Genomic DNA, 54039 nt, shown 5'->3' with positions numbered 1-54039 from the left:
AGTTTCTCGATCGATACCAGGTGCGACTGTACAGCGAGCACCTGAGCTACTGCAGTGATGACGGGCACCTGTACGACCTGATGCCCATCCCGTTCACCGATGAAGCCGTACACCATGTGGCCGCGCGCATACGCCAGGCTCAGGAGCAGCTGGAGCGGCGTATTGCCGTGGAGAACATCAGCTACTACGCCGCGCCGTATCAGGCGATGAGCGAACTCGACTTCATCCAGGCGGTGCTCGAAGAAGCGGATTGTGACCTGCTGCTGGACGTCAACAATGTCTATGTCAACGCCTGCAACCATGGCTACGACGCCCAGCAATTCCTTGCAGGCTTGCCCCCAGCGCGCGTAACCGGGATGCACGTTGCCGGGCATTACGATGAAGCGCCTGACCTCAAAGTGGATACCCACGGGGCCGCCGTGAAGGAGGATGTCTGGACGCTGTACGCCAGCGCTTGCGTGCGCTTTGGCGTAAAGCCGACGGTGCTTGAGCGTGATTTCAACTACCCGCCCTTGGCCGAACTGTTGGCCGAGACGGCGCGTATGCGTGCTGTGCAAAGCGCTGCCGGAGGGCAAGCAGATGAATGAGACCCTGCGTGCGCAGCAGTATGCCTTGGCCCGTCACCTGCGCGATCCACAGCGCCATGCCCCGCCGCCCGGCGTCGAGGCCCGGCGCCTGAAGGTTTACCGTGAATTGTTCTATGGTGCCATCGAAGGGTTGCTGGCTGGCAGCTTCCCGGTCATGCGCCAGGCGTTGGGCGAGCAGCGCTGGCACGCCCGAGTACGTGATTTTTACGCCAGTTACCGTTGCCAGACGCCGTTGTTTACCGAAATTGCCGAGACGTTCGTCGACTACCTGCAACATGTGACGCTGGACACCCCTTGGCAGCTGGAGCTGGCGCACTATGAGTGGGTCGAGGCGCAACTGTACCTGAGCGATGCCGAGGACCCGGCGCATGACCCGGGTGGTGACCTGTTGGCGGGAGAGCCGTTGTTGTCTTGTGTGGCGCGCGTGTTGGCCTATCGTTGGCCGGTGGAAAGCATTGGCGTGGACTACCAGCCAACGGCTGCCCCAGTATCGCCGAGCTTGCTGCTGGTTTATCGCGATGCCCGGTTGCAGGTGCGCTTTGCCCGGTTGGCACCTATGGCGTATCGGTTGCTGGTGGAGCAGGGGACTGGAAGAGAGCGGCTGCAGGCGTTGGGCGGGGATGTGCAGCAAGGGTTGGCATTGTTGGAGGCATTGCGCGAGCAGGGTGTCATTGTCGGAACCGTTTGAAGGCATTGGGGGCTGCGCAGCAGCCCCCGATCCTCATCTGCCGAACCGCATGCCAAGCCAATGATCGAGGCTAAGGCGCCCGGCGCCCTTGAGCAGCAGGGGCAGCAACGCCACCAGGTAGATCAGCGGCAACTTGTAATTGCCGAAGCCCTGGTCGGTAATGGTATAGCCTTGGGCCAGCTCCGCCAGGCCCGACCAGTGCGCCGGCCAGTGCACTGCCGCTATGGCTACAACGGTCACCACCATCAAACCCAATGATGCCAGCCGGGTACCCAGGCCCAGCAACAGCAGCAACGGCAGCACCAACTCGGCCCACATCGACAGCTGCCAGTTCAGCTCTGCGGGCAGCAGGTTGAAGGGGAACGGGAAGCTGGACTGCAGGTCGGCGAACCAGTTGCTGCCGTTGAATTTCTCCAGGCCGGATTCGAAAAACTCCCAGGCCAGAAATACCCGTAATGGCAAGTCGGCGCTCCAGCTGCCGAGGCGATCAACGGTGGTCAGGGTACGGGTCAAGGTCGTCATGTGCGGTGCTCTCTTCAGGCAAGGGCGCGGGTGGTGCGGCGTTGTTTACGGGCCACTTTGGCGGTGAGCTTGACGGCGATGGCGCTGAACATCAGGGCGAACGCCAGCGGGTACCACCCCCCCATAGGGATGCGTTTGTAGAATGACAGGCAGAACACGGCAGCCAGTACCCACATGCCGCTGCTGTGCAGCGCTTGCCAGGCACGGCCGCCCAACAGCCGCATGGGGGCCTTGAACGAGGTGGCGGTGAGCAGCAGCAAGAACAGGTAGCCGACTGTGCCGGGCAGGCTGGAGGTCAGTGTGCGACCGGCCCAGAACAGCTCGGGGAATTGCTGGGCGTAGCGATAAATCAGCACGCCGTGAACGGTGTGGGAGAACGCGAATGCCAACCCCAGGTAGCGTCGCTCCTGAAGGATGCGGCGGCTTGATGTGCCAGGCAGCAAGGTCACCAGCGACGAGGCCAGGAACGCCAGCAGGAACAGTGCGAACGAGCTGCGTGCGGTGGCACGAATGGCACTGCGCAAGCCGTCTGGGTCGGGTTGGCTGGCCAGGACTATGGCGGTCATCGCCAAGGTCAGGCCGGCGAGGGCGGCGAACAGCTTCCAGCCGGAGGGCAAGGTGAGGGCTTTCATCAGGGACTCCCGGGGTGTGGTTGTGTGACCGGGAGTGTCTCGAGGCGGGGTATCTGCAGTGTGTCAGGGGGATGCAGTTGTGTATCTGTTTGTAGAGGCGACCGCGCGTTTTACAGGAACGGCCCGATCGAGATCCAAGGCCGTTCCTGCCAACGATCGCACTTCAGGTGAGTTCGATCTGCGCGCACAATCCGCCCTGTTCGCGGTTGCTCAGGGTCAGCCGGCCCCCCATGGCCTGGATCAGCTGGTGGGCAATGGCCAGTCCCAAGCCGGTGCCACCCGTGCTGCGATTGCGTGAACCTTCCACCCGGTAGAACGGCTTGAGCACTTCATCCAGCTCGTCACCGGGTATCCCTGGCCCGTTGTCGAGCACGCGGATGATGGTGGTACTGCCCTCGCGTGACACTTGCAGCTCGGCAGCACCTGCAAACTTCAGGGCGTTGTCGACCAGGTTCACCAGTACCCGGCGCAGCGCATGCGGGCGGGTTTCCAGCAGAGTCCCGCTGCTGCCGTGGCGTTCAACCTGGGCGCCGCTGTCCTGGTAGTCGAATACCAGGCTGTCGAGAAAGGCATCAAGGTTGACCCGGCAGGTTGCTTCGGTGCTGCTGTCCATGCTGCGGGCGTAAGCCACGCCTTCGCGCACCAGGTGTTCCATTTCATCCAGGTCGCTCCCGAACTTGTCCTTTTCGACCCCCTCATCCATCACTTCGACCCGCAACTTCATGCGAGTGATCGGTGTTTGCAGGTCGTGGGAAATGGCTGCCAGCAACTGCATGCGTTCCTTGAGGTGGGCAGCAATGCGCGCCTGCAGGGCGTTGAAGGCCACGGCAGCGTAGCGCACCTCGCGTGGGCCGCTTTCATCCAGTTGCACGCCGGGCTGGTCCGGGTCGAGGTTGTCCACTGCCTGGGCCAGACGGGTTAGCGGGCCGATGGCCAGGCGTACCGCCAGCCAGGTACACAGCAACAGCACAGCCAGCTGAATCAGCAGCACCACGGGCAACCAACGGGCTACCGGGACCGGTGCGGGTGTCACGTCGATGGTCAGTGGCGCGCCGTCGGCCAGGTTCAGGTGCGCCTGGAAGTGCGCATTGGGCCCCGGGATTTCCAGGAAGGTCAGGCGGTAGTCGCTGCCAATGGCCTTGACGATCGACGCGGCGGCCATCGGTGGGTCACTGCTCGGCATCGCTTCGCCTGCCAGGCCCTGGTCCAGGCGATAGCGGTAGGTGCGCCGTTCCAGGCGTGGCAGCCAGGCGGCACGCTCGGCTGCGGGCAGGCGGTCAAGGATGGCAACCGAGGTCGCCACGTCCTGTTCGAGGTTGCTGAGCATCATCGAGCGGCTGCTGATATAGCGCTCGTAGGCCTGCAGGCCGAACGACAGACCATAAGCCAACACCAGGCCGGTGAAGAAGATCAGCGCCAGACGCGAGGCCAGGGTGCGCGGCCATTTCATGAGGGAGACTCGAGCAATTGCACCGGCAGCGAAAACACGTAGCCCTCGCTGCGCACGGTCTTGATGCAGCTGGGCTCGCGGGCATCGTCACCCAGGCGCTGGCGCAGGCGGCTGACCAGCAAGTCGATGGAGCGGTCGAAGATGTCGGCTTCGCGGCCCTGGGTCAGGTTAAGCAGCTGTTCGCGGCTGAGCACCCGCTGCGGGTGGTCGAGGAACACCCGCAGCAGGCGGTACTCGGCGCCGCTCAGGGCCACCAGGGTGCCTTCGCTGTCGAGCAGGTGGCGCGCGGTGGTGTCCAGGCGCCACTGACCGAAACCCAGCAGGCGGCTGCTTTCACTGATGGTCAGGTTGGGCGGCAGCATGCGTGTGCGGCGCAGCACGGCGTTGATGCGGGCGAGCAGTTCGCGGGCCGAGAACGGTTTGGTCAGGTAATCGTCGGCGCCCATTTCCAGGCCGATGATGCGGTCGGTTTCGTCATTGCGGGCGGTCAGCATCAGCACCGGCGTATTGCGGTGCTTGCCGGCGCGCAGCTCGCGGCACAACAGCAGGCCGTCGTCGCCAGGCATCATGATGTCGAGCACGATCAGGTCGACGCTGTTGGCTTCGAGAAAGGCGCGCATCTGCCGGCCGTCTGCAACGATGCTGGTGCGCAGGCCGTTCTTCTTCAGGTAATTGCCGACCAGTTCGCGGATCTCGCGGTCGTCGTCGACGATCAGGATGTGATCGACATGTTCCATGCGCTGGGTTCCTGTGCAAAGGGGGGTGGGCGCAGTGTACCGAGCGCGTTCGCCCTTGCCTGCGGGAGTTTGTATTGCAGTGTATCTGGCACGGGTAGGGATACAGCAGGACGCACATCACAACGTTGGGAGACACATGCGGGATACCTGGCTGACGTGAAATGGCTCTCGACCGGGGAGCAACACTCCCCACCCCCAAGTGTTACCCAGGAGAGATGCCATGAACGTCAAGACTATCGCAAGCGCCAGCCTGTTCGCCGTGCTCAGCTTCGGCGCCATCGCTGCCCAGGCCGCCACTGCCCCGATGCAGGATGGTGGGGTCATGCAGTATCGCTACGGTGAGCCTCTGGATGTGAAGAAAGTGCTGTCGGTGCAGGACGATCAGAGCAACGCCTGCGGCCTGGTGAACACCCGAATGGACTACCTTGACTCCCATGGCCAGCGGCAAAGCGTGCAGTACCGCACCTACGCCACGGGCGGTTGCCATGACAATTGATCGGCACCGGATGCTCAAGGCAGGTGGTTTTGCGCTGGCGCTGATGGGGCTTGGGTTGGCTGGGCACCTGAAGGCACGCGACAGCTACGGCGCCATGCCGTCGCTGTCAGGCGCCAGCCAGTGGTTGAATTCGCCGCCCGTGGATGCCCCGGGGCTCAAGGGCAAGGTGGTGCTGGTGGACTTCTGGACCTGGGACTGCATCAACTGTCGGCGCAGCCTGCCGCATGTGAATGAGTGGGCGCGGCGCTATGCCGATCAAGGGCTGGTGGTGGTGGGGGTACACACGCCCGAGTACGACTACGAGCATGATGTGGACACGTTGCGGGACAAGGTAGCCCGGTTGGGTATCGGGTATCCGGTGGCGGTAGATAACGACTACAAGGTGTGGAATGCCTGGGGCAACCAGTTCTGGCCGGCGCATTACTTTGTCGACCGCAAGGGGCAGGTGCGCCATGTGCACTTTGGCGAGGGGGATTATGGCGGGCAGGAACAGGTGATACAGGCGTTGCTGGATGAGCAAGGGTGATTCTCCTGTACCGGCCTCTTTGCGGGCATGCCCGCTCCCCCAGGGAGAGTGCAATCAGTAACGTTTGCGCAGTACCTGTGGGAGCGGGCGTGCCCGCGAAGAAGCCAACACTTTTCTATCAGGTGAAACTGGCAAAGTGCGCCTGCATCCGGGCCGCATCCGCCTGCCGCCCGCTGAACAGCTCGAATGCCTTCACCGCCTGGAACACCGCCATGTTGCTGCCATCCAGCGTGCGGCAGCCCAGTGCCCGGGCCGCGCGCAGCAGTTCGGTCTCCAGCGGGAAGTAGATGATCTCTGCCACCCACAGGCGGGGATGCAGCAACGCCACCGGCAGTGGCGTGCCCGGTAGCTTGGCCATGCCCACCGGCGTGGTGTTGACCAGCCCGTCCGCTTCGGCCAGTGCTGTGGCCAGGTCGGTGCCAAGCACGGCGCGCTCCGCGCCGAAATGGGCGTTCAGGTTGTCCACCAGCGCCTGCGCACGGGTCGCATCCACTTCGAACAGCACCAGCCGCTCTACCCCTTCACCCAGCAGGGCATGGGCCACGGCCGAGCCAGCGCCACCGGCACCCATCTGCACCACCTGGCGCCGTGCAACGTCGGGCAGGCCACGGCGCAAGCCTTCGGCAAAGCCCAGGCAATCGGTGTTGTGGCCGACGCGCTTGCCGTCCTTGAGCACCACGGTATTTACCGCGCCGATACCGCGGGCCTCGTCGGACAGTTCGTCGAGCAACGGCAGGATCGCCTGCTTGAACGGGTACGTAATGTTCAGCCCGGTGAAACCGGTACGTTGCGCGGCTTCGAGCAGGCCGGGCAGGGCGCTGTCGTCCAGTTGCAGCTGGTCGGCGTCGATCAGCCGGTACAGGTAGCGCAGGGCCTGGGCGTCGCCTTCGTGTTCGTGCAGGGCCGGCGTACGTGACAGTTGGATGCCGCGGCCAATCAGGCCGGCGAGGATGGCTTGCTGGCTCATGCCACACGCTCCTGCAACAGCTCGGCGAAGTGGCTCAGCGCCATGCGGTAGCCGTGGCTGCCCAGGCCGCAGATGACACCGACGGCGATGGACGATACGAACGACAAGTGACGGAACGGCTCGCGTTTGTGCACATTGGACAGGTGCACCTCGATCACCGGCAGTTCGCTGGCCACCAGGGCATCGCGGATGGCGACCGAGGTGTGCGTCCAGGCGCCGGGGTTGATCACGATGCCGGCGCAGCGGCCACGGGCGGCGTGGATCCAGTCGATCAGTTCACCTTCGTGGTTGGTCTGGCGGAATTCGATTTCCAGGCCGTGGGCGTGGGCAGTGTCGGCACATCCCTGAGCCAGGTCAGCGAGGGTTTCGTGGCCGTACTGGGCAGGCTCGCGGGTGCCCAGCATGTTCAGGTTGGGGCCGTTGAGCACGAGAATAAGGGGCTTCATGACGGGCATCGCTTTGTTGTTGTTGAATGCACGTAGTTTTGTACTGACTGGTTAGTTCCGTCAATTGGCCAAGATCGTCGCATCGGGAAAGTGGGCGATTATCGAACTTATTGGGCGTTGAATGCCCTGTACCCAGCCGTGCAAAGCTGCCCCTGCAACGAACCGCAGGGCGTCATTACAAAATTGTAATCTTGCCGCCACCGCCCCGATAACCAGCCCTTTCTACAGTCCCTCGCCAATGCTTCGCCCAGAGGACTGTTTCGTGCCCATCCCCCGCAAGATCGCCTTGCTCTGTCTGCTGCTGGCCAGTGCCACCGGCGCCCAGGCCAGCCAGGTGCTGAGCCTGCCCCAGGCGCTTACCGCCGCTTTCGCCCAGAACCCGGAGCTGGCTGCAGCCGGCCGTGAAATTGGCATTGCCGATGGCGAACGGCGCCAGGCCGGGCTGCTCCCCAACCCGGAGCTGGCCTGGGAGGTCGAGGACACCCGCCGCGACACCAGCACAACCACCGTCACCCTCAGCCAGCCGCTGGAACTGGGCGGGAAGCGCGGCGCGCGTCTCGCCGTGGCGGGTGCCGGCCAGGCCATTGCCCAGCTTGACCTGGAGCGCCAGCGCAACGCCCTGCGGGCCGATGTGGTGCAGGCTTTCCACGCTGCCTTGCGTGCACAGACCGCGCTGGAGTTGGCTCAGCAGTCGCAGGCGTTGACTGAACGAGGTCTGCGGGTGGTGCAAGGGCGGGTTACGGCAGGCCAGTCATCACCGGTGGAGGCCACCCGTGCCCAGGTGCAACTGGCCCAGGCCCAGGCCGAAGTGCGCCGCGCGAAAACCCAGCGCAGCGTGGCCTACCAGGCCTTGGCCCGGTTGACGGGCAGCCCGCTGGCAAGCTTCGACCGGTTGCAGGCAGCCAACCTTTCGCCAGGCATTGCGCCGGGTGCCGACACCTTGCTTGACCAGGTCGAAAAGACTGCCGAATGGCGCCTGGCCGCTGCCCAGGTCGAGCGCGGCGACGCCTCCCTGGGGGCGGAAAAAGCCCAGCGTATCCCCAACCTCACCGTCAGCCTTGGCAGCCAGTACAGCCGCGAAGACCGGGAGCGAGTGAACGTGGTTGGCCTGTCCATGCCGTTGCCGCTGTTCGACCGCAACCAGGGCAATGTTCTGGCAGCTGCGCGCCGCGCCGACCAGGCGCGCGACCTGCGCAATGCCGTGGCGCTGCGTCTGCGCAGTGAAACCCGTAGTGCCATCAGCCAGTGGGAGACGGCGATGCAGGACGTTGAAGCCTATGACCGCACCATCCTGCCTGCTGCGCAGCAGGCCGTGGACACCGCCACCCGCGGTTTTGAAATGGGCAAGTTCGCTTTCCTCGATGTACTCGACGCCCAGCGCACGCTGATCGAGGCTCGCGGGCTGTACCTCGAGGCGCTGGCCTCGGCGACCGACGCGCGTGCACAAGTGGAGCGGATCTACGGCGATCTCGATGGCGTGAGCAACAAACCCAATAGCAGGAGCAACAATGACTAACCCACGCAAGCTAGCCCTTCTGGCTGCCGCCATTGCTGCGCTTGGCCTCGCGGGCCTGGCCTGGACCGGCAACCTCGGCCAGGCGTCCAAGGCTCAAGCCCCCCATGACGACCATGGTGAAGACAGCCACGGCCATGCTGCAGCGCAGGCCGCCGAAGGCCATGAAGAGAAGGGGCACGGCGAAGAAGAAGGCCAATTGCACCTGTCTATCGCGCAGATCGAATCGGCTGGCATACAACTGGCTGCCGCAGGCCCCCGTGAGCTGGGCACCGCCATCAGCTTCCCGGGTGAGATCCGCTTTGACGAGGACCGCACCGCACATGTGGTACCCCGCGTGCCGGGTGTGGTCGAAGCGGTGCAAGCCGAGCTGGGCCAGGCGGTCAAGCGCGGCCAGGTACTGGCGGTGATTGCCAGCCAGCAGATCTCCGACCTGCGCAGTGAGCAGCAGGCCGCTCAACGTCGCCTGGAACTGGCGCGGTTGACCTTTCAACGGGAACAACAGCTGTGGCAGGAGCGAATCAGCGCCGAGCAGGATTACCTGCAGGCACGTCAGGCGTTGCAGGAGGCCGAGATCGCCCTGGCCAATGCTCGGCAGAAGGTCGCAGCGGTGGGGCCGGCCGGTGCCGGCAACCGCTATGAACTGCGCGCCCCCTTCGATGCGGTCGTCGTGGAGAAGCACCTGACCGTGGGCGAGGTGGTCGACGAGACCAGCAACGCGTTCACCCTGTCCGACCTGAGCCGGGTGTGGGCCACCTTCGCCGTGGCCCCTCGTGACCTGGGCAAGGTGGTGACCGGCCGTGAAGTCACGGTCAGTGCGCCGGACCTGGGCGCCCAGGTTCTGGGCAAGGTCAACTACGTCGGCAGCCTGCTCGGCGAGCAGAACCGTGCCGCCACTGTGCGTGCCACTCTGGCCAACCCCAATGGCGCCTGGCGCCCCGGGCTGTTCGTCAATGTGGCTGTCAGCGTCGACCGCTTCGATGCCGCCGTGGCGGTGCCGGAAAGCGCCTTGCAAACCTGGGAGGCGCAGACCGTGGTGTTCGCCCGCACGGAGGAAGGCTTCGAGGCGCGCCCGGTGAAGACTGGCCGTCGCGATGCTGGCCAGGTGGAAATCACCAGCGGCCTGGCCGCCGGTACTCAGGTTGCGGCCGCCGGCAGCTTTGTCCTCAAGTCGGAACTGGGCAAGGGCTCGGCCGAGCACAGCCACTGATCACGGGGACACCTGCATGTTCGAACGCCTGATTCAATTTGCCATCGAGCAGCGCCTGGTGGTGATGCTGGCCGTGGTCCTGATGGCCGCGGTGGGTATCCACAGCTACCAGAAACTGCCGATCGATGCTGTGCCGGACATCACTAACGTCCAGGTGCAGATCAACACCGCCGCCCTCGGCTATTCGCCGCTGGAGACCGAGCAGCGCATCACCTTTGCCATCGAGACCGCGATGGCTGGCCTGCCAGGGCTCAAGCAGACCCGCTCGCTGTCGCGCTCGGGCCTGTCGCAAGTCACGGTCATTTTCGATGATGGCACCGATATCTTCTTCGCCCGCCAACTGGTCAACGAGCGCCTGCAGGTGGCCCGCGAGCAATTGCCTGAGGGCATCGAGGCGGGCATGGGGCCGATCTCCACCGGGCTGGGGGAAATTTTCCTGTGGACGGTGGAAGCCCAGGAGGGGGCGCTCAAGGAAGACGGTACACCTTACACCCCAACTGACCTGCGGGTGATTCAGGACTGGATCATCAAGCCGCAGCTGCGCAATGTACCGGGTGTGGCCGAGGTCAACAGCATTGGCGGCCATGCCAAGCAATACCTGATTGCACCAGAGCCCAAGCGCCTGGCGGCCTACAAGCTCACCCTCAACGACCTGATTGCAGCGCTGGAGCGCAATAACGCCAACATTGGCGCTGGCTATATCGAGCGCAATGGCGAGCAGTTGCTGATTCGCGCGCCAGGCCAGGTGGCCTCGGCCGAAGACATTGCCAACATCGTTATCTCCAGCGTCGACGGCACGCCGATCCGCGTCAGCCATGTCGCCCAGGTTGGCCTTGGCGAAGAGCTGCGCTCGGGGGCAGCCACCGAAAACGGTCGGGAAGTGGTGCTGGGCACGGTGTTCATGCTGATTGGCGAGAACAGCCGCACGGTGTCGCAGGCGGTCGCTGCAAAATTGGTCGAGATCAATCGCAACCTGCCCAAGGGCGTAGTCGCCGTGACGGTGTACGACCGCACCAACCTGGTGGAGAAAGCCATCGCCACGGTGAAGAAGAACCTGATCGAAGGTGCGATCCTGGTGATTGCCGTGCTGTTCCTGTTCCTCGGCAACATTCGCGCTGCGCTGATCACGGCCATGGTTATCCCGCTTTCGATGCTGTTCACCTTTACTGGCATGTTCAGCAACAAGGTCAGTGCCAACCTGATGAGCCTGGGCGCGCTGGACTTCGGCATCATCGTCGACGGCGCGGTGGTGATCGTGGAAAACGCCATCCGTCGCCTGGCCCATGCCCAGCAGCGCCACGGTCGCATGCTGACCCGCGGCGAACGGTTCCATGAGGTGTTTGCCGCTGCCCGCGAAGCACGCCGGCCGCTGATCTATGGGCAGTTGATCATCATGGTGGTGTACCTGCCGATCTTTGCCCTGACCGGGGTCGAGGGCAAGATGTTCCACCCTATGGCCTTTACCGTGGTCATGGCCCTGTTGGGCGCGATGATCCTTTCGGTCACGTTCGTTCCGGCAGCCATTGCCCTGTTCGTCACCGGCAAGGTCAAGGAAGAGGAAGGCCTGGTGATGCGTACGGCACGGCAGCGCTATGCCCCGGTGCTGGCCTGGGTGCTGGGCCGGCGCAAACTGGCATGTGCCGCCGCCGCCGCCCTGGTGCTGTTGTCGGGCGTGATGGCCAGCCGCATGGGCAGCGAGTTCATTCCCAGCCTCAGCGAGGGTGACTTCGCCCTGCAGGCCCTGCGCGTGCCGGGCACCAGCCTGTCGCAGTCGGTGGACATGCAACAGCGCCTGGAGCAGGCGATCATCGCCCAGGTGCCGGAGGTGGAGCGGGTGTTTGCCCGCACCGGCACTGCCGAGATTGCCTCCGACCCGATGCCGCCGAACATTTCCGATGCCTACGTGATGCTGCGCCCGCGCGAACAATGGGTTGACCCGGGCAAACCGCGGGATGAACTGATCGCCCAGGTGCAACGCGCCGCTGCCAGTGTGCCGGGCAGCAACTACGAGCTGTCGCAGCCGATTCAGCTGCGGTTCAACGAGCTGATTTCAGGGGTGCGCAGTGATGTGGCGGTGAAGCTGTTTGGTGACGACATGGAGGTGCTCAACCGCACTGCCGCGCAGATCGCTGCCAGCCTGCAAGGGGTGTCGGGCGCGTCCGAGGTGAAGGTGGAGCAGACGACGGGCCTGCCGGTACTGACCATCGACATCGACCGTGACAAGGCCGCCCGTCATGGCCTGAATGTGGGCGATGTGCAGGATGCCATCGCCATTGCCGTGGGCGGCCGCACCGCCGGTACGCTGTATGAAGGCGACCGCCGCTTCGACATGGTCGTGCGCCTGTCGGAGACCTTGCGTACCGATGTCGACGGGCTGGCCAGCCTGCTGATTCCGGTTCCGGCCAGTGCCGCTGAGGGGGCCGGGCAAATCGGTTTCATCCCGCTGTCGCAGGTCGCCACGCTGAACCTGCAATTGGGCCCGAATCAGGTGAGCCGCGAAGATGGCAAGCGCGTGGTGGTGGTCAGTGCCAACGTGCGTGGACGCGACCTGGGCTCGTTTGTGCAAGAGGCTGAGCAGGCCCTGATCGACCAGGTGCAGGTACCACCGGGTTACTGGACGCGTTGGGGAGGGCAGTTCGAACAGTTGCAGTCGGCAGCCGAGCGCCTGCAGGTGGTGGTGCCGGTGGCGTTGCTGCTGGTCATGGCGCTGTTGCTGATGATGTTCAACAACCTCAGGGATGGCCTGCTGGTGTTCACCGGCATCCCCTTTGCCCTGACCGGCGGGGTGCTGGCGCTGTGGGTGCGTGATATTCCGCTGTCTATTTCTGCCGGCGTCGGGTTCATTGCATTGTCGGGAGTGGCAGTGTTGAACGGGCTGGTGATGATTGCCTTTATCCGCGGGCTGCGCGAGGAAGGGCGCACGCTGCGGGCGGCGGTCGAGGAGGGGGCGCTGACCCGCTTGCGGCCAGTACTGATGACGGCGCTGGTGGCCTCGCTGGGGTTCATACCGATGGCCCTGGCCACCGGGACCGGGGCAGAGGTGCAGCGGCCACTGGCAACGGTGGTGATTGGTGGGATCTTGTCGTCTACCGCACTGACGTTGCTGGTGTTGCCGGCGTTGTATCAGTGGGCGTATCGGCGGGATGAGCAGCAGGAAGGCTGAGCACGTGGGGCTGCAAGGCAGCCCCGACAACCTCAAACGGCCCTTCGGGCTCCAGCCCGTACACTGTCCACACCCATGTCGTCATGCAAAGAAATCCGCGACGTTTCCGGCAACGCCAACCCGCCCACCAACGCCACCAGCGCAATCACCACCAGGTAGAACGCCGGTGCCAGGCTGCTGCCGGTCTGTCCGATGAGCCAGGTTGCCACCAACGGCGCTGTGCCGCCAAATAGCGTGTAGGCCACGTTGTAGGTAATTGCCGAAGCGGTGTAGCGGGTACGGGTAGGGAAGCTTTCCGACAGCAACGCTGCGGTAACCACGCCGCTGCACAACGCCCCCACCGCGAGCAGGATCACCCCCAGCAGCGCACCCGACATCGAGCCAGAGCTGGCCAGCCAGTACGCCGGGAACACGCAAAGCATCACCCACAGGCAGGTAAAGCCGATGGTCTTGCGCCGCCCCACCCGGTCCGAAAATGCCCCGGCCAGCGGGCAGCCGACCGCAGCGAACAGCAGGGCCACGGTGGTTACCAGCAGTGACTGCGCACGGGTCAGGTTGCCGACCAGTTGCAGGTAGGTGGCGAAGTAGGTGGTGAACATGTAGAACGACAACGCGGTCAGCGAAATGAACGCCCCCAGGTTGCGAATGACCCGGCCATGGTGGCGCAGGGTTTCCTTCAGCGGTGAATGCTCGTGCTCCTTGCCCTGGGCGACGGCTTCGCGGAACGCCGGGGTTTCTTCCATGCGCCAGCGCAGGTACAGGCCGACCAGGCCCAGCGGCGCGGCAATCAGGAACGGAATGCGCCAACCCCAGGCATTCATCGCCTCGGTCGACAGGCTGGCTTCCAGGCCATAAGCGATCACTGCCGCACAGGCAAAGGCGGAAAAGGTCGACACAGGCACGAAGCTGCCATAAAAGGCGCGCTTGTTGTCAGGCGCGTGCTCCATCAGGTAGGCGCAGGCCCCGGCATATTCGCCACCGGCAGAAAAACCCTGCAGGCAGCGGGCCAGGGTGAGCAGCGCCGGGGCTGCCAGGCCGATACTGGCGTAGGTCGGCAGCAGGCCGATCAACGTGGTGGAGCCGGCCATCAGCAAGATGGTCAGCGACAGGATGCGCTTGCGTCCCAGGCGGTCGCCCAAGGCGCCGAAGACGATGCCGCCCAAGGGGCGCAGGGCGAAGGCCACGGCGAACACCGCGAAGGTTTTGAGCAAGGCTACGCTGGCGTCTTCGCTGGCGAAGAACTGGCTGGCGATCAGCGTGGCGAGAAAGCCGTACACGGCGAAGTCGAACCATTCGACGAAATTGCCGATGGCCGAAGCGGCAATCACCCTGCGCAGGGTGGCGGGGGATACCTCATGATGTGTGGACATGCGGGTGCTCTCCGGTTTCCTTTGGCAGCCATGTTGAAAGTGGCGCAGTCGGGCCGCGCCATCGTTATTGTGCTTGCCAGTAGATAGCCGAGCGCTGCAAGGCGCTTTGTCGAGGGCGACCTCGGTATACCTGATTCGACCGGTGCAGCAGGTTACAGCCGGAGTATCCCCAACGGCCTGTCAGGCCGCACGCTCAAGCACATCCAGCAAATCGATGAATGCCAGGGCCAGTTTATGCCGCGGCGCCAAATGCACCAATGGCACCGAGGCATGGTGCGATTCGCGCATCTTGATCGAACTGCTCAGGTAAACCGGCAGTACCGGCATGCCTTCGTTGCGCAGTTGATCGACCAAGGTCTGGTGCAGCGCCGTGCGCCCGGCGAACTGATTGACCACCACACCTTCCACCACCAGCGCGGGGTTGTGGTCCTGGCGCAGTTCTTCGACCTCGGCCATGACACTGTGCAGGGCCTGGCGCGAGAAACTGTCGCAGTCGAACGGAATCAACAGACGCTCGGCCGCCACCAGCGCGCTGAAGGTGTAGAAGTTCAGCGCGGGTGGGGTGTCGATGTAGATTCGCTCATAGTCCTCGCCCAGCGTCACCAGCAACTTGCGCAGCTTGTTGATCTTGAACTTGCTCTCCAGCTTGCTTTGCAGGTCGCTGAGGTCAGGGCTGGCGGTGACCAGGTGCAGGTTGCGGTAGCGGGTTTCGGTGATGGCCACGCGGTGCTTCTTGCCGGCGGCGGTAACCGGCGACAAGGTCTGGCGGAAGAAGTCGGCGATGCCGGCAGGAATGGTGTCGTTGGCCAGCCCGGTGAGGTAGAAGGTGGCATTGGCCTGCGGGTCGAGGTCGACCAGCAAGGTCCGGTAGCCCTCGGCGGCACTGGCTGCGGCGAGGTTGCAGGCAATGCTGGATTTGCCGACGCCACCTTTCTGATTGAAAACCACACGACGCATGAGACGCTCATCCATGAAGTGAAAATGTCAGGTCGGGGTCAATCCTATGACTGAAACACTGCAGTTTTATGACAGGAATTGTTACAAGCCACCGATTCATCGTTGCCTGTAACGGCATTTCACGGGCAAGCTCGCCCCGCAGACAACTCAAGACGTTCAGGCAAAAGCGACCCGGTTGCGCCCCTCCTGCTTGGCTCGGTAAAGCGCCCGGTCAGCCTCGCCCAATGCGTTCATGGGCTCGCCGTGAGTCTCGCCATCCCAGTGCGTCACCCCCAGCGAAATCGTCACTGCCCCCACCGGTTCCACCGGCATATCCTGTACGGTCACACGCAACCGTTCGGCCACCGCGGCCGCCACGTTCAGGGTGGCCCCAGGCAGCAATATCAGGAACTCCTCGCCACCGGTGCGACACAGCAGGTCGCCCTCGCGGCAACAACGGCGCATGAGCTCCGCCAGCTGGCGCAGCACCTGGTCGCCCACTTCGTGTCCATGGCTGTCATTTATCCGCTTGAAGTGGTCGATATCCAACGCAATGGCTGCAAACTCCCGGTTTTCGGCCTCCAGTAACGACAGGCTGATTTCCAGGCTGCGGCGGTTGCCCAGGCCGGTCAGCGGATCGGTCTGGGCGTCCCGATTGAGCCGGCCGATACGCTCTTGCAGCAAGTTCAGGCTGAACAGCAACGCCCGCTTGAGCTCTGCCGCCTCGAAGTACCAGGCCCGCACCTGATGCAAGTGCTCGGCGGTAGCGGCGCGGTCCATCGTGCGGGCACCGGCGGCGAGTTTCCACAGCGGGCGGGCGATGGTACGGGCCAACCACCACAGCAGCAGGCTGCCCACCAGCGCCAAGGGCGCCGAACTGGCGATCACGTTCAGCACCAGATGGTGCAACGGCGCCACCGTCTGCGCCAATGGCTGCTGCGCTACCACGCCCCAGCCGGCGCTGGGGACGGTGGCGAAGCCTGCGAGCATTTCCACGCCCAGGCTATTGGTCAGCTGCCGGGTACCGCTGTCCAGTGTCGCCAACTGGTCGACCAGCGCATTGCCCTCCACCACCGTGCCTACCCGCTCGCTATGGGGGTGGTACAGCAGGCGTCGGTTGCGGTCGACCACATACAGGTACGAACCGTCCTTGTAGAAATGCTCGCCCAGCAGGCTGTTGAGGATGTTGCGTTCACGCAGGTACAGGCTGCCACCCACATACCCCAGGTAGCGGCCGTTGCGGTCGAAAATGGGTTGCGACAGCGCCACCACCAGGTTGTCGGCCGCCGACAGGTAGGGCGTGGAAACCAGTGGACGGCGTTCGTGCAGGGCTTCCAGAGCGCCGGGTGACTGCACGTGGGTACCGACCAGGTGGCGTAGCGGGGCGGGGGATACTGCCAGCAGTACACCGTTGGCATCGATCACGAAGGTGGAGTTGAAGGCCATGCTCTGGCCCAGTAGGCGGTCGCTTTCCACCTGCAGCGCAGCGGCATCGCTCAACTGCCGGCTTTGTACGCTGGCGCTGAACATCAGTTGCTGCAAGGCGTTGCCTATGAAGGTTTCGGTGATGCTGGCCAGTTTTGTCGCATACACCCGGTTGGCTTCCAGGGCATTGTCGATCAATAGCTGGCGCTGCACCCTGTAGCTGGCGAAATAGCTGGCGCACAGCATGACCACTGCGGTAAGGGCGCAGAGCACCAGAATGAGTGTACGTAGATCCAGGCGCAATCCATGCTTGGTGTATGTCAATCCTGACCTCGGGTGATCGTAAAGGGCGGCTGAACGGAAGTTACCTTGGCCGGCAGCGCTCAAGAGCCTGCCTTGTCCAGCGCATCAAGCTCATCTTCCACCTCTTGCATACGCTGCTCCACCAAAGCTTGCACGTTCACATCGCGGGCGGTTTCGCGCATCAGGGCGGTGAGTTTTTCGCTCAAGCGTTTGCCGGCTTCGGTGTCTTCCAGGGCGCGAGCTTTGGCGGGGTCCTGGGTGGCGGCGACGATGGTGGCGAATTCGGCGTCGCTGAAGTTCTTTTCGCTGTACAGGCGGAACAAGTCCCGGCGCTGGTCCTCGACGGTGAGGTGCTTGCGCAGTACGTCCTGAATGGTCGCTTGCGACAGCTGCGGGTGAGTGCGACCCAGCAGCGCGGACATGCGCTCGATGTTGTGCGTGTAGGCGTCCTGCAGCGGCAGCTGGCTGAGGATCTGATCTTCACGGGAGGGTTTCTGGTCGCAGGCGGTGAATGCAGCAGCCAGCAACAGGGGTAACAGCAACTTCGGGAGGCGAGGCATGGTGTGGCCTGGTCGGGCAGTGAAGACTGCTGATTATACCGATGTCCGCCTTGCCACGACGAGCCCCGTGATTTGCCTTGAGCGGCACGCTGCGGTAGAACCGTACGCCCCCAACCACACTGGCAACAGCCCGATGCCGAACTGGACCCTGCAACCTGTGGCGCGTGACGCCATTGCCGAAGTGCTGGCGTTTGTCGACAGCGCCCGGCGTGCGCTTTTCCCGATGCTCGCCAACGCACCCTTGCCGCGTGACCTGGCGCATTTCGCCGACACTTACCTGGACGGCGCCGGCTGCTTTCTGGAAGCCCGTGAGGGTGGGCGGCTGGTTGCGGTGATCGGTTACTTGCCCTATGACCATCGCTTTGCCCAGCTTGATTACCGCGCAGAGCGGGTAGTCGAGGTGGTGCGGCTGTTCGTGTTGCCGGCCTACCGCAGGCATGGCCTGGCGGCTGCCTTGTTTGGTGCCTTGCGCGAACGGGCGATGCAAGCGGGCTTGGACTGCCTTTACTTGCATACCCATCCGTTTCTGCCGGGTGCCATTGCGTTCTGGGAGCGGCAAGGCTTCACGGTGGTGGATGTGGAGCAGGACCCGGTGTGGCAGACCACGCACATGCAGCTGCGATTACGCTGACCTGTGGGCACGTGCCTGTTGGCGATGACGCAACAGCATGGGCAGGGCTACCAGGTTCAGGGGGCGCAAAAGCGCAGGATGCGCACGCCGTCGTAAGGGTCGGTGAGGTAGTGGGCGTGGACACCGAAGGTGCTCAGCAGGCGCTCTGGGGTAAGCACTTCGAAGGGTTTGCCGAGGGCGACCAGACGGCCCTTGTCGAGAACCGCGACACGGTCGCAGGTCAGCGCCTGGTTGAGGTCATGCAGCGCTACTAGGGTGGTGACCGGCAGCGCCTGCACTTGTTGCAGCAGGCTTAGCTGATGCTGAATGTCCAGGTGGTTGGTCGGTTCGTCCAGCAGCAGCACCTGCGGCCGTTGGGCCAGCGCACGGGCGATGTGCACACGCTGGCGCTCGCCACCGGACAGCGACCCCCACAGGCGCGTGCGCAGGTGCAGGGCGTCGAGGTCGGCCAGGGCTTGTTCGACGATGGCGCAGTCCTGCCGAGAGAACGGTGCCAGGGCCGAGAGCCACGGCGTGCGGCCCAAGGCAACCGCGTCGAACACGCTGATCGCATCGAGTGTGTCGGCCTGTTGCTCGACCAGCGCCAGCGCCTGGGCAACACGGCGGCGGGGCATCTGTGCCAGTGGCTCACCCAGGAGCTGCACGCTGCCGCAGGCGGGTTTGCACAGCCCTGCCAGCACCTTCAACAGCGAGGATTTCCCCGAGCCGTTGGGGCCGACGATGCCCAGGGTTTCACCGGCGACAACGCGAAGGTCGATATCGCTGAGCACGGTATTTCCGGCCAGTTGCAGCCCCAGCCCATGGCAGGCCAGCGGAGGGATGCGAACAGCTGCCATGGCGGTCATGGGCGCCCCCGACGGCTGACCAGAATCAGCGCGAATACGGGGGCACCGATCAGCGCCGTAACCACGCCCACCGGGATCACCTGGCCGGTGATCAGCGTGCGCGAAAGAATGTCCGCCACAATCAGAAACAGCGCACCACCCAGTGCGCTGGCGGGCAACAGACGGCTGTGCCCGGGGCCGAGCAGAAGGCGCAGGGCATGGGGGATAACCAGCCCGACAAAACCGATGGCGCCGACAATGGACACCATCACAGCCGTCACCAACGCTGCGCAACTGATCAGCAGCAACTGGGTGCGCCGCACCGGGATGCCCAGCGAGGCGGCCGAATCGGCACCGAAGGTAAAGGCATCCAGCGCACGGCGATGCCACAGGCACACCAGCAAGCCGAAAATCGCCACCGGTACGGCCAGCCACACCGAAGGCCAGCGTACACCGCTCAGGTTGCCCAGCAGCCAGAACAGGATGCCGCGCGCCTGCTCGGCGGTGGCTGACTTGGTGATCAGGAAGGCGGTCAGTGCATTGAACAGCTGCGAGCCGGCGATACCGGCAAGGATGACCTGTGCATTGTTGCTGCTGGGGCCGGCCGCGCGGGCCAGCACCAGCACCAGGGCGAATGCGGCCCCGGCGCCGATGAAGGCCCCTGCAGACATGCTTAATGCCAGGCTACCCAGCCCCAGCAGGCCGACCAGTACCGCGCCGGTCGAGGCGCCGGCAGACAGCCCCAGCAGGTAGGGCTCGGCCAGTGGGTTGCGCAACATCGCCTGCAGGATGACACCGCAGGTGGCCAGCCCGGCGCCGCAAGCGGCCGCGACCAGGGTGCGGGTCAGGCGGTAGTTCCAGATGATGCCGGCGTCGATCGGGTCCACCGGGTAGTCGGCTTGCCACAGGTGGTTGGCCAGCACCTGGCCAACCACGCTGGGCGACAGGTTGGTTTCGCCAATGGCGGTACCGGCCAGCAGGGCGGCCAACAGAGCGGCCAGGGCAACCGCGATGCAGGGTAACAGGCGGTTCATCACGGGGCTGCTTTACCGCTGGCGAAGGCCGTGGACAGCGTCTGCATGCCGCGGAACAGGCGGATGCCGGCCTGCATGGCGTCAGCGTCGAGGATAATGATGCGGTCGTGCTTCACCGCGTCCATGTTGCGGGTTACCGGGTCACTGCGCAGGAATTCGAGTTTTTTCTGGTAGTCGTCGGCGGGGAAACGGCGGCGGTCCATGCGCGCGATGATCAGCCAGGTCGGATTGGCCTTGGCCAAAGTTTCCCAGCCTACGCTTGGCCATTCTTCGCTGGACTCGACCACGTTGCGCACACCGAGGGTGCGCAGCATGAAATCGGCAACACCTTGGCGGCCGGCCACATAGGGGTCGATGTCTAGGTCGGCGCTGGAGAACCAGAACAGCGCCGAAGTTGCCGACAGGTCCTTGCCGGCCAGTTGTGCCCTGGCGCTGTCGAGGCGCCCTTGCAACTCGGCGTTCAGGGCCGTGCCGCGGTCCTGAACGTCGAAGATCTCGGCCAGTTGGCTGACGCTCTTGTAGATACTGTCTACCTGGAACGCTTGCAGGCGGGTGCCGTCTGCACCGACCAGGTTGTCCTTGCCCTCGCAGTCCGATGGCAGCACGTAGGTGGGGATCTTCAGCTCATCGAACTGCTCGCGGGTGGCGACCACGCCCTGGGCACCGACCATCCATTCGAACTGCGCCGCGACCAGCTGCGGGCGCTTGCCGACCACCGCCTCGAAGCTGGGGTCGTTGTCGGCCAGGCGCGGCACCTTGGCGTTCACCGTCTGGTATTCAGGCAATACATTGTTGAACCACAGCGAAGTGCCCGCCAGCTTGTCACCCAGCCCCAGGGCATAGAGCAGCTCGGTACCGGCCTGGCCGATGGTGACGGCGCGCTGCGGCGCCTGGGCAAAAACCTGCGGCTTGCCGCAGTTGTCGACCGTCAGCGGATAGTGGGTGGCAGCGGCCTGGGCCAGGCCAGTGAAGCCTAGGCCAGCGAGTAGGGTGGCGAAACGGGGCAGCATGCTGGGCGATCTCCTATCGGACAGTTCTGGTGAGGAACTCACGGACAGGCATCGCCGAGGCCCAGCGGGTGGCCGGGGCAACACGGATGGCCAATCCCGGACACCCCGCCGGTTGGTGAATGTAGGCCGGCAGGTCTCCTGACTGGTGCGTCACGGCCCGGCTCCGGCCTTCCCGGGCGGCAGGCCCAGTGGCATTGATGGAGCAGGCTCGGCACCTACAGTTGCGGGGGCAGTTCCGTTTGGCCCGTATTGGCAGGCCTGGGATTCCCTGTTAGTTCCGTGGTGGAAACCGGCGGCCCGCATGGTAGACCATCGCGTCGCCAGGTGAAAACGCTTTTCAGAAGTACTTCAGCCAGCTGATGTCGCGGCGGCGCTGCTTCAGTCGGGCGAACCCGCGCACCGGCAGGTACAGCGAAACCGCCAGCAGTACTGCGACCAGCCATATCGCTGCGACACCGTCGAAACCGAAGTAGTCGCCATGGTTGAGCCCGAACAGCGCCACGCAGGCCAGGTACAGCAGCTTCAGCACATACAGGTGCAGCAGGTAGAAGAACATCGGTGCCGCACCGAACACCGCCAGGGCCGTGATCCAGCGCGCCTGGCCGGCCCGTTCGAACGCGCGTAACAGCAGCAGGCCGCAGCCCAGTGTCAGGGTCAGGAACAGCAGCGACGGTGGGTATTTGGTGATGTTGAAGAAGCTCATCAGGGTTTGCGTGAAGGTTGGGTAACCGCTCCACGGTGCCTCACCGTAACCGTTGAACATGCGCAGCAGGACAAAGCCAAGCAGCGCGAGCAAGCCAGCCGCCAGCAGGTGTTGCTGGCGTTGCCCGGCATCGCTGCCGCGGGCGAACCAGGGCCCCAGGCCGTAACCCAAGGCGATGACGCCGATCCACGGCAGCACCGGGTAAGACGTGCGCAGGTGCAGGTTTTCGGAAAACGCCAGCCAGCCGCGATCATGCAGGATTGCCCACGGCACATGCAGGGCTGAATCCACGCCAAAATGCAGGCTGTCGAGCAGGTTGTGGCCGGCGACGACGCTGGCGCCCAGGGCGAGCAGTGCGGCGCGTGGCAGCCACACCAGCAGCGACAGGGCGATCATGCTGACGCCGATGGCCCAGATCACTTGCAGGTAGATCACGCTCGGGGGCAACTGGAAGGTCCAGGCGAAGTTGACCAGGGTGAACTCCAGCACCACCAGGAACAGCCCGCGTTTGAACAGGAACGCCGAGACGTCGCCACGGCCCTGATGCTTCTCGCCATACAGCCAGGCCGACAGGCCGGTCAGCAGGACGAACACAGGCGCACACAGGTGGGCGAGGGTGCGGCTGAAGAAAAGCGCCGGTTCCGTGGTGTCAATGGCCATGGGGTCGCTGACCTGGCGGTGCAGGAGGAAAGTCTCGCGGACGTGGTCCAGGAGCATGAACAGGATCACCAGGCCGCGCAAGGCATCGATGCTCTGCAGGCGCTGGGTGATCAGCGTGGGCGTAGCGCTGGCACTTGTCATGGGGTATCTAATAGGAATTGATGTCATGTGAAACGTTATCGTATAACAAGGCGGTGAAAGGGGGGTAGGGGTTTTGTGTGGCCAGTGCCGGGCTCTCGCGGCACAAGCCACCCAGATCAGAAGCTGTAATCCACCGTCGCGAAGTACGACCGCGGTATCCCCATCAACCACTGCTGCCCGCTGAACGCCGACTGCACATACTCGCGATCGAACAGGTTGTTCAGCTGCAACCCCAATTTCACATCCGGCAACACCTGCCAGGCGATGTTGGCATCGACCACGGTGTACCCGGGGGCGCTCTGGGTATTGGCGGTATCGGCATAACGCTCATCCACATAGCGCGCCCCAATGCCAGCCTCCACCTGCTGGCCGAAGCCTTTGCTCAACCAAAGGTTGGCGGTACGCCGTGGCACGTTGGCCGGCCGGTTGCCTGCCCGATCCTGCGGCAGGCCGCCGACCCTTTCGTCGAAGTCGTCGTACTTGGCGCGTACCAGCGATGCGTTGGCCGATACCTGCCACTGATGGGCCAGGGCCAGCTCCAGCGTCGCTTCCAGGCCATCGGAGGTCTGCTGCCCGGCTTGTTGCTTCTCGTGCGTGATCGGGTCGTCCACCAGCAGCTTTTTCTTGACGATGTGGTAGGCGGCAAGCGTCCATTCGCCACGTCCCTCCCAAAAGCGCTGCTTGAGACCTGCCTCGGTCTGCTTCGCCTCGGTCAGGTCATAGTTCATCTGCGCGGGGCTGAGGCTGATGAGGTTGTTGACCCCGTCCTCACTGGTCGAGTACTGGCCGTACAACGACAGGTCGTCGTTGAGTGCATACACCAGCCCGACGCGCCAGTTGCCCCCTTGCAGGCTGCGATCGCTGCGGCTGTCGTTGGTCAAGTTGTTGCGGTCGATGTGGTTCTGGTCACGACGCACGCCGGTAATCAAAGACAGGCGGTCGCTCAGTTGCAGGCGGTTTTCGGCAAACAGGGCAAAGGTATGGGTGGTCGAGAGCGTTTGCGGCCGCAACGGCGAGTCGCTATGGAACCCGCCGGGCTCTGGCTGCCACGGGTCGAGGTAGTCGCCGCCCACATCGTTGTAGGGTGAATTGCTGTCGACGTTGAATCGCACCTTGTTGTATTCGGCACCGAGCACGGTCTTGCTGTCCAGGCCGAACAGGGTGTGGTCGAAGGTGAAGGTTTGACGGTCGCCGAACTGTTCCTGGTTGTGCTTGATTTCCAGGTAGCTGCCGCGCAGCAACTGCTGACGCCCGGCGTCCCAGCTGTAGTCTTCGGCGTTGCGCCAGTGGCGGCGGCTTTTGATGTAGTACAGCTGGTTGCTGGCGCTGAGCTGGTCGTTCAGCGCCCAGTCGGTCGTTAACCGGGTCCATTCATCAACGTACTGCTGCACGTCGTTCTGCACGTTGTAGTTCTTTTTGCGCAGGCTGCTGCGGTAGTGGCCGTCGATCAGCGGGGTACCGTAGTAGTTGGCAGGTTGTGCATCGCCGCGGTCATGGGCCAGCGTGAAGCTGAGGTCATCACTGGCGTCGAAACGCAGCGCGGCGCTCAGGACCAGGCTACGTGAAGCGGTGCGGTCGACCCAGCCATTGCCGGCCTGCTGGTTCAGCGTCAGGCGGTAGCTCAGGCGCTCGCTGAGGCTGCCGCCGCTGTCCAGGCCGAGCTGCTGGCGGTCCCACGAGCCGTAACCCAGGCGCAGGTGGTTGCGCACCTCGCCGGCAAAAGGTTTTTTCGGGATCACGTTGATCACTGCGCCGGTGGCGCCTTCGCCATGCAGTACCGAGGCCGGGCCGCGAATCACCTCGATGCGTTCGACCATCCACGGGTCGACCGGGAAGGTCTGGGTGCCGGCACCGGTGTACAAGCGCGCGCCGTCGAACAGGGTCATCACTGAGCTGTGGCCGGCAAAGCCACGGGCAGACAGGCCTGTACCGCCGTCCCCCGGGGAGCCGACGAAGGTAATGCCCGGCGAGCGGGTCACTGCATCCTGCACCGTGATGTTGTTGCGCTGCTGAATCTGCCGTTCGCTGATACTGCTGGTGCTGGCCGGTGTTTCCAGGGCGCTGAGGCCAAGGCGCGAGCCGGCCTGGGTCGGCGTGGCCAGGTCGATGGTGCGGTTGTCCTGGGTGTCGGTGATGGCCGTGGAAGGCAGGGCCAGAGGCTGCGGGTCGCGGTCATCAGCCAGCGCCGGCAGGGCAACGGCCAGGCAGGCCGCCAGGGGGTGAAGCTTGAACATACGGGACATGTCGTTCCACTGCTGCAGGAATGAATGGATCCCGGTGGAAAACACGCAAAGGCGAACCATGCAGGCAGGCGCGCGCACGGATTCCGGCCTGCGCCCGCCCACCGCGGGTTGCCAAGTGAAGCTCCAGGCCGGTCTCCGGGCTTGCGAGGGGCATGAAACCTTCACCTTCCCATGCTTGAGCACAGTGGTATCTCGAAGGGTTCGCTCGCTTACCGTTGCGGGGGCAGCACCGGACTTGTCGTGGGCAACACGACGCACCGGTTTCCCGTTTCACCCTGCGCGCGGCGGCGCAGGGCACCTGAAACTGGCGCGCATCTGACCATTGAAAGGCTGGGGCGTCAAATGTTGGCGTGCTGTGAATGCTGAGAAAAAACAACAGGTTGTGCGTTTTTGCGGCGCCGGAGCCCCATTTGGCAAGAACATCAGGCCCCAGCGTGATGAGTTGGCGGGGGAGGCAGGCTTGCCTGTAAAGCTAGCGCCCGCGGCGCCGCGATACCCGTGCCTCGATGTTCTTGCGCCCGATCAGCAGCGGCGGCTTCTCCACCACCGGCTCATCCGCCAGCCATTTGTACATCACCAGGCAGTCCACCAGCCCCAGGCGGGCATGACGGTAGGCCTTGGGCAAACGGCCGACTGTTTCAAAGCCCAGCTTGTGCCATAGCGCCACGGCCACTGCATTGGTGGCTACCACCGAGTTGAACTGCAATGCCAGAAAGCCTTCCTGGCGCGCCAGCTTTTGCGAGTGCTCGCACATCAAGCGCGCCACGCCCCGGCCGCGCGCCTGTTCGCAGACCATGTAGCCGCAATTGCCCACATGCGCACCAGGCCCGGCAGCATTGGGCTTGAGGTAATACGACCCCAGTAACTCGCCATCTTCTTCGGCCAGCAGCGTGTGCAAGGGCAGCTCCAGCCACAGCTGGCGGGCCTGCTCGAAGCTCAGCGTCGGGTCGAAAGCGTAGGTTTCACGGGCTTGGACAATGGCCTGGAAGGTGGGCCAGAAACGATCGAAATCTTCCGGCGTCATGGGGCGAATGTGGATCATGCGGGTTCCTGCGCGGGGTGAGCCGCCCAGTCTGGGTGGCGCGGCGCCGTCGCGCAAGGGCGGCGACGCCGTTTGTGCTCAACCGTTGGCCTTGCCCACCGCGTCCATTGCACGCGCCGAGTACACCAGCGCGGCACCGGCGTTCATGGCCACGGCCACGCCGAGGGCCTCGGCAATTTCCTCGCGGCTGGCACCCGCTTTGACGGCCTGCTGCGAATGCACGGCGATGCAGCCGTCGCAGCGGGTGGTCACAGCCACGGCCAAGGAGATCAGCTCGCGGGTCTTGGCATCCAGGTGGTTGGTTTTGGCGCCTGCACCGCTGGCGGTCATGTAGCCGGCTACGGTGTCGGGGGAGAGTTGCTTGAGATCGCCGATGCCGGCCATCAGCTGCTTACGGTAGGCGTCCCAGTCCATCATGCTCATCGTCTTCACCTTGGGGGGTTGCGAGTGGAGCTTTCAGGCTAGTCGAAGCGTGGCACGTGCGAGGCGGTACTTTGGTGGGTAAACGCAGGTCACTCGTACAGTGGCCTGCGTTGAGCCTTCAGATGTAGATGAACACCAGCACCAACGCCGCGACCACTGCCCATTTTTCCAGGTAGTAGCGCAGGCGGTTGCGCTTTTTCAGCGCCTTGCCACGTTCGCGGATCTTGTATATGCGGGTGAACAGGCGGTTGATGCCACCGGTCTTGTCGCTGGCATCGTTGGGCGCAGCGGCAGCGGCCATCACGTTGCGGCTGAACCAGCGGTTGAACGCGGTTGCCCAGCGGTACTTGAGCGGGCGTTCGACGTCGCAGAACAGGATGATGCGGTTGTGCTCGGTGGTGTTGGCTGCATAGTGGATGTAGGTTTCGTCGAAGATCACCCCCTCACCATCGCGCCAGGCGTATTTCTCGCCGTCCACGTCGATGTAGCAGCCGTCGTCATTCGGCGTGTCCAGGCCCAGATGGTAGCGGTACGAGCCGGCATACGGGTCACGGTGGCGCACCAGCTTGGCTCCCGGAGGCAGGGTAGCGAACATGGCGGCCTTGACCGTGCCGATGCCTTGCAGCAGCTCGGTCGTGCGTGGGCAAAGGGCCATTGCCGACGGGTGGCTTTCGCCATACCACTTCAGGTAAAAACGTTTCCAGCCGGTCTTGAAGAAGGAGTTGAAACCGACGTCATCGTAATTGTCGGATTTCTTGATTTCGCCTACGTGCAGCAACTGGCGGCCTTCCTCACGGATCTCCTGCCAGTGGTCCTGCAGCGGTTTCAGTTCTGGAAAGGCCTCGACCGGCAGGTAGGGCTTGGCCGGGTGTTTGGAGAACAGGTACAGGAAGCTGTTGATCGGGGCCAGGAAGCTGGAGTGGTCGCCCAGCTGGCGAGTCAGCTTGTGGCGAACCCGACCGCGCAGGTGAACATAGGCGATCGAGAAGGTGAAGATAAGTACGAGTGCAATTTTCATGGACGTTTACTTGTCGAAAAATGGCCATGCATCGAGGCATGAGCCCGCCAGCATAAACAATCATGGGGGCAGTTTGTACTTATTGTTACCAAACTGCGGGGCGACGTTGGTGTAATACCCTACAGTCATGCGCAAACGTTTCATGTCAGGGAGTTTGTATGGTTCAGGATATACGCCCCAGTGGTAGCCCGTTCAAGCGGCTGTTCTTCGCCTTGCCGATCAGCGACGCGCAGCGCCGTGACCTGGCCCAGTGGCGGCGCGGGCTGAACCTGCGCAGCGGCAAACCGGTGCCGGCGGCCAACTTCCACGTCACGCTGCTGTTTCTCGGTGATGTGGACACTGCGCAGGTGCCTGCAATGTGCGCGGCGGTTGACCAACTGGCGCTGCCAACCTCGGCGCCGCGGCTGTTGCTCGACCGTTTGCAGGTGTGGCAACGGGCCGGCGCCTTGGTGCTGGAGGCGCAGCAGGTACCGCCCGCCCTGTTGCAACTGGTGTACGGTTTGCAGCAGGCGTTGCTGCCGTTGGGGCTGGAAGCGGCCACGCGTGAGTATCGACCGCACCTGACGCTGTCCAGGGATTACCGCGGGCAGCCGCCCGAGGCCAGTAGCGCGCCGGAGTTTTACCTCAACGCGCGACACTTCACGCTTTACGAGTCGCGCAAGGGGGCTTACTGGCCATTGGCGCAGTGGCCGCTGGCGGACTGACCCGCCGGGCGAAAACGCCTGGTCCCGGATGCGTACCTGCAGGGGCTTTTCAGATCGGGTGATTACACCGGCATGCTTTGATAAGGCAATTCATCCCCTGGGCTGCGTTCGAACTGGCGCTTGTACTCGCGGCTGAACTGCGAGGTGCTCTGATAGCCCACCCGGTGCGCAGCCTGTGCCACGCCCAGGCCTTCGCCAATCAGCATCTGCTGCGCCTTGAGTAGCCGCAAGCGCTTCAGGTACTGCATCGGCGCCATGTCGGTGCAGCGCTTGAAGTGTTCATGGAAGGTCGAAACGCTCATGTTGGCCCGCGCGGCCAGTGCCTCCACGCTCAGCGGCTCGGCGTAGTGCTCGCGCAGGTGGGCGAGGGCGGCGCCGATGCGGGCGAAGTGCCCCTGTTGCTCCACCAGTGCCCGCAACACACCGGCCTGCGGGCCGCGCAGCGCGGTATACAGCACCTCGCGTACGCGCGCCGGGCCCAGTACCTTGGCGTCAAGCGGGTCCTGCAGGCAGTGCAGCAGCCGTTCCACACTTTCGCGCATTGGCGCATCCAGTGCTGCGGAGGTCATCGATTGCGGTGTTTGCGCCTGCACTTCAGCGTCCGGTGCCAAGCCCATGCTCTGCACCAACTCGCCCAGCACGCCACGGTCGATGCCCACCGCCACGCCCAGCAATGGCGCGTCAGGGGTGGCGAAGGTTTCGCACATGAACGGCACCGACAACGCCTGCACCAGGTAATGCCCGGCGCCGTACTCCAGGGTGCGCGGCCCCAGGCGTGCCAGCTTGCTGCCCTGGGCCAGGATCATGAGGCTGGGTTCGTAAATCTGTGGGCTGCTGGCCACATAGTGGTCCCAGCTCAGCACCTGTACCTGGGGCAGGTGCGTGGGCACAAAGCCTGGGCGCGTGGCGAGGCTGCGGATCAGTGCGCAAAGCGGCGCATTGGCATCGACGTGACGGGTCAGTTGCATGGTGGACCAAGGGCAGAGAATCAGACAGCTTGATCATCGCAGATTGAGGGCGTGGCGCCAGCTACGGGTTGGCATCTTCGTAGAATCAGGCATGCATGCCGGAGAATCAGCCGTGGGCGAGGCGGCGAACGACGCGCAAAATGCGTCGCCTGAATCGTTTCACTTCACTGCGAGGCCCTGCATGTATACCGCCATCGGTTACGCCGCTCAAACCCCCACCAGCCCCCTGGCCCCCATGACGTTCCAACGCCGCAGCCCGCGCCCGGATGACGTCGCCATCGACATCCTGTACTGCGGCGTGTGCCACTCCGACATCCACCAGGCGCGCAACGAATGGGGCATTGCCGTGTACCCGCTGATGCCGGGCCACGAGATCATCGGCCGGGTCACGGCGGTGGGCGACAAAGTCACCGCGCACAAGGTCGGTGACCTGGTGGGCGTCGGCTGCATGGTCGACTCGTGCCGTACCTGTGAAGCCTGCGCCAAGGACCTGGAACAGTATTGCCTCGAAGGCCCGACCATGACCTACGCCACCCCGGACCGAGTCGATGGCAGCAACACCATGGGGGGGTACTCCAGCAGCATCGTGGTCAGCGAGCACTTCGTGGTGCGCATACCGGCCGGCATGGACCTGCCCAGCGCTGCACCTATTCTGTGTGCCGGCATCACCACCTATTCGCCGCTCAAGCACCACGGCGTTGGCCCAGGCCACAAGATCGGCATCCTCGGCATGGGCGGCCTGGGCCACATGGGCATCAAACTGGCCAAGGCCCTGGGTGCGGAAGTGACCCTGTTCACGCGCTCTCAGGCCAAGGCCGAGGAAGCGCGCCGCCAAGGGGCCGACCATGTGATCGTCTCCACCGATGCCGAGCAGATGCGCGCCGCTGCCGGTCGTTTCGATTTCCTGCTCGACACCATTCCGGTGCAGCACGACCTCAACCCGTACCTGGAAACGCTGAAGTTCGACGGTGTGCACATCCTGGTCGGCCTGATCGAACCGATCGACCCGGCATTGCATGCGGCCAACCTGGTGATGAAGCGTCGGGTGCTGGCGGGGTCGTTGATCGGGGGGATTGCCGAGACTCAGGAAGTACTGAACTTCTGCGCCGAGCACGACATCCGTTGCGATATCGAGATGCTGGATATCCGCAATATCAACCAGGCCTATGAGCGGATGATTGCCGGTGATGTGAAGTACCGGTTCGTGATCGACATGGCCACGTTACAGGGCTGATGGGGCGGTTGCCTGTACGGGCCTCTTCGCGGGCAAGCCCGCTCCTACACAGGGGTGATGTAGGGCTTGCGCGCGGTGGGGCCGGTACAGGCAGCACCGATGCAGCCGTTTTACCAGGCCATCGGCTTGTCCCAGCCCTTCCAGAACAACCACCGCCGCACCTCGCCGTGCGCCCCGGTACCGATCTGCCACTCGGGCCGCCCGCTATCCAGCGCAATCACCGAAATAACCCCCGCATGGCTCGCCGCCACCAGCGTTTGTCCGTCGACGCTGATATCCATCGCACTGATGGTCGATCCCAGGTAATGCTGCCAATGCTCCGAACCCTCTTCGCCAAACGCCCGCAGGTAGCCATAGGCATCACCCACAATGTACTCGCCATCGCGCGCAACCCCCGCATACACCCTTGCGCCATCCTGCACCAGCGGGGTACGCGGGTCCTGGCTGTAGTAATCGGTATCCAGCCCGTGCAGGTCTGCCACCCTCACGGCCAGCGTGGCACCGCTGTAGAAATGGCAGGCATTGACGATCAACTGGTCACCGGCGCGGTTGAACAAGGCAAAGTGCGGGTATTCGCTGCCCGGGCCGATGTGCGCCAGCGGCTTGAGTCGTTCGTCCAGAACAAGGTGTCGGCTGCCTTGCTCACCCACGACGATCAGCCGGCCATCCGCCGACACCGCACCATGCTCCATGCTCAGCCCCAGGCTGATGTCGTCCGGGTCGGTGCCCTCGGCCAGCTCATCGAGCACGCGTGTCTGCTGTGGCAGCAGGCGAGTCGCACCTTGAGTGGCCAGCACGAAGATACCTTCGGCACTCACCAGCAGCACTCGCTGGCCATCGGGGAAGGGGATCAGCGCGGTCGGTGTGGGCGGCAGGTCGAACGGCTCGAACGGGTAGCCTGGCGGCAACCCCTCCAGCCCGGTAGGCCAGGCCAGGCGCTGCACTTGCGGGCCGCCCCAGCCATCGGTCACACGCACGCCCTCGGCATTGGCCAGGGCGAAATAGCGTCGCGCCGGGCAACGGCCAAAGTGTTCGATGCCGATGACCGGGGTTACCCCATGGTGATCGATACGCACCACCTGGCCCTTGTCGTAAGGCATACCGATGCGGGCCAGCAGGCTGCCATCTTCCAGCAGCAGGACATGGCTGATGCCTTGGCCGTGGTCTTCGAGCAACGGTATCAAAGGGTGGTGTGCGGGTGGCCAAGCCTCGCGAAATGCCTGACGCTGCGGTTCGTCCATGCCAGGGCGGTTGGCTGCCTGCAGGGCTGCCAGCCAGGCGTCGAGCAGGTGTTCGGTGGCGGGTGCCTGCGGCTCTTCGAGGTTGTCCCAGCCGTGCGCACGGCCCTGCGCGACGTAGTCATTGACGGCCTGGGCATAGGCGATGACTGCCTGCTGCCACTGCTGCTGGGGGTGCTGCTTGTCCATGAGCGGATCGGGCTCCTTGTTGCACGCGCGTTTCACACAAAGCGCGCATGGTACTCCTTCTGCCTGCCCTGCGGTTGTGAGGCCCCAGCTTGACGCGTACCATGCCGGGCATTCCTATCCATAACAAAACGTACGTTGGCACCCCTGCAAGCGGGTGGCTGGCGTGCGACCTGTTGCTTTGTCTGCGGAGAAGCGGTTTCCACCCATGAACGGACCCATACCCACACACCTGCCGCCCACAACGGGCAGTGGCAGCTGGCTGAGCGTCATCGCCCTGGCCTTGGCGGCCTTCATTTTCAACACCACCGAGTTCGTCCCTGTGGCGCTGCTCAGTGACATTGGCCGCAGCTTCGACATGAGCACTGCCCAGGTCGGCCTGATGCTGACCATCTATGCCTGGATCGTGGCGCTGGCCTCGTTGCCCATGATGTTGCTGACCCGCAACATCGAACGGCGGCGTCTGCTGCTGTTCGTGTTCCTGGTGTTCATTGTCAGCCACGTGCTGTCGTGGCTTTCGCAGAGCTTCGCCATGCTGCTGGTCAGCCGTATCGGCATTGCCCTGGCGCATGCGGTGTTCTGGTCCATCACCGCCTCGCTGGCGGTGCGTGTGGCGCCGCCGGGCCAGCAGGCCAAGGCGCTGGGCCTGCTGGCCACCGGCACTACCCTGGCCATGGTCCTGGGCATCCCGCTGGGCCGTGTGGTGGGCGAGGCACTGGGCTGGCGCATCACGTTCCTGAGCATTGCCGGGGTAGCGCTAGCCACCATGCTGTGCCTGATGAAATCGCTGCCGCTGCTGCCCAGCCAGAACTCCGGTTCGTTGCGCAGCCTGCCGGTCCTGTTCAAGCGCCCGGCACTGGTCATTACCTACTTGTTGGTGACGCTGGTCATTACCGCGCAGTTCACGGCCTACAGCTATATCGAGCCGTTCGCCCTGCACGTAGCGCAGATCGGCGGCGACCGCACCACACTGTTGCTGCTGTTGTTCGGCGGTGCCGGGGTTTTTGGTTCGTTGTTGTTCAGCCGTTACAGCGACCGCTTCCCGCATGGCTTCCTGGTGGGTTCGATCGGGGTACTCGCCGCGTGCCTGTTGCTGATGTTGCCGCTGTCGGGCAACTTCTATGTGTTCGCAGTGCTGAGCATGTTCTGGGGCGTGGCCATTCTCAGCTTCAGCCTGGCGCTGCAGTCCAAGACCCTGAAGCTGGCGTCCGACGCCACCGATGTGGCCATGGCGCTGTTCTCGGGTATCTACAACATCGGTATTGGCGGTGGTGCGCTGCTGGGCAGTATCGTCAGCAGTCAGATGAATGTGGCGGATATCGGCCTGGTGGGCGGCAGCGTGGCAGTGGTCGGGCTGGTACTGGCCGTTGCCAGTACCCGGCGCTTTCGCGAGGCATTGGCACGCTGAGCCGGGGCCGCTCAGGCCCCTTGCCGGTCAAGTAGAGACTCAGGCCAATACGGCAGCCCATGCCGATATCAACAAAACCCCCGCCAATACCTGGTTGAACACCCGCAACCGCCCCGGTGCCTGCAGCCACCGGGCGCTCCCCACCCCCAACACCGCCCACGCGGCCATGCTCGGCAGAGCGATCAGCAAGAACACCAGCGCCAGCTGCCACACTGGCAACGACGGCGCGGCAAATACCCCGACCACCGCCACGGCCATCAACCACACCTTGGGGTTCACCACCTGCAACGAAGCCGCGCTGAGCGCACTGAAGCCTAGCGCCGTGGTCGTGTGGAGCGGGGCGGCGGCACTGCGCAGCATCTTCCAGGCCAGGCTACTCAGCCACAGCACCCCGGCCCAGCTCATCAGCTGTTGCGCGAGGGGGTGGCGCAGCAGCAGTTCGCCCAGCCCCAGCCCGACGAGCAGCACAATGGCTGCAGCCGCGCCACACGCCGCCACGATCGGCGCCAGGCTTGCGCGCAGGCCCCGGTGGGCGCCATGGGCCAGGATCAACAGGTTGGTCGGCCCCGGGCTGATACTGGACACCAGGGCAAACAGTATGAAGGGCAACAACGACTCAGACATGGTTCATGGGCTCCGTAACATCGAAGCACCATGCTCGCTGCCCGCCGGCACTCAGTCTGGAAGGTTTGAGCAGCGCCTGCGGTAGTCGGCCGGGGTCAACTGGTAGGCGCGGCGGAACCAGCGCCCCAGGTGGCTCTGGTCGGCAAAGCCCAACGCCACGGCCACTTCGGCCGGTGTCTGGCCTTGGGCAAGCAGGCGCCGCGCGCGGGCCAGGCGCAGCTGGATCAGGTAGGCATGGGGTGCAATGCCGAACGCCGCCTTGAACGCACGCGTCAGGCGAAAGCGGTCAATGCCGCAGGCCTGGGCCAGGTCCTCCAGGCCGATGTCGCGCTCCAGATTGGCATGCAGGAAGTCCCGGGCGCGCTGTGCGGTCAGCGGCAGGCGCGGGTCGGGGTTGATGCGGCGGCGCCAGTGCAGGTGGCGGGTCAGGCAGGCCAGCAGATCGTCCATGGCCGTTTGCCTGACGATGCGCAAGTCCTGGTCATGCACGGCCCTGAAGGTCAGGGCGGTGGCCCGTGCCAGGCGTTCGTCGTGGCACAGGGTGTCGGCGAAGCTGGGCAGGCTGTCGCCCGGCGCGTGCTCGTACAGCGCGCGCAGCTGTTGGTCGAGCCAGGCGGGCTCCAGGTACAGCGTCGAATAGGTGAAGCCTTCTTCGGTGGGCGCCAGGCCATCGTGGATGTCGCCAGGCTCAAGTAAAAATACCTGCCCCGGCGTGCTGCGGTGGCGCACCCGGCGGCAGTTGAACTGCTGCACGCCCTGCTCGGTCACGCCGACCAGAAAGCTGTCGTGCCAGTGGGGATCATAGGCATGGCCGACAAAATGCGCGCGGACCGACTCGATGCCGGTGTCGGCGTCTTGTTTGAAGTCGATCCAGTTGCTCATGGACGTGTTCCGTGGGGTAAATGGCTACCTTAGCGCAATGCCCCCGGCTCAGTCTGGAACGATTGTGCAGCCGTTGGTCAGTGCCCGGGCGCGCAGGGCCTCGAAGCGTTCGCGTAGCCACAGGTGCAATTGCTTCACGGCAGGCGTGAGTTGTTTGCGATGAGGGCAGACCAAGGTCAGTGGGGTAGGCTCCCCGAGCAATTCGGGCAGGACCATTTCCAGTTCACCGGCCGCGATGTTGGCGCTGACATCCAGCCACGACTTGTAGACGATACCTTCCCCCTGGATGGCCAGGCGGCGGATGACGTCGGCATCGTCACTGACCAGCGGCCCACGCACCTGCACGGTGCGATTACCCAGCTGCCACTTGTCGTACACCCGGCTGTGCTGCATGTACAGCAGGCAGGCATGCTGCTGCAGTGCGTCGGGGGTAAGCGGGCGGCCGTGACGGGCCAGGTAGTCGGGTGAGGCCACTAGCACGCGGCGGTTCCACTCGGCCAGTGGCAGGGCGATGTAGTTGGCATCCTGGTTGAGGCCATAGCGGATGGCCACATCCACGGGGTCGCGGTTGAGGTCGGCCATCTGGTCGGACAGGAAGAAGCGCAGTTGCAATGCCGGGTGGTCGTGGCGGAAGGCGCTGAGCCCGGGCAGCAGCATGTTGCGGCCCATGTCGGAAGGGGCCGACACCTGCAGGGTGCCGCGCAGGCTATTGGGGTTGCCATGCAGATCTTCATGGCCCTGGCGCAGGCTTTCCAGCACATTCAGCGCGGTTGGCAGGTAGCGCTCGCCCTCGGCGGTCAGGCGCAGGCTGCGGGTGGTGCGGGCGAACAGGCGTACATCCAGGTCGCGTTCCAGGCGTTTGATCGCGGCAGCCACCTGGCCCGGCAGCAGGCCGGCTTCATGGGCGGCGGCAGTGAAGCTACCCAGCACGCTGCTGCGGGCAAACAGTTCGAGGTCGGTGATGCGCAGCATTTTCATTCCAGGGATGAAAGTGTTGTTACATTGTGCCGCTTTTTCTTTTTTGCTGGAAAGATAAGATGCCCGGCAAATCCACTGTTCACTCCGGAGTTGTCGCATGGATACCGTATCGCTGGCCAAGCGCCGTTACACCACCAAAGCTTACGATGCCTCACGCCGCATTCCCCAGGCCACCGTCGACGCCCTGCTCGAACAACTGCGTCACAGCCCGTCGTCGGTCAATTCCCAGCCCTGGCATTTCATCGTCGCCGACACGGCCGAAGGCAAGGCCCGCCTGGCCAAGAGCACTGCTGAGGGTTATGCCTACAACACGCAGAAGCTTCTCGATGCCTCGCATGTGATCGTGTTCTGCACCCGTACCGAAATGACTGAAGAACACCTGAACGCCGTGCTCGATCAAGAGGCTGCCGATGGCCGTTTCCGTGATGAGCAAGCGCGCACCGGGCAAAACCAGAGCCGTCGTCACTACGTCAACCTGCACCGCTTCGACCAGAAGGATGTGCAGCACTGGATGGAAAAGCAGACCTACCTGGCGTTGGGTACCGCCTTGCTGGGTGCGGCGGCGCATGGGCTGGATGCCACGCCGATCGAGGGCTTCGACAGCAAGGTCCTCGATGCCGAACTGGGCTTGCGTGAGCGTGGCTTTACCAGTGTGGTGATCCTGAGCCTGGGGTACCGCAGTGAGGCGGACTTCAATGCCGGGCTGAGCAAGTCGCGGTTGCCGGCATCGCAAGTGTTCACCTTCCTGTGAGGTTTCCGGGGCCGCTGTGCGGCCCTGGCAACGCTGGTTAATCTGGCAAAGCCCAGACGTCGACCGCCCGATCAGGCAAACTGGCAATGACCCGGCATATGCCGCATACTTATCGGCAAATGCCGAAAAGGAGCCTGCCATGCTTGCCGAAGTGCTTCGCGACAACGGTTACCACGAGTACCGGGCGCGCCTGCAGGCGCTGCTGGACATTCCCGAGCTTGCCAGCGATTTCGAAATCCACACCCGCATCACCGATGGTTTTGCCGCCACCTGGTTGGTAAAGCTGACCGAACGCGGTGTGCTCACGCCGGTGGAGCGCGACCAGATCATCCCGCTGCGCACCCTCAAATCCCGAATCGAGCGCGACCAACCGCTGACCGTGGATGAGAGCGATCGGCTGTTCCGCTCGGCCCACATCACCGCCATGGCCGAGGCTGTGTTCGGTGAAGCGGGCAAGGCCAAACGCTGGCTTTCCAAGCCCAAGGAGCGTTTCTCGGGGCTGACGCCGATGCAGATGCTCACCACCCAGCAAGGCACCACGCAGGTCGAAGAAATGCTGCTGCAGATTGCCGAGGGCTATGGCCTGTGATTTTGTGGCGAATCAGCGCCTATGCAGACTTGAGCGGTACGGGGGGCTTGCGTGTAAGTGGCCGCTGGCACCAGGCGGGTCGGCCGGTGGTGTATGCCGCCACCAGCCCTCCCGGGGCGATGCTGGAAGTGTTGGTGCACCTGGAGATCGACCCCGAAGATTTCCCGACCACCATGCGCTTGCTTCGCATCGAACTGCCCGACACGGTTTCCCAGGCACAGTTGCCCGCTTTGCAGCCCGGCTGGTCTACTCAGCCTGAGTTGACCCGTACGCTGGGCAATCGCTTTCTGGATGACGGTTCGGCATTGCTGCTGCCGGTGCCAAGCGCGATCATGCCCAGCACCACCAATTACCTGTTCAACCCACGCCACCCGCAGGCGCAGAGCGCGAAAATCCAGGTTGAGGATTTCACGCCGGACAGCCGCCTGTTCTAGTGGGGTGTTTTGCAAATACGCCCAATAACTCGCGAGCGATTTTTGCGCTCAGGCAAGGCGTCGCGACGAGTCGTAGCCCAGCTACGGCGAGGAGTGACAACGCCGCATGAGCGCAAAAAGCGCCGCGAGTTATGGTCGTTATTTGTGAAACACCACACTAGGGCGTGGTCACCACAGTGCTGCCGATGCTGACGCCAGCACCCGGCCAAACACTTCGAGCGCCTTGTCCACGTCAGCCTCGGTGCTGAAACGGCCGATGCTCAAACGCACACTGTTGCGAGCCTGACGCTCATCCAGCCCCAGTGCCAGCAGCACATGCGAGGCAGCGTTGCTCGCCGAGTTGCAGGCCGAGGTGGTCGACAAGGCCAGCTCGCCGGCCAGCGCCGCGCTGTTGAAGCCTTTGCTGTCGATGCACAGGTTCAAGGTATGGGGAATGCGTTGCTTGGCGCAGCCGTTCAAGGTAACGCCGGGCATGGCCAGCAGGCCTGTGCGCAGGCGTATTGCCAGTTGCTCGAGGCGCTGGTGTTCGCTGTCGCCAGGTTGGCCGGCCAAGGCAAAGGCGCTGCCCATGCCCGCTATCTGATGGGTCGCTAGGGTGCCGGAACGCAGGCCCTGCTCGTGGCCGCCGCCGTGCATCTGCGCACGCATCAGCACGCGGGCGCGCGGCCCGACATACAGCGCACCGATGCCTTTTGGCCCGTAGACCTTGTGCGCCGAAAAAGACATCAGGTCCACGGCCATCGTATGCAGGTCGATCGCCAGCTTGCCCACGGCCTGCGCGGCATCCACGTGCAGCAGGGCACCATGGGCACGTACCTGCTCGCCGATCGCGCCAAAATCAGTGACCGTGCCCAGTTCGTTGTTGACCGCCATCAGCGATACCAGGCGGGTGTCAGCGCGCAACGCTGCCTGCACGCTTGCGGGCTGGATCAGGCCGTCGGCATCCGCTGCCAGGCGTGTAACGGCCCAGCCCTGGCGCTCCAGTTCGGCCACGGTGTCGAGCACGGCTTTGTGTTCCAGCTGGCTGGTGATCAGGTGCCCGGGCTGGCCGATGCCTTGGGCAATACCCTTGAGTGCCAGGTTGTTGGACTCGGTCGCACCCGACGTCCATACCAGATGCTCGGCGTGCGCGCCGACGCACTCGGCGACTTGCTGGCGCGCTTGGTCCACGGCGTGACGTGCAGCCTGGCCGAAGGCGTGGCCGCTGGACGCCGGGTTGCCGAAGTTGGCCTGGTTACCCAGGCAGGCGAGCATGGTTTCGATAACCCGGTCGTCGACTGGGGTAGTGGCGGCGTAATCGAAGTAGAGTGGGGCGCTAGGCATTGAGGGCGGGTCCGTGTCAGTGGCCGTGCAATCGGCAATCATTGATGTAAGCGTACCTGCCAGCAGCGGTATTTTTTTCGTTTCCCTCAGGTCGATTCGCGATTATTTTAGAAAAAAATTCTCTATCGAAGATCTTTCATGGGATTTTCTACTTTGCCTAGTGAGGGCCATGAAGGGTCCCTCGCCGGCACCGTCAGGGCTCCAGAGCCTTCTCTTCCTCTGCAACCACGCGCTCGCACAATTCCGTGATCTGCTCGCGCATCCAGCGGTTGGCCGGGTCCTGGTCGGTGCTTTCATGCCAGTACAGGTGCGTTTCCAGTGCAGGGATCTCCACCGGCAGCGCCTGATAACGCAACTGATGGCGACGGGCGAAGCGCTCGGGGACCGTCATCGCCATGTCGGTCTGCTGCAACACCTGCGACGCCATCAGGTAGTGTTGCGAACGCAGGGCGACCTTGCGTTGAACCCCCATCTTGCCGAGCGCCAGGTCGACGTAACCCAGGCCGTTGCGGCGGCTGGAGATATGGATGTGGGTCATGCCCAGGTAGCTGTCGAGGGTCAGCTTGCTGTCGGCCAGCGGGTGACCCTGGCGCAGGGCGCAGACATAGCGGTCTTGCATCAGTTTGATGTGGCGCACCTGCGGGTCGGTGTTCAGTGGCGCGTCGATGGCAAAGTCCAGGCGGCCGGCCGCGAGTTCCTTGGTGGTCTCGCGGCGCTTGCACAGGAAGCTTTCGATCATGACTGCCGGCGCCAGGCGGCGCAGGCGCTGGAACAGCGGCGGCAAGATGACCGCCTCGGTCAGGTCGGTCATGCTGATGCGGAAGGTCTTGTTGGCCTGCTGCGGATTGAAAATGCGGCTTTCCTGCACCGAAGTCCGCAGCAGCGCCAGCGCGCTGCGCACAGGGCCGATGATGTTCTGCGCCATGGGGGTGGGCACCATGCCTTGCGCAGTGCGCACGAACAGCGGGTCATTGAAGGTTTCGCGCAGGCGCGACAGGGCATTGGACACTGCCGGCTGGGTAATGCCGACGATCTGCCCGGCGCGGGTCAGGTTGGCTTCGGTGTAGATCGCATCGAACACGATGAACAGGTTGAGGTCGACCTTGCTAAGGTTCATGGGCGCCGCTCTTTGTTGGAATTATCGGCCGATCATATATCGGTTATGAATGTTTATACACGCGGAAAATAGACTAGGTGGATGGAGCAATGCTGCTCTAGGCTCTGGCCCACGTACTCCGAACTGTGAAGGTAGCCCAGATGGATTTCGCCTATTCGCCCAAGGTCCAGGCACTGCGCGAGCGTGTCACTGCGTTCATGGACGCTCATGTCTACCCCGCCGAAGCCGTGTTCGAGCGCCAGGTCGCCGAGGGTGACCGCTGGCAGCCCACTGCAATCATGGAGGAGCTTAAAGCCAAGGCCCGGGCCGAAGGGTTGTGGAACCTGTTCTTGCCAGAGTCTGAATACGGCGCTGGCCTGAGCAACCTGGAGTACGCCCCGCTGGCAGAAATCATGGGCCGCTCGTTGCTCGGGCCGGAGCCGTTCAACTGCTCCGCGCCGGACACCGGCAACATGGAAGTGCTGGTGCGCTATGGCAGCGAGGCGCAGAAACGCCAGTGGCTGGAGCCGCTGCTGCGTGGCGAGATCCGCTCAGCGTTTGCCATGACCGAACCAGACGTGGCCTCGTCGGACGCCACCAACATGGCTGCTACTGCCATACGGGACGGTGACGAGTGGGTGATCAACGGCCGCAAGTGGTGGACTTCCGGCGCCTGCGACCCGCGCTGCAAGGTCATGATCTTCATGGGCCTGTCCGACCCTGAAGGGCCACGCCACCAGCAGCATTCCATGGTGCTGGTGCCGACCGACACGCCAGGCGTGAAGATCGTCCGCCCGCTGCCGGTGTTCGGTTATGACGATGCGCCCCATGGTCATGCTGAAGTCCTTTTCGAGCATGTGCGGGTGCCGTACGAAAACGTGATCCTTGGCGAAGGCCGCGGCTTCGAAATTGCCCAGGGCCGCCTGGGCCCAGGCCGTATACACCACTGCATGCGCTCGATCGGCATGGCCGAGCGCGCGCTGGAGCTGATGTGCAAGCGCTCGGTGGAGCGTACTGCCTTTGGTCGGCCACTGGCACGCTTGGGCGGCAACGTCGACAAGATCGCCGACTCGCGCATGGAAATCGACATGGCCCGGCTGCTGACGCTCAAAGCGGCCTACATGATGGACACCGTCGGCAACAAGGTGGCCCGTAGCGAGATCGCCCAGATCAAGGTGGTGGCGCCGAACGTGGCCTTGAAGGTGATCGACCGGGCTATCCAGATACATGGCGGGGCAGGGGTAAGCGGCGATTTCCCGCTGGCCTACATGTATGCCATGCAGCGCACCCTGCGCCTGGCTGACGGGCCGGATGAAGTGCACAGGGCGGCGATTGGCAAATACGAGATTGGCAAGTATGTGCCGGTGGAGATGTTGCGTAGCGGGCGGTGAACGCGTCAGCCTGCGCCGGCCCATTCGCGATCAAACCCGCGCCTGCAGTGATTGCGTAAAGTCCTGCAACTTGTAGGACGTATCTGAATTTTGGCTGAGGCCACTTGAATCTCCCTTGCTGGTGATAGGTTTCCAACCTGAATCAAGTACAGGGAGTTCATATATGCGCGTCAATCTAGAGGGGAAAGGTCAGGCGGTAGATGGCGATGTCACCACAACGGGTGCTGTCTGTATTGCGACGGGGGCCGGCTATCTAGACGAAGGCCGAATGGTGCTCCGTGAAGGCGACCACACCACGCCATGCCCCCTTTGTGGGCAGGCGGGAACTGTCGCCGAAGGTGTGGATCACTTTATCTCAGATGGCCAGCGGGTGGCTATGGATGGTGCGTTGGTTGTCTGTGGCTGTTCGCCGGGCACCAACCGGGTAGTCGCGCCCTTGTATGAGGCTCCGCCCTCCATGCACTCCATTGCAGGGCGTGCCAATACCCACGCTGCCGAGCTGTCACCCACCTTCAACCCCGAGCGCTTCTCCCAACCGGTAATAGGTGCACTGCCTGGTTCGCTGGAGCCTGGCTTCTACGTGGTTCCACGACGCATGTCGTTTCCCCAGATACTGCTTCAACTGGCCGGTCACGATTCCACGTTGCCGATCTCACGGTTACAGCGGCTCAACCCCACGTATGCGCAAGGGTTCAAAGCTGGGGAAATCTTCGTTATCGGTGATCCTGACAATGGAAATGCCTGCACACGCGAAGAGGGAGAGCTTATGGCGGCTGCGCAGCATGCGCGGCGTGCGCTGGAGGCACTCGACTACGTCGAAGCGGATTTCATGATGCAGCACCAGGCGGAAATCGCCGGCTTGCTCAGCAACGCCAGTCTGTCCATGGGCGTGGGCAAGGACATGCTGGATCAAGGCTTGAAACAAGTAAGCAATACCTTGACCAGCATCGAGCAATTGCACCAGCGTGAGTTCATGCACCATGGCCATTTGAATAGTCCGGGTTTCTTCGCCGAGCGCAGGCGGTTGTTGCAGCAACTGGATGGCCAGTTGAAAGCGGCGTTGCTTAATAAGCAACTGAATCTGGGGAACTATGAGCGGCTGAAGAAGCGCTTGAATATCTCTACCAAGAGCCTGGTGCACCATTGGTCGAAAGCGGGCGGACCGGGGCAGATTCCGGGGTATGCGACACATCTTGAGAAGGTGGCGCGGTTAAGTAAGTACCTGCAATACGGAGGGTATGCAGCGATTGGGCTGGGCGGGACCTCGTCTTATCTGAAAGTAAAAGAAGTCTGTCGGGCCGGGGAGACTCGTGCTTGTCGAAAGGTTCGGTTTACTGAAGCGGGAAATTTTGTAGGGGGGCTAACGGGAGGGTTGGTAGGCGCCTCTGGTGGAGGTGCTGCAGCAGCTGCGTTATGCGGTATTTTTGCGGTGGGTACCGGTGGGTTTGGTGCAGTGTGCGGGATTGCGATCGTTGGCGCAGCCTCTTCTGCAGGCGCTATTGGTATTGGCGCCCTCGGAGAGCGGACCGGTGAACTCCTTCATGAGGTGACTGATGATCGACTTTGACAATTGGTCCCCATTGTTGCAAATAGGATTCCTGATTGCGCCTTTCGTCCTGGGCCTTGCGGGGATCGCTATCAATGTGAAAATTGCTTTGTCGGGTGATTTTGATGTCGCCCTTTCAGCGATCACGAGCAACCCCTATCTTGAGCAGATGAAACCCGTATGGGGCGGACGAAACCTAAGGCATCGATGCCTACTGATGAGTACAGTAAGCGCTTTGGTCACATTCCCAAGGTTACATTTACGCCTCGGATGGTTGAACGAAGCGGAGCTTGACAATTTTCCCCCAAAGTTGAGGCGAGATATGGGAGCAGCCCTTTGGTTGATCTTGATTGCCTCACTTTGGGGAGCGGTTGGTTACTTCATCATCAAGCAATGATTGCAACTCAGACCCGTAACTGTGGGTCATTCCTTTTTTCTCCCGTTGTTTTCTTATCGTTAGCTGCTTTTTCTATCGTCTTGTCGTCTTTATTCAACGTCTGCCCCCGCGTCTTGATCAACGAAATCACCACCCCACCCAGCAACAACCCGAATGTCACGCCCAACGACAGCAGCGCCGGCACCTTGCCCACCATGCCGTGGTAGAAAATCTTGCAGCCAATGAAGATCAACACCAGTGCCAGTGCGTACTTGAGGTAGACGAACCGGTGCATCAGCGCCGCCAGCGCGAAATACAGCGAGCGTAAGCCGAGGATGGCGAAGATGTTGGAGGTGTAGACGATGAACGGGTCCTGGGTGATGGCGAAGATCGCCGGCACGCTGTCGACGGCAAACACCAGGTCGGCCAGTTCGATCAGTACCAGCGCCAGAAACAGCGGGGTGGCATAACGCAGCGCCTTGCTGTGCCCGGCCGGGGTGTGGCGTACGAAGAAGTGCGAGCCATGGATCTGGTCGGTAACCCGCATGTGCCGCCGCACGAATTTGAGGATCGGGTTGTTGGCCAGGTCCGGGCGACTGTCTTCCTTCGACAGCGCCATTTTCACCCCGGTAAACAGCAGGAAGGCACCGAAGATGTACAGCACCCAGGCAAAGTTCTGTACCAGCGCCGCGCCCACGCCGATCATGATGGCCCGCAGGAACACCACGCCCAGGATGCCCCAGAACAGTACGCGGTGCTGGTAGCGGCGGGGGATGGCGAAGTAGGTGAAGATCATCGCCATGACGAACACGTTGTCCATGGACAGCGACTGTTCGACCAGGAAACCGGTGTAGAACTCCAGTGCCGACTGCGCGCCCAACTGGTACCAGACCCCCGCGCCAAACAGCACACCGACACTGAAATAGCCTGAATACAGCAGCAGGCTCTCGCGCATTTCAATTTCCCGGTCGTGGCGGTGCAGCACGCCCAGGTCGAGCACCAACAAACCGATGACGATGGCCATGAACACCAGCCACAACCAGGCGCTGGTACCGAGGACAGGTGTTGTGAGGAATGCTTGCAGAGCTGTCATGAGCCCCTCCTTGAATGTCGACGTTGCAAGGCAACAGTGATCCGACATGGCGGCTTGGCAGCCGTCAGAGGGGCCCGGTATCACATGGGCTTGAGCCTAGACCCGTTTGCCCGTGATGCCGAATGGGGAGCTGTTACATTTCTTTGCCAGTGCAGCGCTCAGGACCGCAATCCTTTGCTCAGCCCGTTCCCTTCTATTAAGTAACCCCGGTTATAGCCAAAACCAATCGAAAGCATGAGCTTTGCCAATGAGCCTTCAGCGGGATGATTAGTTAGGATTCTGTCCATCAACTGATTCCAACCCCATGAAGGAGTGTCTCTCATGCCAATCATCAACAGCCAGGTCAAACCCTTCAACGCCACCGCCTACCACAAAGGCGAGTTCGTTCAGGTCAGCGAAGCCGATCTGAAAGGCAAGTGGTCTGTCGTGTTCTTCTACCCGGCCGACTTCACCTTCGTTTGCCCGACCGAGCTGGGTGACCTTGCTGACAACTACGCCGAGTTCCAGAAACTGGGCGTGGAAATCTACGGTGTTTCCACCGACACCCACTTCACTCACAAAGCCTGGCACGACACTTCGGACACCATCGGCAAGATCGAATACCCGCTGATCGGTGACCCGACTCACGTCATTTCGCGCAACTTCGACGTGCTGATCGAAGAAGCCGGCTTGGCCGACCGCGGTACCTTCGTGATCAACCCGGAAGGCCAGATCAAGATCGTCGAGCTTAACGACGGTGGTGTAGGCCGTGATGCTGCTGAACTGCTGCGTAAGGTCAAGGCTGCCCAGTACGTTGCCGCTCACCCAGGCGAAGTGTGCCCGGCCAAGTGGAAAGAAGGCGAAGCCACTCTGGCGCCGTCGCTGGACCTCGTAGGCAAGATCTAAGGTCATGCCCATAACGCGGGCGGTAAGCAGCCGCCAAAGCTGAAGTACCTACCGCCCCGTCAAGCGCCCGGGCGACCTCGCCTGGGCGTTTTTGTATCCGAGTTTTGAAAAAGGAATCGCCCGTATGTTGGACGCCACGCTTAAATCGCAACTGAAAACCTACCTGGAGCGGGTCACCCAGCCGATCGAGATCGTTGCTTCCCTCGACGACGGCGCGAAGTCCCGCGAATTGCACGACCTGCTGGTAGAGATTACCGGCCTGTCGAACCTCATTACCTTCAGCGCGGACGGTACTGATGCCCGTCGCCCTTCGTTTTCGCTGAACCGCCCGGGTGCCGATATCAGCCTGCGCTTCGCCGGCATCCCCATGGGCCACGAGTTCACCTCGCTGGTGCTGGCACTGCTGCAAGTGGGTGGCCACCCGTCAAAGGCCAGTGCCGAAGTGATCGAGCAGATCCAGGCCCTGGAAGGTGAATTCAACTTCGAAACCTACTTCTCGCTGTCGTGCCAGAACTGCCCGGACGTCGTCCAGGCACTGAACCTGATGGCGGTACTCAACCCCAACGTGCGCCATGTTGCCATCGACGGTGCGCTGTTCCAGGACGAAGTGGAATCGCGCAAGATCATGGCGGTTCCGAGTATCTACCTCAACGGTGAAGTGTTTGGTCAGGGCCGTATGGGCCTGGAAGAAATCATTGGCAAGATCGACACCAACGCTGGCGCCCGCCAGGCCGAGAAGATCAACGCCAAGGAAGCCTTTGACGTGCTGGTTGTCGGCGGTGGCCCCGCTGGCGCCGCTGCTGCCATCTACGCTGCCCGCAAGGGCATCCGTACCGGTGTTGCCGCCGAGCGCTTCGGCGGCCAGGTGCTGGACACTCTGGCCATCGAGAACTTCATTTCGGTGCAGGAAACCGAAGGGCCGAAGCTGGCCACGGCGCTGGAAGAGCACGTCAAACAGTACGACGTCGACATCATGAACCTGCAGCGCGGTGACGCGCTGATTCCGGCCGCCGAGGGCGGTCTGCACGAAGTGCGCCTGGCGGGGGGCGCTTCGCTGAAGGCCAAGACCGTGATCCTGGCCACTGGCGCCCGCTGGCGCGAAATGAACGTGCCGGGTGAGCAAGAGTACCGTGGCCGCGGCGTGGCCTACTGCCCGCACTGTGACGGCCCGCTGTTCAAGGGCAAACGCGTGGCGGTGATTGGCGGCGGCAACTCGGGTGTGGAAGCGGCCATCGACCTGGCCGGTATCGTCGCCCAGGTGACGCTGATCGAGTTCGACAGCCAGTTGCGTGCCGATGCGGTGTTGCAACGCAAGCTGCGCAGCCTGCCGAACGTCAACGTGATCACCAGCGCGCTGACCACCGAGGTGCTGGGCAATGGCGAGAAGGTCACCGGCCTGCGCTACAAGGACCGCACCACGGATGAACAGCACGAAGTGGCACTGGAAGGCATCTTCGTGCAGATTGGCCTGTTGCCCAACACTGACTGGCTGAAGGGCACCGTCGAGCTGTCGCCGCGTGGCGAAATCATTGTCGACGCCAAGGGCCAGACCAGCATCCCGGGTGTGTTTGCCGCAGGTGACGTGACTACCGTGCCGTACAAGCAGATCGTCATTGCGGTGGGTGAGGGGGCCAAGGCGTCGCTCGCGGCCTTTGACCACCTGATTCGGACTTCGGCACCGGCGTAAGCCAGTACGGCTCTTTCGCGGTTGAAGCCGCTCTCACAGGACTGTGCAGTTGTTGAAACTGTGAAGATCCCCGTAGGAGCGGGTTTACCCGCGAAGAGGCCGGCCCTGCTGGCCAATCTCCAGCCGCCTTTCACCGTTGCTGCCGCTACCGTATTCGCGGGTAAACCCGCTCCTACACAGATCGGTTGTAGACACACATCGGAGGCTGGACACAGGTCGTCGTGTAGGAGCGGGTTTACCCGCGAAAGGGCCGGTGCAAGTAAAGCAGGACCTGAAGGTGTCTATGCTTACTGCAGACCCCTCAGGAATCACACCCATGACCCTGATCAGCCGCGAACCCTGGTGGCTAGTCCCCCCAAAGCCCGGGCAGCAAGAGCAGGACCTGCACTGGGGCTACCTGGAAATTTACGCCGACGGTCGCGCTGTGTTCGTCGACCAGCGCCCCACTGACCGGGAGCTGGCCGAGCGCAAGAGCTGCCGCAATTTCCCCGACCCCGAGCCGTGACGGCTCAGCCTTCCAGCTCGGCCAGGCGTGCTTCCAGCGCCGCAATGCGGGCTTCGAGGGCCTCGATGCGTTCTTCGGACACACTGCCGCCACTGGTGCGCGCGCCGCCTTCCTGCTGCCGTGCAGCGAGAATTGCCTCGATTTCCGCTGGGTCGCCCAAGGCATGGGTGTAGCGGTCTTCACGCTGGCCGGCCTGGCGTGGCAGGTGCAAGGCCAGGCCGCGCGAGATCAGGCGCTCCAGCTGATGCTGGATCTGCTCGGTGTCGTCGAAGTCGTGCAGGCGGTTGCTACGGGTCAGCAGTTCGTTGAGGGTTTGCGGGCCCCGCAGGAACATCAGGCCCATCAGCACCAACTGCGCTGGCACCAGCTCAAGTGCCTTGTCTACCCGATGTTCCCAGCGGTCGGCACGGCTGCCCATCTGCAGGCGGGTCATGCCCTGACCTTCGAGGACGCGCAGCGCCTGGCCAACCTGGCCTTGGGTGAGGTTCATCACCGGTTCGCGGCTGGTCTTCTGGTTGCAGGCCAGGACCAGGGCATTGAGGGTCAGCGGGTAGCTTTCCGGGCTGGTGGCCTGCTTTTCGATCAGCGAGCCGAGAACGCGGACCTCGATGCTGTTGAAGCGGCCTTCACCTGCGGTTTCGTGTTCTGACATGGCCCTGTCTCGTGGCTGGGGAAAGGCCACTAGGGTAGGTAATGCGATCGCGTAAGGCAATTGGGGCCGCAAAGCGGCCCCGGCCCGCTTAGCCGTTACGTCGCTCTTGGGCCTGACACGCCGCCGCGGTGAACAGCACATCGGTCGAAGAATTCAGTGCCGTTTCGGCAGAATCCTGCAACACGCCGATGATGAAGCCCACCGCAACCACCTGCATGGCAATTTCGCTAGGGATGCCAAACAGGCTGCACGCCAGCGGAATCAGCAGCAGCGAACCCCCGGCCACGCCCGAGGCGCCGCAGGCGCACACTGCTGCCACCACGCTGAGCAGCACGGCAGTCGGCAGGTCCACCTGGATACCCAGGGTATGCACGGCGGCCAGGGTCAGCACGGTAATGGTGATCGCCGCACCGGCCATGTTGATGGTCGCGCCCAGCGGGATCGACACCGAGTAGGTGTCTTCATGCAGGCCAAGGCGTTCCGACAACGCCAGGTTCACCGGGATGTTGGCGGCCGAGCTGCGGGTGAAGAACGCGGTAATGCCGCTTTCACGCAGGCACAGCAGCGTCAGCGGGTAGGGGTTGCGGCGGATCTTCCAGAACACGATCAGCGGGTTCATCACCAGCGCCACGAACAGCATGCAGCCGATCAGTACCGCCAGCAGGTGCAGGTAGCCAAGCAGCGCGTCCAGGCCCGACTGGGCCAGTGTGGAACTGACCAGGCCAAAGATGCCCAGCGGGGCGAAGCGGATGACCACGCGCACGATCAGGGTTACACCCGTGGACAGGTCTTCGACCACGGTACGGGTGGTTTCGCCGGCGTGGCGCAGGGCCACACCCAAGCCGATGGCCCACGTCAGCACGCCGATGAAGTTGGCATTGAGCAGGGCATTGACCGGGTTGTCTACCGCACTCAGGAGCAGGTTCTGCAGCACCTCGGTGATGCCGCCTGGCGCGCTCAGCGAGGCTTCGCTGGTGCTTAGTGCCAGGTGCGACGGGAACAGCATGCTGGCAACCACGGCCACCACTGCTGCGGCAAAGGTGCCCAGCAGGTACAGCCAGAGGATCGGGCGAATGTGGGTTTCCTGGCCGTGACGATGGTTGGCGACCGAAGCCATGACCAGGATGAACACCAGCACGGGCGCAACCGCCTTCAGGGCGCTGACAAACACCTTGCCAAGAAAGGCCAGGTCGCGGGCGATGGCAGGTGCCAGCAGGGCGAGGGCGATGCCGGCGAGCAGGCCGATGACGATCTGAGTCACCAGGCTGGTGCGGTTGAGGAAGCGGAGGAGAGGGGTCATGTGCAGCGGTATCTCGGAATCTGGAAAGGGCGGACTTTACCATAGAGCACCTGGTGGGCACGGCGCGCCTTGTTGCTAGTCAATGAGGCTTGGATGGCTACCAGTGAAACAACTCCCGCCGCGCCCCCTCGGTAATCGCCACGATCCCTGGGTGCTTGACCTTGCGCTCCACCGAAATGGCGTAGAACGACTCGTGCACGGCCTCGGTCTGCCCGATCAGTTGCACGCCATACTGACGGCACACCTCCTCGGCGATTACGCTGGGCGCAACGAAAATGCCGCTGCCCGACTGCCCGAACGCTTGCATCAAGGCACTGTCATCGAACTCCCCCACGATCCGTGGCTGCACCTGCTGCTCGCCCAGCCACCGCAGCAAGCGGCTGCTTACCACGGTCTCCTGGCCGGGAACCAGCAGCGGAGCATCCTGCAGGCAAGCTGGAAAAGGGCCTTCAAGCCGTTGTGCCAGCGCCGGGGTGGCGAAGAAGCTCAGCCCGCACTCGCCCAGCTTTTGGCTGTAGCACTTGATGTCCAGGTGGTTAGGCATGGGGCTGTCGGAAATCACCAGGTCCAGGCGTTGAATAGCCAGGTCTGCCAGTAACCGCTCGAGTTTGTCTTCGCGGCAGTTGATGCGCAGCACCTCCTCCAGGTCCATGGTCGGTGCCAGCAGGCGGTAGACAATGGATTTGGGCACGACGTCAGCCACCCCCACACGGAACAGGATCTGCTCCTGAGGGCCGGCACGCAGCATGGCTTCGAGCTCGCTGCCGATCTGAAACATCTGCTCTGCATACACCAGGGCCTGACGGCCGGTTTCTGTCAGTTCCAGCTGCCGGCCGGCGCGCTGGAACAGTTCCAGGCCGTAGGTTTGCTCGAACAGGGTGATCTGCCCGCTAATGGTTTGTGGTGTGAGGTTCAGCTGTTGGCTGGCGCGGGTGATGCTGCCCGTCTTGGCCACGGCCCAGAAGTAATGCAGCTGGCGATAGTTAAGCACCGTCGGTCGTTCCGATTCGTAAAAACCGAAGTATATGCCATGAAAATACGAATTTTCCTGAACTATTGCCGTCTCTAGAATGCACGGCTATCAGGCGCCATGCGCCGCCGGGTTATTTCAAGCGAGGACACCATGCTGCAACTCAAATCCATTGGCACCCCATTGGTGCTGGCTTTGGCCCTGTTCACCCTGGCAGGCTGCGACCAGGCCGAGAAATCCGCCCAGCAGATGCTCGACCAGGCCGCGCAGTCGGCCAAGCAGGCCATCGACGACACCAACAAGGCTGCCCAGCAGGCGCTGAGCGAAGCCATCGGCGGCGAAGGGCAGAAGCCCAAGCATGCCGAGAAGAAAGAAGAAACCCAGGAAATTTGACCCCAACCGCTGCTGCAGGATTTGAACAATGGAATATTTGCTGGAACTCGCCGCTAGCCCTACCGCCTGGGTTGCCCTGGCTACGCTGGTGGCCATGGAAGTTGTACTGGGCATCGACAACCTGATCTTCATCTCGATCCTGACCAACAAACTGCCGGTGGAGTACCGCTCCAAGGCGCGGCGTATCGGTATCAGCATGGCCTTGGTCATGCGGCTGGCCTTGCTCAGCACCGTGGCCTGGATCGTCCAGTTGACCGACCCGGTGTTCGAAGTGTTCGGCAACGCCTTCTCGTGGAAAGATGTGATCCTTATTGCCGGTGGTCTGTTCCTGCTGTGGAAGGCGACCAAGGAAATTCACGAAAACGTCGACCCGCATGGCGCCAAGGAGGAAGCCAAAGTCTCCTCCACGGTTACCCTGGGCTTTGCTGCGGCGATCTTCCAGATCCTGCTGCTGGACATCGTCTTCTCGGTCGACAGCATCATCACCGCCGTGGGCATGACCGAGCACCTGCCCATCATGATTATCGCCGTTATCACGGCTGTGATCGTGATGATGGTGGCCGCCGACCCGCTGGCCAACTTCATCAACGACAACCCGACCGTGGTCATGCTGGCGCTGGGCTTCCTCATCATGATCGGCATGACGCTGATCGCCGAAGGCTTTGGCGCCCATGTACCTAAGGGCTATGTGTATGCGGCCATGGCATTCTCGACGGCTATCGAGGTCCTCAACATCCTGGCCCGCCGAGCGCGTCTGAAGCGTGAGGCGGCTGAAGGTTGATGTAAAAAGGGGCGCCTCGCGCCCCTCTTGCGGACAAGCCCGCTGCACAGGTATTCGCGTGGCACTGGCAACGCGAATACCTGTGCAGCGGGCTTGTCAGTCAGTGGGCTTCGGGAAATCCTGAGGTTAGCTCACCCCGGCATGCCGCCGCGCCCGGCTTACAGGCTGTGGCTTGGCGGGTACCTGCGGTGGCAGGTGGTGTGCATGACGCCGCACGATACGCAGTACACCCCACAGCATGGCGGCTGCGACGCTCAGCCACATGCCTACCAGCATGAGAATTGCCATGGTCAGGCTCATCTGTGCCTCCATCTTTGCGGCAAGCGCTTGATTGGGCCGCGTTTACCTTCCAGACACTGCTTTAGTCTAGCCCTTTGTCTGTGACGTTCCATCGAACAATGGTCTATCTCTAGGGCCGATTCGCTCCAAGGCGCTGTCGGACTATACCCGCGCCGCTGTCGGACCTATGATCGGTGGCCAGAGCCGGGCGCTGCCTGCCCGGCGTTGGAACAAGCGAGTGTCCATGGAGCAACATTCCTTCAAGGCTGCCCCCCGGCGGCTACTGGCTGCCTGTCTGCTGGCTGCCACGCTGGCCGGCTGCGCCAGCGCACCGCACGGCAACCTCAAGGGCCTGCCGCAGCGAGTCGAGATCAGCAGCGTGCCGTTCTACCGTGGCAACGCCAACCACAGCGGGGCCATGGCGCTCGCGGCAGTGCTGTCGCAGCAGGGGGCGCCTATTACGCCGGGCTTGCTGGATAAGCCGCTCAACCTGCCTCAGGGTGCCGAAACGCTGGATACCGCTATTCCCCGTGTGGCACGGGATTACGGTAGGGTGGTGTACCCGCTGGACAAGCAACTGGACGCGCTGCTGACCCAGGTGGCGGCGGGCAACCCGGTACTGCTGCGTTACGAGGAAGGTTCGGCCTGGTGGAGCGAGCCGCGCTATGCGGTGTTGATGGGGTATGACCGTTACAAGCAGCGGGTGCTGCTGCGCTCGGGCATGCACCGGCGGCAGGTGATGGCATTCGATGAATTTGCATCGGCATGGGAGAAGCAGGGGAGTTGGGCGGTGCTGGTGCAGCCACCTCGGCAACTGCCGGCCCAGGTTGATCGCCAGCGGTGGTTGCATGCTGCGGATGAATTGGCCAAGGCCGGGCAAGAGATTGCGGCGAAGCAGGCGGTCAATAGCCTGAACGAATAGCGTTGCCTGTGCCGGCTTCTTCGCCGGCAAGCCCGCGCCCACAGGATTTGTGCTTATTGCACAGTCCGTGTGGGCGCAGGTTTGCCGGCGAAGAGGCCAGGCCTGCCTGAATCAGAAGCCCAGGCGATCGCGCAGGCTGTAGTACCAGGCACCGATGGCGCTGAAGGGTACGCGCAGCATCTGGCCACCCGGGAACGGGTAGTGCGGCAGGCCGGCAAAGGCGTCGAAACGCTCTGCCTGGCCGCGCAGGGCCTCGGCCAGCACCTTGCCCGCCAGGTGGGTATAGGTCACGCCGTGGCCCGAGCAACCCTGCGAGTAGTAGATGTTGTCGCCAATTCGGCCAACCTGAGGCAGGCGCGACAAGGTCAGCAGGAAGTTACCGGTCCAGGCGTAGTCGATCTTCACGTTCTTCAGCTGCGGGAAGGCCTTGAGCATTTTCGGGCGGATGATCGCCTCGATGTTGGCCGGGTCACGCGCGCCGTACACCACGCCGCCACCGAAAATCAGGCGCTTGTCGCTGGTCAGGCGGTAGTAGTCGAGCAGGTAGTTGCAGTCCTCGACACAGTAGTCCTGCGGCAGCAGGGTGCGTGCCAGTTCTTCGCCCAGTGGCTCGGTGGTGATCACCTGCGTGCCGCATGGCATGGACTTGGCGGCCAGCTCGGGTACCAGGTTGCCCAGGTAGGCGTTGCCGGCAACGATGATGAACTTGGCGCGGACCTTGCCCTGCGGGGTATGCACGACCGGGTTGGCACCGCGTTCGATACGCACGGCCGGGGTTTGCTCATAGATGATGCCACCCAGCGACTCGACCGCGGCAGCTTCACCCAGGGCCAGGTTCAGCGGGTGGATGTGGCCGCCGCTCATGTCGAGCATGCCGCCGATGTAGCTGTCGCAGGCAACCACTTCGCGGATGCGCTTCTGGTCCATCAGCTCCAGCTGATTATGGCCAAAGCGTTCCCACAGGCGCTTTTGCGATTCCAGGTGGCCCATCTGCTTGCTGGTAAGGGCAGCGAATACGCCACCATCTTTCAGGTCGCACTGAATGTTGTACTTGGCCACGCGTTCACGAATGATGCGCCCGCCCTCGAAGGCCATGTGGCCCAGCAGTTGTGCCTGCTTGGGGCCGACGGTGCGTTCGATGACGTCAATGTCGCGGCTGTAGCTGTTGACGATCTGGCCGCCGTTGCGGCCCGATGCGCCGAAGCCGACCTTGGCCGCTTCGACGATGCTCACCTTGAAGCCGTTCTCCAGAAGGAACAGGGCGCTGGACAGGCCGGTGTAGCCGGCACCGATGATGCACACATCGGTTTCCACCTCACCCTGCAGCGCCGGACGTGGCGGCACCGGGTTGGCCGAGGCGGCGTAGTAGGACTGGGGGTAGGGTGTGTTAGCCATGCTGCAGGAACCTCGTGTTTTATATTTTTAACGAATGTACCGATGCTATCAATAATAATAAACACCCGCTAGTCGTCTGGTGAAAATCCTTTACGGGCCCCCCTCAGCCAGCCTCTCTATAAAGAGTTTAAGATTCAGTAGGTTAGCGCGAAAAAAAGTGTTGACAGGGTTTTTGTAATGCGTAGAATG

54 protein-coding genes and 2 riboswitches (1 of these 56 only partly in view) are annotated in these 54039 nt (G+C 63.1%); of the genes, 23 read left to right on the top strand and 31 right to left on the bottom strand.

Features of this window, described 5'->3' with window-relative positions; translation table 11 throughout:
- Together ACF8Q6_RS09725 and ACF8Q6_RS09720 are read left to right on the top strand one after the other, a co-directional pair.
- On the top strand, positions 1 to 587 hold the 3' portion of the coding sequence (locus ACF8Q6_RS09725) for a DUF692 domain-containing protein (protein WP_014753786.1). It extends 247 nt beyond the left edge of the window; 587 of the gene's 834 nt are visible here — the last part of the coding sequence; its start codon lies off the left edge, out of view; its stop codon occupies positions 585 to 587.
- A complete protein-coding gene (locus ACF8Q6_RS09720) occupies positions 580 to 1275 on the top strand; it encodes a DUF2063 domain-containing protein (RefSeq protein WP_161773425.1) in 696 nt (231 codons plus the stop codon). Before ACF8Q6_RS09725 ends, ACF8Q6_RS09720 begins: the two co-directional genes overlap by 8 nt.
- Positions 1276 to 1308: 33 nt before the next feature.
- Here ACF8Q6_RS09720 and ACF8Q6_RS09715 read toward each other — a convergent pair whose 3' ends face one another.
- The 4 genes from ACF8Q6_RS09715 to ACF8Q6_RS09700 form a co-directional block, all read right to left on the bottom strand.
- The gene (locus ACF8Q6_RS09715) at positions 1309 to 1797 is read right to left on the bottom strand and encodes a DoxX family protein (protein WP_233690507.1); all 489 of its coding nucleotides are present in this window, start codon (positions 1795 to 1797) and stop codon (positions 1309 to 1311) included.
- 14 nt (positions 1798 to 1811) lie between these two features.
- Complete coding sequence (locus tag ACF8Q6_RS09710; protein WP_221100224.1) at positions 1812 to 2429, bottom strand: ferric reductase-like transmembrane domain-containing protein; 618 nt, start codon at positions 2427 to 2429, stop codon at positions 1812 to 1814.
- 163 nt (positions 2430 to 2592) lie between these two features.
- Positions 2593 to 3879 carry a HAMP domain-containing sensor histidine kinase gene (locus tag ACF8Q6_RS09705; protein WP_012052931.1) on the bottom strand — a complete coding sequence of 429 codons (1287 nt, stop codon included), beginning with the start codon at positions 3877 to 3879 and terminating at the stop codon, positions 2593 to 2595.
- On the bottom strand, positions 3876 to 4616 hold the full coding sequence (locus ACF8Q6_RS09700) for a response regulator (protein WP_003250463.1): 741 nt from the start codon (positions 4614 to 4616) through the stop codon (positions 3876 to 3878). The genes ACF8Q6_RS09705 and ACF8Q6_RS09700 overlap by 4 nt, the downstream gene beginning before the upstream one ends.
- Positions 4617 to 4836: 220 nt before the next feature.
- Here ACF8Q6_RS09700 and ACF8Q6_RS09695 point away from each other — a divergent pair, with 220 nt between their 5' ends.
- Both ACF8Q6_RS09695 and ACF8Q6_RS09690 read left to right on the top strand, forming a co-directional pair.
- On the top strand, positions 4837 to 5112 hold the full coding sequence (locus ACF8Q6_RS09695) for a DUF2790 domain-containing protein (RefSeq protein WP_004573749.1): 276 nt from the start codon (positions 4837 to 4839) through the stop codon (positions 5110 to 5112).
- 10 nt (positions 5113 to 5122) lie between these two features.
- Positions 5123 to 5638: a thioredoxin family protein gene (locus ACF8Q6_RS09690; RefSeq protein ID WP_392492413.1), complete on the top strand. Its 516-nt coding sequence runs from the start codon at positions 5123 to 5125 to the stop codon at positions 5636 to 5638.
- A gap of 118 nt (positions 5639 to 5756) precedes the next feature.
- Here the strand turns inward: ACF8Q6_RS09690 and ACF8Q6_RS09685 are convergent, their stop codons facing one another.
- The gene (locus ACF8Q6_RS09685; protein WP_392492403.1) at positions 5757 to 6605 is read right to left on the bottom strand and encodes a shikimate dehydrogenase; all 849 of its coding nucleotides are present in this window, start codon (positions 6603 to 6605) and stop codon (positions 5757 to 5759) included.
- On the bottom strand, positions 6602 to 7051 hold the full coding sequence (gene aroQ, locus ACF8Q6_RS09680; protein WP_014753781.1) for a type II 3-dehydroquinate dehydratase: 450 nt from the start codon (positions 7049 to 7051) through the stop codon (positions 6602 to 6604). The genes ACF8Q6_RS09685 and aroQ overlap by 4 nt, the downstream gene beginning before the upstream one ends.
- 262 nt (positions 7052 to 7313) lie before the next feature.
- Between aroQ and ACF8Q6_RS09675 the strand changes: the two genes are divergently transcribed.
- From ACF8Q6_RS09675 to ACF8Q6_RS09665, 3 genes are read left to right on the top strand one after another with little or no spacing between them, the layout of a single operon-like run.
- Positions 7314 to 8567, top strand: coding sequence for a TolC family protein (locus ACF8Q6_RS09675; RefSeq protein ID WP_003250472.1), 1254 nt, complete (start codon positions 7314 to 7316; stop codon positions 8565 to 8567).
- Positions 8560 to 9774 (top strand): efflux RND transporter periplasmic adaptor subunit, encoded by a 1215-nt coding sequence (locus ACF8Q6_RS09670; protein ID WP_392492401.1) that lies wholly within the window; start codon positions 8560 to 8562, stop codon positions 9772 to 9774. Before ACF8Q6_RS09675 ends, ACF8Q6_RS09670 begins: the two co-directional genes overlap by 8 nt.
- A gap of 16 nt (positions 9775 to 9790) precedes the next feature.
- Complete coding sequence (locus tag ACF8Q6_RS09665; protein ID WP_392492400.1) at positions 9791 to 12937, top strand: efflux RND transporter permease subunit; 3147 nt, start codon at positions 9791 to 9793, stop codon at positions 12935 to 12937.
- A gap of 32 nt (positions 12938 to 12969) precedes the next feature.
- On the opposite strand, the gene ACF8Q6_RS09660 is transcribed toward ACF8Q6_RS09665, so the two are convergent.
- The 4 genes from ACF8Q6_RS09660 to ACF8Q6_RS09645 all read right to left on the bottom strand — a co-directional run bounded on the left by ACF8Q6_RS09660 (position 12970) and on the right by ACF8Q6_RS09645 (position 17531).
- Positions 12970 to 14307 (bottom strand): MFS transporter, encoded by a 1338-nt coding sequence (locus ACF8Q6_RS09660; protein ID WP_392492399.1) that lies wholly within the window; start codon positions 14305 to 14307, stop codon positions 12970 to 12972.
- Positions 14308 to 14487: 180 nt separating this feature from the next.
- Complete coding sequence (locus ACF8Q6_RS09655) at positions 14488 to 15264, bottom strand: ParA family protein (protein WP_392492397.1); 777 nt, start codon at positions 15262 to 15264, stop codon at positions 14488 to 14490.
- 156 nt (positions 15265 to 15420) lie between these two features.
- Positions 15421 to 16992 (bottom strand): sensor domain-containing diguanylate cyclase, encoded by a 1572-nt coding sequence (locus ACF8Q6_RS09650; RefSeq protein ID WP_161773419.1) that lies wholly within the window; start codon positions 16990 to 16992, stop codon positions 15421 to 15423.
- A 59-nt stretch (positions 16993 to 17051) separates the two neighbouring features.
- Entirely contained in the window at positions 17052 to 17531 is a 480-nt protein-coding gene (locus tag ACF8Q6_RS09645; protein ID WP_003250484.1) for a hypothetical protein, read from the bottom strand.
- A gap of 133 nt (positions 17532 to 17664) precedes the next feature.
- On the opposite strand from ACF8Q6_RS09645, the gene ACF8Q6_RS09640 reads away from it, so the two are divergent.
- A complete protein-coding gene (locus ACF8Q6_RS09640) occupies positions 17665 to 18162 on the top strand; it encodes a GNAT family N-acetyltransferase (RefSeq protein ID WP_003250486.1) in 498 nt (165 codons plus the stop codon).
- A gap of 56 nt (positions 18163 to 18218) precedes the next feature.
- Here the strand turns inward: ACF8Q6_RS09640 and ACF8Q6_RS09635 are convergent, their stop codons facing one another.
- The 8 genes from ACF8Q6_RS09635 to lpxO all read right to left on the bottom strand — a co-directional run bounded on the left by ACF8Q6_RS09635 (position 18219) and on the right by lpxO (position 27260).
- Positions 18219 to 19007 carry an ABC transporter ATP-binding protein gene (locus tag ACF8Q6_RS09635; protein ID WP_392492395.1) on the bottom strand — a complete coding sequence of 263 codons (789 nt, stop codon included), beginning with the start codon at positions 19005 to 19007 and terminating at the stop codon, positions 18219 to 18221.
- Positions 19004 to 20020, bottom strand: a complete 1017-nt coding sequence (locus ACF8Q6_RS09630; RefSeq protein ID WP_003250493.1) for an iron ABC transporter permease — start codon at positions 20018 to 20020, stop codon at positions 19004 to 19006. Before ACF8Q6_RS09630 ends, ACF8Q6_RS09635 begins: the two co-directional genes overlap by 4 nt.
- Positions 20020 to 21030, bottom strand: a complete 1011-nt coding sequence (locus ACF8Q6_RS09625) for an ABC transporter substrate-binding protein (RefSeq protein WP_392492394.1) — start codon at positions 21028 to 21030, stop codon at positions 20020 to 20022. The genes ACF8Q6_RS09630 and ACF8Q6_RS09625 overlap by 1 nt, the downstream gene beginning before the upstream one ends.
- 110 nt (positions 21031 to 21140) lie before the next feature.
- A riboswitch (cobalamin riboswitch) is annotated at positions 21141 to 21339 on the bottom strand.
- 28 nt (positions 21340 to 21367) lie between these two features.
- Positions 21368 to 22534 (bottom strand): DUF1624 domain-containing protein, encoded by a 1167-nt coding sequence (locus ACF8Q6_RS09620; RefSeq protein WP_392492393.1) that lies wholly within the window; start codon positions 22532 to 22534, stop codon positions 21368 to 21370.
- A 116-nt stretch (positions 22535 to 22650) separates the two neighbouring features.
- Entirely contained in the window at positions 22651 to 24777 is a 2127-nt protein-coding gene (locus ACF8Q6_RS09615) for a TonB-dependent receptor (protein WP_392492391.1), read from the bottom strand.
- A 108-nt stretch (positions 24778 to 24885) separates the two neighbouring features.
- Positions 24886 to 25094, bottom strand: a riboswitch (cobalamin riboswitch).
- Positions 25095 to 25249: 155 nt separating this feature from the next.
- Positions 25250 to 25819, bottom strand: coding sequence for a GNAT family N-acetyltransferase (locus tag ACF8Q6_RS09610; RefSeq protein ID WP_012052917.1), 570 nt, complete (start codon positions 25817 to 25819; stop codon positions 25250 to 25252).
- A gap of 78 nt (positions 25820 to 25897) precedes the next feature.
- A complete protein-coding gene (locus tag ACF8Q6_RS09605; protein WP_014591592.1) occupies positions 25898 to 26242 on the bottom strand; it encodes a carboxymuconolactone decarboxylase family protein in 345 nt (114 codons plus the stop codon).
- 118 nt (positions 26243 to 26360) lie between these two features.
- Complete coding sequence (lpxO, locus tag ACF8Q6_RS09600; protein WP_392492389.1) at positions 26361 to 27260, bottom strand: lipid A hydroxylase LpxO; 900 nt, start codon at positions 27258 to 27260, stop codon at positions 26361 to 26363.
- A gap of 158 nt (positions 27261 to 27418) precedes the next feature.
- On the opposite strand from lpxO, the gene thpR reads away from it, so the two are divergent.
- Positions 27419 to 27964 (top strand): RNA 2',3'-cyclic phosphodiesterase, encoded by a 546-nt coding sequence (thpR, locus tag ACF8Q6_RS09595; protein ID WP_392492387.1) that lies wholly within the window; start codon positions 27419 to 27421, stop codon positions 27962 to 27964.
- 62 nt (positions 27965 to 28026) lie between these two features.
- Here thpR and ACF8Q6_RS09590 read toward each other — a convergent pair whose 3' ends face one another.
- A complete protein-coding gene (locus ACF8Q6_RS09590; RefSeq protein ID WP_392492386.1) occupies positions 28027 to 28932 on the bottom strand; it encodes an AraC family transcriptional regulator N-terminal domain-containing protein in 906 nt (301 codons plus the stop codon).
- Between the two features lie 181 nt (positions 28933 to 29113).
- Between ACF8Q6_RS09590 and calA the strand changes: the two genes are divergently transcribed.
- Positions 29114 to 30166, top strand: coding sequence for a vanillin reductase (gene calA, locus ACF8Q6_RS09585; protein ID WP_014591583.1), 1053 nt, complete (start codon positions 29114 to 29116; stop codon positions 30164 to 30166).
- Positions 30167 to 30276: 110 nt separating this feature from the next.
- Here the strand turns inward: calA and ACF8Q6_RS09580 are convergent, their stop codons facing one another.
- Complete coding sequence (locus ACF8Q6_RS09580; protein ID WP_392492384.1) at positions 30277 to 31593, bottom strand: hypothetical protein; 1317 nt, start codon at positions 31591 to 31593, stop codon at positions 30277 to 30279.
- 205 nt (positions 31594 to 31798) lie between these two features.
- Between ACF8Q6_RS09580 and ACF8Q6_RS09575 the strand changes: the two genes are divergently transcribed.
- Positions 31799 to 32998, top strand: a complete 1200-nt coding sequence (locus tag ACF8Q6_RS09575) for a sugar transporter (RefSeq protein ID WP_014753765.1) — start codon at positions 31799 to 31801, stop codon at positions 32996 to 32998.
- 39 nt (positions 32999 to 33037) lie between these two features.
- Here ACF8Q6_RS09575 and ACF8Q6_RS09570 read toward each other — a convergent pair whose 3' ends face one another.
- Genes ACF8Q6_RS09570 through ACF8Q6_RS09560 form a run of 3 tightly spaced genes read right to left on the bottom strand, consistent with a single transcriptional unit; the run spans position 33038 to position 35476 of the window.
- The gene (locus ACF8Q6_RS09570) at positions 33038 to 33622 is read right to left on the bottom strand and encodes a LysE family translocator (protein WP_392492381.1); all 585 of its coding nucleotides are present in this window, start codon (positions 33620 to 33622) and stop codon (positions 33038 to 33040) included.
- Between the two features lie 51 nt (positions 33623 to 33673).
- Positions 33674 to 34504, bottom strand: a complete 831-nt coding sequence (locus ACF8Q6_RS09565; RefSeq protein WP_392492379.1) for an AraC family ligand binding domain-containing protein — start codon at positions 34502 to 34504, stop codon at positions 33674 to 33676.
- 48 nt (positions 34505 to 34552) lie between these two features.
- Positions 34553 to 35476: a LysR family transcriptional regulator gene (locus tag ACF8Q6_RS09560; RefSeq protein WP_392492377.1), complete on the bottom strand. Its 924-nt coding sequence runs from the start codon at positions 35474 to 35476 to the stop codon at positions 34553 to 34555.
- 103 nt (positions 35477 to 35579) lie between these two features.
- Here ACF8Q6_RS09560 and nfsB point away from each other — a divergent pair, with 103 nt between their 5' ends.
- The 3 genes from nfsB to ACF8Q6_RS09545 all read left to right on the top strand — a co-directional run bounded on the left by nfsB (position 35580) and on the right by ACF8Q6_RS09545 (position 37256).
- Positions 35580 to 36233: an oxygen-insensitive NAD(P)H nitroreductase gene (gene nfsB, locus ACF8Q6_RS09555; protein WP_392492375.1), complete on the top strand. Its 654-nt coding sequence runs from the start codon at positions 35580 to 35582 to the stop codon at positions 36231 to 36233.
- Between the two features lie 139 nt (positions 36234 to 36372).
- The gene (locus tag ACF8Q6_RS09550) at positions 36373 to 36822 is read left to right on the top strand and encodes an antitoxin Xre/MbcA/ParS toxin-binding domain-containing protein (protein ID WP_003250525.1); all 450 of its coding nucleotides are present in this window, start codon (positions 36373 to 36375) and stop codon (positions 36820 to 36822) included.
- Complete coding sequence (locus tag ACF8Q6_RS09545; RefSeq protein ID WP_392492373.1) at positions 36819 to 37256, top strand: RES family NAD+ phosphorylase; 438 nt, start codon at positions 36819 to 36821, stop codon at positions 37254 to 37256. The genes ACF8Q6_RS09550 and ACF8Q6_RS09545 overlap by 4 nt, the downstream gene beginning before the upstream one ends.
- A 168-nt stretch (positions 37257 to 37424) precedes the next feature.
- Here the strand turns inward: ACF8Q6_RS09545 and ACF8Q6_RS09540 are convergent, their stop codons facing one another.
- Both ACF8Q6_RS09540 and ACF8Q6_RS09535 read right to left on the bottom strand, forming a co-directional pair.
- Positions 37425 to 38579 (bottom strand): cysteine desulfurase family protein, encoded by a 1155-nt coding sequence (locus tag ACF8Q6_RS09540; protein WP_392492371.1) that lies wholly within the window; start codon positions 38577 to 38579, stop codon positions 37425 to 37427.
- 193 nt (positions 38580 to 38772) lie between these two features.
- Complete coding sequence (locus tag ACF8Q6_RS09535; protein ID WP_392492369.1) at positions 38773 to 39696, bottom strand: LysR family transcriptional regulator; 924 nt, start codon at positions 39694 to 39696, stop codon at positions 38773 to 38775.
- A 140-nt stretch (positions 39697 to 39836) separates the two neighbouring features.
- On the opposite strand from ACF8Q6_RS09535, the gene ACF8Q6_RS09530 reads away from it, so the two are divergent.
- The 3 genes from ACF8Q6_RS09530 to ACF8Q6_RS09520 all read left to right on the top strand — a co-directional run bounded on the left by ACF8Q6_RS09530 (position 39837) and on the right by ACF8Q6_RS09520 (position 43009).
- Positions 39837 to 41066, top strand: coding sequence for an acyl-CoA dehydrogenase (locus ACF8Q6_RS09530; RefSeq protein WP_392492367.1), 1230 nt, complete (start codon positions 39837 to 39839; stop codon positions 41064 to 41066).
- Between the two features lie 163 nt (positions 41067 to 41229).
- Entirely contained in the window at positions 41230 to 42633 is a 1404-nt protein-coding gene (locus ACF8Q6_RS09525; RefSeq protein WP_392492365.1) for a PAAR domain-containing protein, read from the top strand.
- Positions 42620 to 43009, top strand: a complete 390-nt coding sequence (locus ACF8Q6_RS09520; RefSeq protein ID WP_060537715.1) for a hypothetical protein — start codon at positions 42620 to 42622, stop codon at positions 43007 to 43009. Before ACF8Q6_RS09525 ends, ACF8Q6_RS09520 begins: the two co-directional genes overlap by 14 nt.
- Before the next feature lie 7 nt (positions 43010 to 43016).
- Here the strand turns inward: ACF8Q6_RS09520 and ACF8Q6_RS09515 are convergent, their stop codons facing one another.
- Complete coding sequence (locus ACF8Q6_RS09515) at positions 43017 to 44081, bottom strand: TerC family protein (RefSeq protein WP_392498706.1); 1065 nt, start codon at positions 44079 to 44081, stop codon at positions 43017 to 43019.
- 321 nt (positions 44082 to 44402) lie between these two features.
- On the opposite strand from ACF8Q6_RS09515, the gene ahpC reads away from it, so the two are divergent.
- The 3 genes from ahpC (at position 44403) to ACF8Q6_RS09500 (ending at position 47158) form a co-directional block, all read left to right on the top strand.
- Positions 44403 to 44966 (top strand): alkyl hydroperoxide reductase subunit C, encoded by a 564-nt coding sequence (ahpC, locus tag ACF8Q6_RS09510; RefSeq protein ID WP_003250537.1) that lies wholly within the window; start codon positions 44403 to 44405, stop codon positions 44964 to 44966.
- 124 nt (positions 44967 to 45090) lie between these two features.
- Positions 45091 to 46653, top strand: a complete 1563-nt coding sequence (gene ahpF, locus ACF8Q6_RS09505; protein WP_392490101.1) for an alkyl hydroperoxide reductase subunit F — start codon at positions 45091 to 45093, stop codon at positions 46651 to 46653.
- A 316-nt stretch (positions 46654 to 46969) separates the two neighbouring features.
- On the top strand, positions 46970 to 47158 hold the full coding sequence (locus tag ACF8Q6_RS09500) for a hypothetical protein (RefSeq protein ID WP_003250541.1): 189 nt from the start codon (positions 46970 to 46972) through the stop codon (positions 47156 to 47158).
- 4 nt (positions 47159 to 47162) lie between these two features.
- On the opposite strand, the gene ACF8Q6_RS09495 is transcribed toward ACF8Q6_RS09500, so the two are convergent.
- From ACF8Q6_RS09495 to nhaR, 3 genes are all read right to left on the bottom strand, one after another.
- Complete coding sequence (locus ACF8Q6_RS09495; RefSeq protein ID WP_004573713.1) at positions 47163 to 47810, bottom strand: YceH family protein; 648 nt, start codon at positions 47808 to 47810, stop codon at positions 47163 to 47165.
- Positions 47811 to 47898: 88 nt separating this feature from the next.
- Positions 47899 to 49110, bottom strand: a complete 1212-nt coding sequence (gene sstT / locus ACF8Q6_RS09490; RefSeq protein WP_014753754.1) for a serine/threonine transporter SstT — start codon at positions 49108 to 49110, stop codon at positions 47899 to 47901.
- 97 nt (positions 49111 to 49207) lie between these two features.
- The gene (nhaR, locus tag ACF8Q6_RS09485) at positions 49208 to 50101 is read right to left on the bottom strand and encodes a transcriptional activator NhaR (protein WP_004573709.1); all 894 of its coding nucleotides are present in this window, start codon (positions 50099 to 50101) and stop codon (positions 49208 to 49210) included.
- 132 nt (positions 50102 to 50233) lie between these two features.
- On the opposite strand from nhaR, the gene ACF8Q6_RS09480 reads away from it, so the two are divergent.
- Both ACF8Q6_RS09480 and ACF8Q6_RS09475 read left to right on the top strand, forming a co-directional pair.
- Entirely contained in the window at positions 50234 to 50473 is a 240-nt protein-coding gene (locus ACF8Q6_RS09480; RefSeq protein WP_392493371.1) for a hypothetical protein, read from the top strand.
- Positions 50474 to 50501: 28 nt separating this feature from the next.
- Complete coding sequence (locus ACF8Q6_RS09475; RefSeq protein ID WP_003250551.1) at positions 50502 to 51254, top strand: TerC family protein; 753 nt, start codon at positions 50502 to 50504, stop codon at positions 51252 to 51254.
- A gap of 126 nt (positions 51255 to 51380) precedes the next feature.
- On the opposite strand, the gene ACF8Q6_RS09470 is transcribed toward ACF8Q6_RS09475, so the two are convergent.
- Complete coding sequence (locus ACF8Q6_RS09470; RefSeq protein WP_392490442.1) at positions 51381 to 51554, bottom strand: hypothetical protein; 174 nt, start codon at positions 51552 to 51554, stop codon at positions 51381 to 51383.
- Between the two features lie 166 nt (positions 51555 to 51720).
- Here ACF8Q6_RS09470 and ACF8Q6_RS09465 point away from each other — a divergent pair, with 166 nt between their 5' ends.
- Positions 51721 to 52455 (top strand): peptidase C39 family protein, encoded by a 735-nt coding sequence (locus ACF8Q6_RS09465; RefSeq protein WP_392490443.1) that lies wholly within the window; start codon positions 51721 to 51723, stop codon positions 52453 to 52455.
- 111 nt (positions 52456 to 52566) lie between these two features.
- Here ACF8Q6_RS09465 and ACF8Q6_RS09460 read toward each other — a convergent pair whose 3' ends face one another.
- Positions 52567 to 53850 (bottom strand): FAD-binding oxidoreductase, encoded by a 1284-nt coding sequence (locus tag ACF8Q6_RS09460; RefSeq protein ID WP_003250557.1) that lies wholly within the window; start codon positions 53848 to 53850, stop codon positions 52567 to 52569.
- Positions 53851 to 54039 lie beyond the last annotated feature (189 nt).

Origin of the sequence: Pseudomonas sp. GLN_2 (assembly GCF_043106005.1) — a bacterium.
Classification (GTDB): Bacteria; Pseudomonadota; Gammaproteobacteria; order Pseudomonadales; family Pseudomonadaceae; genus Aquipseudomonas; species Aquipseudomonas alloputida.
This window is presented reverse-complemented; position numbering and strand designations above follow the sequence as displayed.

What these genes read in the sequence shown, in the direction of transcription:
- ACF8Q6_RS09565 (WP_392492379.1), bottom strand. Translation starts at nt 34,504, where the DNA reads ATGAGCAACTGGATCGACTTCAAACAAGACGCCGACACCGGCATCGAG.
- ACF8Q6_RS09515 (WP_392498706.1), bottom strand. Translation starts at nt 44,081, where the DNA reads ATGACAGCTCTGCAAGCATTCCTCACAACACCTGTCCTCGGTACCAGC.
- aroQ (WP_014753781.1), bottom strand. Translation starts at nt 7,051, where the DNA reads ATGAAGCCCCTTATTCTCGTGCTCAACGGCCCCAACCTGAACATGCTG.
- ACF8Q6_RS09525 (WP_392492365.1), top strand. Translation starts at nt 41,230, where the DNA reads ATGCGCGTCAATCTAGAGGGGAAAGGTCAGGCGGTAGATGGCGATGTC.
- ACF8Q6_RS09635 (WP_392492395.1), bottom strand. Translation starts at nt 19,007, where the DNA reads ATGACCGCCATGGCAGCTGTTCGCATCCCTCCGCTGGCCTGCCATGGG.
- ACF8Q6_RS09620 (WP_392492393.1), bottom strand. Translation starts at nt 22,534, where the DNA reads ATGACAAGTGCCAGCGCTACGCCCACGCTGATCACCCAGCGCCTGCAG.
- ACF8Q6_RS09460 (WP_003250557.1), bottom strand. Translation starts at nt 53,850, where the DNA reads ATGGCTAACACACCCTACCCCCAGTCCTACTACGCCGCCTCGGCCAAC.
- ACF8Q6_RS09660 (WP_392492399.1), bottom strand. Translation starts at nt 14,307, where the DNA reads ATGTCCACACATCATGAGGTATCCCCCGCCACCCTGCGCAGGGTGATT.
- ACF8Q6_RS09470 (WP_392490442.1), bottom strand. Translation starts at nt 51,554, where the DNA reads ATGAGCCTGACCATGGCAATTCTCATGCTGGTAGGCATGTGGCTGAGC.
- ACF8Q6_RS09530 (WP_392492367.1), top strand. Translation starts at nt 39,837, where the DNA reads ATGGATTTCGCCTATTCGCCCAAGGTCCAGGCACTGCGCGAGCGTGTC.
- ACF8Q6_RS09550 (WP_003250525.1), top strand. Translation starts at nt 36,373, where the DNA reads ATGCTTGCCGAAGTGCTTCGCGACAACGGTTACCACGAGTACCGGGCG.
- ACF8Q6_RS09540 (WP_392492371.1), bottom strand. Translation starts at nt 38,579, where the DNA reads ATGCCTAGCGCCCCACTCTACTTCGATTACGCCGCCACTACCCCAGTC.
- ACF8Q6_RS09685 (WP_392492403.1), bottom strand. Translation starts at nt 6,605, where the DNA reads ATGAGCCAGCAAGCCATCCTCGCCGGCCTGATTGGCCGCGGCATCCAA.
- ACF8Q6_RS09720 (WP_161773425.1), top strand. Translation starts at nt 580, where the DNA reads ATGAATGAGACCCTGCGTGCGCAGCAGTATGCCTTGGCCCGTCACCTG.
- ACF8Q6_RS09605 (WP_014591592.1), bottom strand. Translation starts at nt 26,242, where the DNA reads ATGAGCATGATGGACTGGGACGCCTACCGTAAGCAGCTGATGGCCGGC.
- ACF8Q6_RS09475 (WP_003250551.1), top strand. Translation starts at nt 50,502, where the DNA reads ATGGAATATTTGCTGGAACTCGCCGCTAGCCCTACCGCCTGGGTTGCC.
- ACF8Q6_RS09535 (WP_392492369.1), bottom strand. Translation starts at nt 39,696, where the DNA reads ATGAACCTTAGCAAGGTCGACCTCAACCTGTTCATCGTGTTCGATGCG.
- ACF8Q6_RS09655 (WP_392492397.1), bottom strand. Translation starts at nt 15,264, where the DNA reads ATGCGTCGTGTGGTTTTCAATCAGAAAGGTGGCGTCGGCAAATCCAGC.
- ACF8Q6_RS09575 (WP_014753765.1), top strand. Translation starts at nt 31,799, where the DNA reads ATGAACGGACCCATACCCACACACCTGCCGCCCACAACGGGCAGTGGC.
- ACF8Q6_RS09495 (WP_004573713.1), bottom strand. Translation starts at nt 47,810, where the DNA reads ATGTCAGAACACGAAACCGCAGGTGAAGGCCGCTTCAACAGCATCGAG.
- ACF8Q6_RS09670 (WP_392492401.1), top strand. Translation starts at nt 8,560, where the DNA reads ATGACTAACCCACGCAAGCTAGCCCTTCTGGCTGCCGCCATTGCTGCG.
- ACF8Q6_RS09615 (WP_392492391.1), bottom strand. Translation starts at nt 24,777, where the DNA reads ATGTCCCGTATGTTCAAGCTTCACCCCCTGGCGGCCTGCCTGGCCGTT.
- sstT (WP_014753754.1), bottom strand. Translation starts at nt 49,110, where the DNA reads ATGACCCCTCTCCTCCGCTTCCTCAACCGCACCAGCCTGGTGACTCAG.
- ACF8Q6_RS09465 (WP_392490443.1), top strand. Translation starts at nt 51,721, where the DNA reads ATGATCGGTGGCCAGAGCCGGGCGCTGCCTGCCCGGCGTTGGAACAAG.
- ACF8Q6_RS09570 (WP_392492381.1), bottom strand. Translation starts at nt 33,622, where the DNA reads ATGTCTGAGTCGTTGTTGCCCTTCATACTGTTTGCCCTGGTGTCCAGT.
- ACF8Q6_RS09560 (WP_392492377.1), bottom strand. Translation starts at nt 35,476, where the DNA reads ATGCTGCGCATCACCGACCTCGAACTGTTTGCCCGCAGCAGCGTGCTG.
- ACF8Q6_RS09690 (WP_392492413.1), top strand. Translation starts at nt 5,123, where the DNA reads ATGCTCAAGGCAGGTGGTTTTGCGCTGGCGCTGATGGGGCTTGGGTTG.
- ACF8Q6_RS09645 (WP_003250484.1), bottom strand. Translation starts at nt 17,531, where the DNA reads ATGCCTCGCCTCCCGAAGTTGCTGTTACCCCTGTTGCTGGCTGCTGCA.
- ACF8Q6_RS09665 (WP_392492400.1), top strand. Translation starts at nt 9,791, where the DNA reads ATGTTCGAACGCCTGATTCAATTTGCCATCGAGCAGCGCCTGGTGGTG.
- ahpF (WP_392490101.1), top strand. Translation starts at nt 45,091, where the DNA reads ATGTTGGACGCCACGCTTAAATCGCAACTGAAAACCTACCTGGAGCGG.
- ACF8Q6_RS09715 (WP_233690507.1), bottom strand. Translation starts at nt 1,797, where the DNA reads ATGACGACCTTGACCCGTACCCTGACCACCGTTGATCGCCTCGGCAGC.
- ACF8Q6_RS09590 (WP_392492386.1), bottom strand. Translation starts at nt 28,932, where the DNA reads ATGCAACTGACCCGTCACGTCGATGCCAATGCGCCGCTTTGCGCACTG.
- ACF8Q6_RS09520 (WP_060537715.1), top strand. Translation starts at nt 42,620, where the DNA reads ATGATCGACTTTGACAATTGGTCCCCATTGTTGCAAATAGGATTCCTG.
- calA (WP_014591583.1), top strand. Translation starts at nt 29,114, where the DNA reads ATGTATACCGCCATCGGTTACGCCGCTCAAACCCCCACCAGCCCCCTG.
- ACF8Q6_RS09625 (WP_392492394.1), bottom strand. Translation starts at nt 21,030, where the DNA reads ATGCTGCCCCGTTTCGCCACCCTACTCGCTGGCCTAGGCTTCACTGGC.
- lpxO (WP_392492389.1), bottom strand. Translation starts at nt 27,260, where the DNA reads ATGAAAATTGCACTCGTACTTATCTTCACCTTCTCGATCGCCTATGTT.
- ACF8Q6_RS09705 (WP_012052931.1), bottom strand. Translation starts at nt 3,879, where the DNA reads ATGAAATGGCCGCGCACCCTGGCCTCGCGTCTGGCGCTGATCTTCTTC.
- thpR (WP_392492387.1), top strand. Translation starts at nt 27,419, where the DNA reads ATGGTTCAGGATATACGCCCCAGTGGTAGCCCGTTCAAGCGGCTGTTC.
- nfsB (WP_392492375.1), top strand. Translation starts at nt 35,580, where the DNA reads ATGGATACCGTATCGCTGGCCAAGCGCCGTTACACCACCAAAGCTTAC.
- ACF8Q6_RS09695 (WP_004573749.1), top strand. Translation starts at nt 4,837, where the DNA reads ATGAACGTCAAGACTATCGCAAGCGCCAGCCTGTTCGCCGTGCTCAGC.
- ACF8Q6_RS09700 (WP_003250463.1), bottom strand. Translation starts at nt 4,616, where the DNA reads ATGGAACATGTCGATCACATCCTGATCGTCGACGACGACCGCGAGATC.
- ahpC (WP_003250537.1), top strand. Translation starts at nt 44,403, where the DNA reads ATGCCAATCATCAACAGCCAGGTCAAACCCTTCAACGCCACCGCCTAC.
- ACF8Q6_RS09710 (WP_221100224.1), bottom strand. Translation starts at nt 2,429, where the DNA reads ATGAAAGCCCTCACCTTGCCCTCCGGCTGGAAGCTGTTCGCCGCCCTC.
- ACF8Q6_RS09480 (WP_392493371.1), top strand. Translation starts at nt 50,234, where the DNA reads ATGCTGCAACTCAAATCCATTGGCACCCCATTGGTGCTGGCTTTGGCC.
- ACF8Q6_RS09640 (WP_003250486.1), top strand. Translation starts at nt 17,665, where the DNA reads ATGCCGAACTGGACCCTGCAACCTGTGGCGCGTGACGCCATTGCCGAA.
- ACF8Q6_RS09610 (WP_012052917.1), bottom strand. Translation starts at nt 25,819, where the DNA reads ATGATCCACATTCGCCCCATGACGCCGGAAGATTTCGATCGTTTCTGG.
- ACF8Q6_RS09580 (WP_392492384.1), bottom strand. Translation starts at nt 31,593, where the DNA reads ATGGACAAGCAGCACCCCCAGCAGCAGTGGCAGCAGGCAGTCATCGCC.
- ACF8Q6_RS09630 (WP_003250493.1), bottom strand. Translation starts at nt 20,020, where the DNA reads ATGAACCGCCTGTTACCCTGCATCGCGGTTGCCCTGGCCGCTCTGTTG.
- ACF8Q6_RS09500 (WP_003250541.1), top strand. Translation starts at nt 46,970, where the DNA reads ATGACCCTGATCAGCCGCGAACCCTGGTGGCTAGTCCCCCCAAAGCCC.